Consider the following 52,527-nt stretch of genomic DNA (forward strand, 5'->3'; position numbering starts at 1 on the left):
GGTCGCGCACGCTGCCGCCGCCGACCCCGGTCACCAGCGCGAAAAACATCGCGGTGACCAGCGTCTGGCGCAGGCGCACCGCCATCAGCGCGCCCGACAAGGCGAACACACCGATCCCGGCAAGATCGAGCAGCCGGATCAGCAGGTCATTGTCGGGGACGGGCATCGCGCGTCGCTATTTCGCGGCAGGGCGAACACCGCCGATGATCGAGAGCATGATCGCGGTCACCGCATTGCGAATCGCGGGCTCGGCGCGGGGCGCAAAGAAGGGCGAGTGATTGGTCGGCGCGGGTTCACCCTTCGCCTTCAGGTCGGCGAGCACCGCGGGATCATAACCACCGATGCCGAAAAACAGCGACGGCACGCCCGCATCGACGAATTCCGAATAATCCTCGCTGCCCGACATCGGCGCCGCGCTCGCGGGGGCGAAGACGAGGCCCTTGCCGAACACCGGGGTCAGCGCCGCGACCGCGGCCTTGGCCATCGTCTCGTCGTTGGTGAGAATGCCGGTGCCGCTCAGGTAGCGGATCGTCGGTTCGGGCGCATTGCCCATCGCCGCCGCCGATCTCGCGACGCGCGCGGTGCCGTCCTGGAGCAGCTTGCGCACCTCGGGCGACTGCGAACGCAGATTGACCTTCACCTCGGCGCTGTCGGGGATGATGTTGGGCGCGCTGCCGGCGTTGATCGCGCCGATCGTCAGCACGCCAAAGGCGGCGGGATCCTTCTCGCGGCTGATCACCACCTGCGTATCGGTGACGAAGCGCGCGGCGATCGGAATGGGATCGATCGTCGCCGCGGGCATCGATCCGTGCCCGCCGCGGCCGTGGAAGGTGATCGAATAGCTGTCGGAGGCCGACGACCCCGCGCCCGCCTTGATCGCGACGACGCCCGCCGGCAGGTTCGAGACATGCGCCGCAAAGCCGAAATCGGGCTTGGGGAAACGCGTCAGAAGCCCGTCATCCAGCATCGCGCGCGCGCCCTTGAGCGGTTCCTCGGCCGGCTGGCCGATCAGGACCGCCGTCCCCGACCAGCTGTCGCGCATCGCGCTCAGCGCCTGCGCGACGCCGATCAGATAGGCGACGTGGGTGTCATGGCCGCAGGCGTGCATCACGGGGACATCCCTGCCCTCATAGGTCGCGCGCGCCTTGCTCGACCAGGCCAGCCCGGTCTTTTCCTCCATCGGCAGCGCGTCCATGTCGGCACGCACGAGGAAGGTCGGCCCGTCGCCGTTCTTCAGCACCGCGACGACGCCGGTCCCGCCGACCTTCTCGGTCACGGTGAAGCCCGCCTTGCGGAGATGCTGGGCGAGGATCGCGGCGGTCCGCACCTCCTGCATCCCCAGTTCGGGATTGGCGTGCAAATCCTTGTAGACCGCCTCGAGCGCCGGATAATTTTTGTCGAGAATCGCGGTCAGCCGCGCGTTCGCCGCAGCCATGTCAGGCGCCGCCTGAGCGCCCGCCGGGACCAGAAAGAGGGCGAGCGAAGCCGCTGCCCAGAGCCCATGCTTCGCCATCACTCTCTCCCCCAAATGCCTGTCAGATGTGGATCGGCTTGCCGGTCACCGCCATCGCCGCTTCCTTCACCGCTTCGCTGTGCGTCGGGTGGGCGTGGCAGGTGTAGGCGATGTCTTCCGACGTGGCGCCGAATTCCATCGCCTGCGCGGCCTGCGCGATCATCGTGCCCGCGACGCTGGCGATGATCCAGACGCCGAGCACGCGGTCGCTGTTCGCATCGGCGATCACCTTCACGAAACCGTCGGGTTCGTGGTTGGTCTTGGCGCGGCTGTTGCCCGCCATCGGGAACTTGCCGACCTTGACCTCGCCGCGCTCCTTCGCCTGCTCTTCGGTCAGGCCGACGCCGGCGATTTCGGGCATGGTATAGACGACCGAGGGGATGACGTCGTGGTTCACGATGCCGGTCAGCCCCGCGATATTCTCGGCGACCGCAATGCCTTCGTCCTCGGCCTTATGCGCGAGCATCGGGCCGGGGATGACGTCGCCGATCGCCCAGATGCCGGGGACCTGGGTACCGAAATCATGGTCGGTTTCGATCTGGCCGCGCGCGTTGACCGCGAGGCCCGCCTTGTCGAGGCCCAGCCCTTCGGTGTTCGGGCGGCGCCCGATCGATACCAGCACGACATCGGCCTCGAGCGTCTCGGCGTCACCACCAGCGGCGGGTTCGAGCGTCAGCACCGCCTTCTTGCCCTTGACCTCGGCCTTGGTGACCTTGGTCTTGAGCTTGAATTCGATGCCCTGCTTCTTGAAGATGCGGTTCGCGTCCTTGCGCACATCGGCGTCCATGCCGGGCAGGATCTGGTCGAGGAACTCGACGCAGGTGACTTTCGCGCCAAGCCGGCGCCACACGCTGCCGAGTTCGAGTCCGATCACACCGCCGCCGATCACGACCATATGCTCGGGAACCTTCGCGAGTTCGAGCGCGCCGGTCGAATCGACGATGATCTGCTTTTCGTTATCGACCGCGACGCCGGGCAGCGGGGTGACCGACGATCCGGTGGCGATGACGATATTCTTGGCGCGGACCGTCTTGCCCGCGACCTCGACACTGTCCTTGCCGGTGAACTGCGCATAGCCCTTCAGCCAGTCGACCTTGTTCTTCTTGAACAGGAATTCGATGCCGCCGGTCAGGCCCTTGACCGCGTCGATGCGCTGGCCGTGCATCGCGGGCAGGTTGAGCTTGGGGGTCACATCGATCCCCATCTTCGCCATCGCGCCATTGGCGGCGGCGTCATAATATTCGGACGCGTGGAGCATCGCCTTCGACGGGATACAGCCGACATTGAGGCAGGTGCCGCCCAGCGTCTCGCGCCCTTCGGCACAGGCGGTCTTGAGGCCGAGCTGCGCCGCACGGATCGCCGCGACATAGCCGCCGGGGCCGGCACCAATGACAAGGACGTCGTAATCGTAATCAGCCATCATATACTCCATTGCAGGCCCGGTGCGGCGACATAGACCCAGGCGCTCTCGCCCGATTCCAGTGCGACGCGCTGCCGCTGATAGTCTTCGGCCTCATAGACATCGGCCGCTTCGAGTTCTTGTCTTGTAATCCAATATAGGGTGCCCGCGATCCGCTGCGAGCCTTCGCTGTCGGGTGCGAGCACCGGATAGTGATTTTCGCCACTTTTGCAGGCCACCTCGGGGTCGGCGATCGCGATCCGTCCGAGCCGATACCCGGTCAGCGCGTCCGCCGTGCCGCTGAGCAACCGGCCGAACTGTTCGCGCTGCACGTCCGGATATTGGAGCGTGCCATAGGCGAACAAGGCTTCGGTGGCGTCGCGCATGCGGCGTTCCCTATTACAGGTCGATCAGCAGCCGCGTCGGATCCTCGATCGCTTCCTTGATCGTCTTGAGGAAGGTCACCGCCTCGCGTCCGTCGATCAGGCGGTGGTCATAGCTCAGCGCCAGATACATCATCGGGCGCGCCACGATCTCGCCATTACGCACGACCGGGCGCTCTTCGATGCGGTGGAGGCCGAGCACCGCCGACTGCGGCGGGTTGATGATCGGGGTCGACATCAGGCCGCCGAACACGCCGCCGTTCGAGATGGTGAAGGTGCCGCCGGTCATATCGTCCATCGTCAGCGTGCCCTCCTTGGCGCGCTTGCCGAGGTCGGCGATCGCCTTTTCGATCTCGGCGAAGCTCAGGCTGTCGGCGTTGCGCACGACAGGCACGACGAGGCCGTTGGGCGCGCTGACCGCGACCGAGACGTCGAGGTAATCGAAATAGACGATCTCATCGCCGTCGATCCGCGCGTTGACCGCCGGAATGTCGTGCGCCGCGAGCGCGACCGCCTTGGTGAAAAAGCTCATGAAGCCGAGGCGGACGCCATGCTTCTTTTCGAAGCTTTCGCGATATTTGTCGCGCGTCGCCATCACCGCCGACATGTCGACGTCGTTGAACGTCGTCAGCATCGCCGCGGTTTCCTGCGCCGACTTCAGCCGCTTGGCGATCGTCTGGCGCATACGGGTCATCTTGACGCGCTCTTCGCGGCGGCCGGGAGCACCCGACGCGGCCGGGGCGGCAGCGACGGGAGCGGGCGCAGCGGCGGCGGGCACCTCGGGGGCATTGTTGGCGGCGGCGAGCACATCTTCCTTGGTCAACCGGCCGTCCTTGCCGCTGCCTTTGATCTTGCTCGGGTCGACGCCATGCTCGAGCACCAGGCGACGCACCGCGGGCGACAGGGTGGTGACGCCGTCGCCGGTCTCTTCGCTCGCCGTCGCGGCGGGCGCGGGCACTGCGGCTTCGGCCTTCGCGGCGGGAGCGGGAGCGGGAGCCGAAGCCGGCGCTGCGGGCGCCGCTGCCTTGCCGCTGCCCGCCTCGATCGTCGCGATCACCGCGCCGACGGCGACGGTGTCGCCCGCGGCCACCACCTGCTGGCCCATCACGCCCGCGACGGGCGAGGGAACCTCGACCGCGACCTTGTCGGTCTCGAGGCTCGCGATCGGCTCGTCGAGCGCGACCGCGTCACCCGGCTGCTTCAACCATTCGCCGACCGTCGCTTCGGTGACGCTTTCGCCCAAGGTGGGGACTTTGACTTCGGTGCTCATCTTGCTTTCCTTTGGGGCGCTTATTTATTCTTGGTACGGCGGATTTCGGCGCGGACGCTCAGGCCCAGCGCATCGGCGACCAGCGCCGACTGCTCGGTCTGGTGGCGACTCATCAGCCCGGTGGCGGGCGACGCAGCCGCGGCGCGGCCGGCATAGCGCGGACGCATTCCCTTGTGCCCGGCGCTGGTCAGCGCCTCCTCGATGAACGACTCGACGAAGGACCAGCTGCCATTGTTGCGCGGCTCTTCCTGCGCCCACACCACTTCCTCGAGCTTCGGCAGGCGCTTCAGGCGCACGGCGAGCGGTTCGCCCGGGAAGGGGTAGAGCTGTTCGATGCGAATCACCGTCGTGTCGGTCTGGCCCGCGGCATCGCGCGCTTCGATCAGGTCGTAACCGACCTTGCCCGAACAGAGGATGACGCGTTTCACATCGCCATCGGCGGGCGGGGTGCGATCCGACATGATACGGCGGAAATGCGCGTCGCCGATGAAGTCCGAGCGCTGCGACACCGCCAGCTTGTGGCGGAGCAGCGACTTGGGCGTCATGATGATCAGCGGCTTGCGGAACGGGCGCAGCATCTGGCGACGCAGGACGTGGAAATAGTTCGACGGGGTCGAAATATTGCACACCTGGATATTGTCGCCCGCGCACAGCTGCAGGAAGCGTTCGAGGCGCGCCGAGCTATGCTCGGGACCCTGGCCTTCATAGCCATGCGGCAACAGCAGCACGAGTCCGTTGGCGCGCAGCCATTTGGCTTCGCCCGACGCGATGAACTGGTCGATCATGATCTGCGCGCCATTGGCGAAGTCGCCGAACTGCGCTTCCCAGAGCACGAGGCTCTTCGGATCCGCCATCGCATAGCCATATTCGAACCCGAGCACGCCATATTCGGAGAGCGGGCTGTCGAGCACCTCGAACCGGCCGTGCGGCACGGTGGTCAGCGGGACATATTTATTCTCGGTCTGCTGGTCGACCCAGACCGCGTGACGCTGGCTGAAGGTGCCGCGCCCCGAATCCTGCCCCGACAGGCGGACCTGATAGCCCTCGCTGAGCAGGGTGCCGAACGCGAGTTGCTCGGCGGTCGCCCAGTCGAACACTTCCTTGTCGCTCTTGTCGGCGAACATCGCGCCGCGCGCATCGATGACGCGACGCAGCGTCTTGTGGACATCGAGGTCGGCGGGGATCGTCGTCATGATCCGGCCGATCGAGTCGAACAATTTGTCGCTGACCCCGGTTGAGATGTTGCGGCGGGCGTTTTCGGGATCGGCGGGGGCGTGCAGCCCCGACCAGCGACCCGCGAACCAGTCGGCCTTGTTCGGCTTGTAGCTTTTCGCCGATTCGAAATCATCCTCGAGCCGCGCGACGAACTCAGCGCGGCGCGCGTCGGCCCAGCCGGCATCGATCACGCCCTCGCCCTCGAGCTTCGCGGCGCAAAGCTGCGACACCGGCGGATGCTGGCGGATGACGGCATACATCAGCGGCTGGGTGAACGAAGGCTCGTCGCCCTCGTTGTGGCCGAAGCGGCGATAGCACCACATGTCGATCACGACATCGCGCTTGAACTGCTGGCGGAAGTCGATCGCCAGCTTGCAGGCAAAGGTCACCGCCTCGGGATCGTCGCCGTTGACGTGCAGGATCGGCGCCATCACGCCCTTCGCGACATCCGACGGATAGGGCGACGAGCGCGCATATTGCGGGCTGGTCGTGAAGCCGATCTGGTTGTTGACGATGAAGTGGATGCAGCCACCGGTGTTGTAGCCGCGGATGCCCGAGAAGCCGAGGCATTCCCAGACGATCCCCTGCCCCGCGAACGCCGCGTCGCCGTGGATCAGCACGGGCAGGACCTGCTCATGCTTGCCAAGGTCGTCGCGCACGACCTGCTGCGCGCGCACCTTGCCGAGCACGACCGGATCGGCGGCTTCGAGGTGCGACGGGTTGGGAACCAGCGACATATGCACCGACGCGCCGCCGAATTCGCGGTCGGTCGAGGTGCCGAGGTGATATTTGACGTCGCCCGAACCGCCGACATCGTCGGGGTTGGCGCTGCCGCCCGAAAATTCGTGGAAGATCACCTTGTACGGCTTGGCCATGACGTTCGCGAGCATGTTGAGGCGCCCACGGTGCGCCATGCCGTAGACGATTTCCTTCACGCCATATTGGCCGCCATATTTGATGATGGCTTCCATCGCGGGGATCATCGATTCGCCGCCGTCGAGGCCGAAGCGCTTGGTGCCGACATATTTGCGCGCGAGGAATTTCTCCCATTCCTCGGCCTGGATCACCTTGTTCAGGATGGCGCGCTTGCCCTCGACCGAAAATTCGATGATCTTGTCGGCGCCTTCCATGCGTTCCTGCAGAAAGGCGCGTTCCTCGATGTCGGCGATGTGCATATATTCGAGACCGACATTGCCGCAATAATTGGCGCGCAGGATCGCCACAATCTCACGGATCGTCGCTTTTTCAAGGCCGAGCGCACCGCCGACGAAGATCGGCCGGTCCTGATCGGCGCCGACGAAACCATGATATTCGGGTGTCAGATCGGCGGGCAGCTCGCGCGTGCTGAGCCCCAACGGATCGAGGTTCGCGGCGAGATGCCCGCGCACGCGATAGGTGCGGATCAGCATCATCGCGCGGATCGAATCATTCGCCGCGCGTTCGACTTCGGCATTCGACAGGGGCGCACCGGCCTTGGCAGCGGCGGCCTTCACTGCGACCTGCATCTGCTGCGGATCGAGCGCGGCGGTCAGGTCGTCGCTGTCGATCGGCGGCCAGTTCTTCGGCGCCCAGCTGGGGCCCGCCTGCGGCTCGTCGATGTCAAAGCTCTGTCGTTCGAGGTTCATGATCTTTTCCATTCCCTTGCGAGAAATGGCTCCGGGGAGAAGGGTTGGTAAGGGGACGCCCGCCGGAACCGGTTCGTTCCGGCGGGCGCGCTACTCAGACGCGTTCTTTCAGCACTTCGACGAGCGTCGTGCCGAGTTCGGACGGGCTCGCCGAAACCGTAATCCCGGCGGCTTCCATCGCCGCGATCTTGCTTTCGGCGTCGCCCTTGCCGCCCGACACGATCGCACCGGCATGGCCCATGCGGCGGCCCGGAGGCGCGGTGCGGCCCGCGATGAAGCCCGCCATCGGCTTTTTGCGGCCGCGCTTGGCTTCGTCGATCAGGAACTGCGCCGCCTGCTCCTCGGCGTCGCCGCCGATTTCGCCGATCATGATGATCGACTTGGTCGCTTCGTCGGCGAGGAAGAGTTCGAGCACGTCGATGAAGTTGGTGCCGTTGACCGGATCGCCGCCGATGCCGACCGCGGTCGTCTGGCCAAGGCCGGCGTTGGTGGTCTGGAACACCGCTTCATAAGTCAGCGTGCCCGAGCGCGAGACGACGCCGACACTGCCCTTGGAAAAGATGCTGCCCGGCATGATGCCGATCTTGCATTCGCCCGGGGTCAGCACGCCGGGGCAGTTGGGGCCGATCAGGCGCGACTTCGAACCGCTGAGGGCGCGCTTTACCTTGACCATGTCGAGCACCGGAATGCCCTCGGTGATGCAGACGATCAGTTCCATCTCTGCGTCAATCGCCTCGAGGATCGAGTCGGCGGCGAACGGCGGCGGCACGTAAATGCAGCTCGCGGTGGCGCCGGTCGCGGCCTTGGCTTCCTCGACGGTGTTGAAGTTCGGCAGGCCGATGTGGGTCGTGCCGCCCTTGCCCGGCGTGACGCCGCCGACCATCTGGGTGCCGTACGTCAGCGCCTGTTCGGTGTGGAAAGTCCCCGTGGCACCGGTCATGCCTTGCGTGATGACCTTGGTATTCTTGTCGATGAGAATGGACATTGTTCAATTAACTCCGTGGGTTTGGCCACAGGGACGGCCAAGGGTGGTCAGGACGCCTTCTTTCTTTCGAGAAGGGCCAGGTGAATGCGATGCTCACTGCCACGCGACAGCGAACGGGCGAAAAGGATGCGCTCATGGGTCGGCGCCGACGCCGGGAGCAGCCAATACGGCTTGACCGTGTCGTTGGGCTTGCCGTCAGCGCCGAACATTTCGGCAGAATTGGCGGGTTTGCCGTACCGCGCTGTCAGCACCGGAAACAGCTCGACCGCCGGATAATGGGTCGCGGTCGATACGGTCAAAACGCACTGCGGATTGGGCGAAAAAAATACATCCTTCGCGACCCCGAGCGAATGATCCTCACCCTGCCAGCCGCCCAGATCGACCTCGCCCGACGTCATCGCCATCATGCTGGGCATATAGGCGTCGCCCCAGCCCGAACCGGCGATCACCGGATTGACCTTCAGCTTGTCGAAATCGGTCTTCGCGCACAGCGCGTCGAACCCGTCGACGATCTGCTGCGGGGTGCGGGCGCCGGGTTTCAGCGGCACGACAGGGGCGCCGTCGACCGCGAGGCCCGACAGGCCGCCGCCGGGATTGACCCACATGATATCGGGTGCGGCATGAACCGAAACCGACACACAAAGCCCGGCCGCCGCGGCCACGGCCGCGAGGGTTCGGATGACAGACATGTTCATATCCACTCCTTTCCTTCGCGACCCTCAGAAGTTGGCGCGCCCCTGCCGAGGCAGGGGAACAAGATCACGCCAGTGACGGATCCAGCGCCTTGCACGCGTCGAGCAGTTCCTTGACCGCATCGACCGAGACCTGCAGCCCCGCCTTGTCGTCGGCATCGAGTTCGATCTCGATGATCTTCTCGACGCCGCCGGCACCGATCTGCACCGGCACGCCGACATACAGGCCGTCGAGGCCGTACTGGCCGTCGACATAAGCGGCCGAAGGCAGGATGCGCTTCTGGTCGCCCAGATAGGCTTCGGCCATCGCGATGCCGCTCGCGGCCGGGGCGTAGAAGGCCGAACCGGTGCCGAGCAGCGCGACGATTTCGCCGCCGCCGCCGCGGGTGCGCTTGACGATCGCGTCAATCTTGTCCTGGCTCGACAGGCCCATCTTGACCAGATCGGGGACGGGGATGCCGTTGACCGTCGAATAGCGGACGACGGGGACCATCGTGTCGCCGTGGCCGCCGAGGACGAAGGTGTTCACATCCTTCACCGACACATCGAACTCGTCAGCGATGAAGTGGCTGAACCGCGCCGAATCGAGCACGCCGGCCATGCCGACGACCTTGTTGTGCGGCAGACCCGAAAATTCGCGCAGCGCCCACACCATCGCGTCGAGCGGGTTGGTGATGCAGATGACGAAAGCGTCGGGGGCGTTGGCCTTGATGCCCTCGCCGACGGCCTTCATGACCTTCAGGTTGATGCCGAGCAGGTCGTCGCGGCTCATGCCGGGCTTGCGGGCGACACCGGCGGTGACGATGATGACGTCGGCGCCGGCGATGTCGGCATAATCGTTCGTGCCGGTGATCTTCGCGTCAAAGCCCGCGATCGGGCCGACCTGCGACAGGTCGAGCGCCTTGCCCTGCGGCACGCCTTCGACGACGTCGAACAGGACGACGTCACCGAGTTCCTTCTGCGCCGCCAGCAACGCCAGCGTTCCGCCGATATTCCCGGCTCCGATCAAAGCGATTTTCTTGCGTCCCATGGCGCGCGGCACTCCCTTCGTGGCAAGCCCGGCAATGAAGCACAAAACCGGCTGGCACACGGGCCAAATCGCCGCGCCGGTCCCTAGACGGCGCCGCCCTACGCCGATTCCCTTAAGGAAACAACCGCGAAAAGCATGAAAATCAAAGATTAATTGCTAATAGTTCGCAATAGTGATAGAGGCCCATTCGCACCGGCCTCCGGCATCGATCGCCAACGCCAAGGCTACCACAGATTGATCTTGGCTTTGATCATCAGCCGACCCAGTGCGGGGTCGTCGTTGACGAAATCCTTGAGGAAATTATGCTCGACGCCGATCGAGCCCAAGGCGTCGATGCGATAGTTCAGCCCATAACCCGCCGACAGGCCCGCGCCGAATTTATCTGCGCCGGGGTTCATGTCGCCGAATGTCCCCATGCCCTCAGCATAGAGCGACGGCAGCCAGACGCGCTGGGGATCGAGCGACACCCCGACCCCGGCCCCGGCGATCTTGATCGGCCCGCCCAATTCGGTCTGGCCGACGCCATAGAGCCGCAATTTATGCCCCAGCATCGAATAAAATTGATGGCGATAGGATAGTTCGAACCCGAACGAGCCGACGCCCGCCACCTTCGGCGCCGTGGTCGCGGCGGTGGCGCTCGTCCCGATTTCCAGCGCATGGAGACGCATCCAGGCATCGAGCCCGTTGGGGCTTTCCCAGATCAGCCCAAAGCCGCCCCACGATCCCTGCCCCGCGGCGTCGAGCGTCTTGCGGACGAATTCGGTGCAGTTGAACTGGAACAGATTATATTTCGGCTTGGCCGCGCATATCCCCGAGGCGTAGCTTTTCGCCGCGGCGAACTGAGCCGCGGTGAGCTCATAGCTTTGCGACGCGGTGATATGGTCGTCGTGCGCGGTGTCGGGATGATGAACGCAGCCTTCGACGTCGGCAAAGGGCTGGCTGGCATCGAAACCGGTCTGCGGCCAGAACCCATAGGTCCAGTAATTGCCGGTGTCGTCCTGCAGCCGCAACCAGGCGTGCCCGACGTTGGAGGTGAAGGGGATCAGCAGGAACGGCCCCTCCTTGTCCGCCATGATCGTCAGCGTATATTTGCCGGTCTTGGTCGCGATGCCATCTTCCATCGTGCAGTCCGACGCGCATTGATCGGCGGTGACGCGGCGCACGACGCGGCGCGCCTCGCCGCCGCCTTGCAGGACATGCGCCAGTTCGTGCGCCATCAGCCGCCGCCCATCGCCGGTCCCCGGCCGATATTCGCCGCGGGCAAAGGCGACGTCGCTGCCCAGCGTGAAGGCGCGCGCCTGGATCGATTGCGATGCAGTGTCGGCGGCGGCCCCGTCATGGACGCGCACGCCCGACAGGTCGGCGCCGAAGCGCGGCTCGAAAAACGCCCGCTCCGATGCCGGGAGCGGCGCCCCCGACCCGAGCGAGGCGATCGCCGATTGCGCGGCCGGGGTCGCGGGCGCCGACCCCGTGGCCGAGCCGCCACTGGCCTCGCGCCGCACGACCGGCGCCGACGCCTCGCCGCGCGCCGGCGTCACCGCACGCATCACATGATCGGCGGCGGCATCGGCCTGTTGTTCGGCGGGGTCGTTCGCAGCGCCGATCGTCAGCGGTGCGTGCGACGGCACCCCCATAAGCGAAGCAAGCGGCGAGCGCGCGCCGCGCACCGGCGCCTGTTGCGGCGCGCCGGTGGCGGGCAGAACGCGGTTTTTGCGGCGGATCGCGCGTCGGTACATGGCAGTTCGCCTTCCAACCCCCCGGTCGGCGGCTTGTATCGGAATTCCCCCTTTTCGTCACCCCGATACAAGCCGGCCCGGCGAGAACCTAACCGCGTTACCGGCGCACCAATTGGACCAATCCGCCAAAAGCGGCATATCGGAGCCGCAATTTTGGCCGCGGCCAATTCTGCGCTATGCATCGGTGCCATAACGGCACGAGGCGAGCGACATGATACGATCTGGACTGACCATCACCGGCGCCGCGATCGCGCTGGCATGCGCGGCACCCGCCAACGCCAGCGAAAAGGGCTGGGACGATGCCGGGACCGTCGCGAAGAACGCGCTCGTCGTCGCGGCCTTTGGCGTCCCGGCGGTGCAGGGCGACTGGGAGGGCGTGCTGGAAGCGGGTGGCAGCATCGGCGGCACGATCCTGATCACCCAAGGGTTGAAGGAGGCCTTTCCGTCGCGCCGCCCCGACGGCAGCGACAACAAGAGCTTCCCCTCGGGCCACACCTCGACGAGCTTCGCCGCCGCGGCGACGCTGCACAACCGCTACGGCTGGGAAGCCGGCCTGCCCGCCTATCTGGTTGCGTCCTTCGTCGGCCTCAGCCGCGTCGAAGCAAAGAAGCACCGCGTCGGCGACGTGCTCGTCGGCGCCGCGATCGGCACCGCGACCGGGCATCTGATCACCACCAAGGCGAACGACAACATCCACATCTTCCCCTGGGCCGATACCAAGAGCGCCGGGGTCGATGTGACGCTGCGCTTCTGAGGTCCGCCGCAACCCCCGGTTAACCCTCCCTTATCCCACTGCCTGTTAGGCTCGCGGGGATGACGCGGGCTATCATCAGCTTCGACACCGAATTGTCGGCGGGCCTCTATCAACGGGGCGCGGATGCGCGTGCCAATTTCGAAAGCTCGATCCTCGGTCGTTGCCGCGACGGCGATTATGGCGTGCATTTCCAGATGGACATGCTCGAACGCCATGGCCTGACCGGGGTCTATTTCGTCGATCCGATGCCGGCGCTCGTCTATGGACCCGAAATTATCGACAGGATCGTCCAGCCGATCGTCGCGCGCGGGCACGAGGTTCAGCTTCACATCCACACCGAATGGCTCGAATTCGCGCGCTTCAACCCTATCGGGCGGCTCACCGGACGCAACATCGGCGACTTTCCTCTCGGCGCGCAGAAAAAGCTGATCGGCCTGGCTCGCGACATTCTCGTCGGCGCCGGCGCGCCCAAACCCACCGCCTTTCGCGCCGGCAATTTCGGCGCCAACGACGACACGCTGCGCGCCCTCGCGTCGCTCGGTTTCCGTTTCGACAGCAGCTTCAACGGGGCGTATCGCGATCATGGCTGCGCCATTTCGCTCGACCCAGGCAACCTCGCGGTCCGCGCGCATGAAGGCATATGCGAAGTCCCGGTCAGCGGGTTGATGGACCGCGTGGGCCGTTTCCGCCCCGCCCAACTTTGCGCGATGTCCGAGGAGGAAATGCGCGATGCGCTGGAGCATAGCGCGGCGAGCGGCGCGATCCAGTTCTCGGCCTTCAGCCACAGTTTCGAACTGCTGAGCCGCGACCGCGCGGTCCCCAACGGCCTCGCCATCGCGCGCATGGAGGCGCTGTGCCATGCCGTCGCCGAGGACAAGCGCGTCACCAGCGGCGGCTTCGCGACGCTGCCCGCGCCGCCCGCGCGGCCGCGGCCGATCGGCGTGCCGGCGGCCAAGCCGCTACGCACCCTGCGCCGTATCATCGAACAGGGCGTCGGCCATGTCGTCCACGAGGTCCGCTATGTCCGCGACCTGATTGCGGTGACAGTCAACTCCTCGCGCTGGGGCAAGGTGCTAGGCGGCGTCTTCCTGGCCGTGGCCTAAGGCCAGATAGTCGTCGGATTGCATTTCCGACAACCGGCTCGCGGTGCGTTCGAACTCGAACGCCCCGTCGCCCGACAGATAGAGCGCATCGGGCATCGCCGCCGCGCTCGCGAGCAATTTGACCTTATATTCGTAGAGCGCGTCGATCAGCGTCACGAAGCGCGCCGCCTCGTTGCGATTCTCCGGTCCCATGCGCGGGATGCCGACGATGATCACGGTGTGGAAATGCCGCGCCACCGCCAGATAGTCGGACGCGCCGCGCGCTTCGCTGCACAGGCGCTTGAACGAAAAGACCGCGACGCCCTTCAGTGCCTTGGGCACGTGCAGGATGCGCCCGCCGCCGAGGTCGAGGTCGAGCGTCGGCACATGCGCGCGATCCTCAGGCGGATAGTCGGTCAAACGGAAAAAGGCCGCCGACAGTGCCGCGCTCGCCGCCGCGTCGGCGGGCACGAACCAGCGCGCCCCGTCGCCGAGCCGGTCACGGCGGTAATCGGTCGGGCCGTTCAATCCCATCACGTCGAGTTTCTCGCCGACGAGCGCGATAAAGGGCAGGAAATGCTCGCGGTTGAGCCCGTCCTTGTAGAGATCGGTCGGCGGCCGGTTCGAGGTCGCGACCACCGTCACCCCGCGGTCGATCAAGGCGGTGAACAGGCGCGACAATATCATCGCATCGGCGCTGTTGTTCACCACCATCTCGTCGAAGGCGAGGCAGCGAACGTCGGCGACGAGCGCGTCGGCGACGAGCGGGATCGGATCGCCCGCCTCGCTTTTGCGCACCTCGCGCATCCGCGCATGGACGTCGATCATGAAGGCGTGGAAATGGACGCGCCGTTTACGCTGGATATTCAGCTGGTCGTAGAACAGGTCCATCAGCATCGACTTGCCGCGCCCGACCGCGCCCCACAGATAGACGCCGCGCGGCGCCTCGGGCTTGCGACCGGTGAGGCGCCAGAGCAGGCTGCCGCGCGGCGGCACCGCCTCGAGTTCGCTTTGCAGGCGGTCGAGCCGTTCGGCCCCGGCGCGCTGCTCGGGGTCGGGCCGCAACTCGCCGCCCGCGACCAGCGCATCATAGGCCGCGAGCACCCCCGTCGTCATTTGCTCGCCTTGCGGATCGTCCCCGCAAAGGTCAGCACGATGTGACTGTCGCCCTCGCCCTGGACCACGAGTCCGCGCAGGAAGATCAGCCGCCCGGTTTCGCGCACCAGTTCGACCACGGCGTCGAGCGGCTCGCCGAGCCGACCGGCGCCGACGAACTGCGTCGACAGGTCGAGCGTCACCGAATGGCCGGCGTTGAGCGACCCGAACTGGTGCGATGCCGCGAACAGCGCGATATCGACGAGCGCGAGCGTGACCGCACCATGGACATTGTCGCCGAGGTTGCTGTGCTTGCGCTCCGGGATCATCCGCACCCGCGCCTGCGGACGGCCGTCGGGCGTGTCCGGCTCGACACGCACCGATAGCGGTTCGATGAAGCTGTTGAAGCGGCTCGCGTCCTTGAGGTTCCAGCTCAGCCAGCCATCGCCCTCGTCCTCGGCGCTAAAGCTATAGCGGCGAGGTTCCTCTATCCCGTCGTTCACACCTGCCGCTCGGCCTCGAGCTTCTTGATCTCGGCGATCGCGCGTGCCGGGCTCAACCCCTTGGGGCAGGCGTTCGAGCAGTTCATGATCGTGTGGCAGCGATAGAGGCGGAAGGGATCTTCCAGCTCGTCGAGGCGCTCGCCGGTCATTTCGTCACGGCTGTCGGCGAGCCAGCGATACGCCTGGAGCAGGATCGCGGGGCCGAGGAACTTGTCGCTGTTCCACCAATAGCTCGGGCAGCTCGTCGAGCAGCAGGCGCACAGGATGCATTCGTACAGCCCGTCGAGCTTCTCGCGCTCGGCGGGCGACTGCAGCCGCTCCTTGCCGCTCGGCGTCGTCGTCTTGGTCTTCAGCCAGGGCTCGATCGAATTATATTGCGCATAGAAATGGGTGAAGTCGGGGACGAGGTCCTTGATCACTTCCATATGCGGCAGCGGGGTGATCTTGATATCGCCCTTCAGATCCTCGATCGCGGTGGTGCAGGCGAGGCCGTTCTTGCCGTTCATGTTCATCGAACAGCTGCCGCAAATGCCTTCGCGGCACGAACGGCGGAAGGTCAGCGTCGAGTCCTGCTCGCTCTTCATCTTGATCAGCGCGTCGAGCACCATCGGGCCGCACTTGTCGAGATCGATCTCGAAATTGTCGAAATGCGGGTTCTCGCCCTTGTCGGGGTCGTAGCGATAGACCTTGAATTTCCGGACTTTGGCCGCGCCTTCGGCTTTGTGGGTCTGGCCGCCCTTCTGGATGCGGCTGTTCTTCGGAAGGCGAAATTCGGCCATGTCGCTGGCTCCCCTGATGCAGTCGGGGTCGGACTAGACCCGATTAATCGCGACGACAAGGGGTGACGGACGCAAAAGCGAAACCCGCTGGCGGGGCCGCGCGCGAGCGGCTACTGGCGCCACGATGAGCGACGACACGCCCGCCCCCGCCGTTACCAGCCGCAGCGTCGCGAAGGGGCTCGGCACCACCGTGCTCGCGCGCCTCGGCGCGGTGGTCGAGATCGTCGCGCAGCCTCTTTATGTGCTGATGTTCGGGCTCGCGGGTTACGGCCTCTATGCGGTGCTGTGGGCGACGATCAACCTGCTCGAAAATCTCTTCGACCTCGGCATGACCAGCGCGATGCAGCGCACCGTACCGCAATCGGCGAGCGATGCCGACGCCGCCGCGGCCTTGCGTACCGCGATGCTGTTCGGGGTCGGGCCGTGCCTGATCGTCGCGGCACTGATCGCCGTCTTCGCCGCCGACCTCGCGCCCTTCCTCAACGTCGCGGCGAAGGACCGGCCGCTGGTCGTGCCCGCGATCCAGCTCTTCATCTGGGCGCTGCCGCTCTGGGCCTTCGTCGAGATCGCGACCAGCGCGATGCGCGCACGCATGGTATTCGGCGCCGAGATCCGGCTGCGCATCGTGTGGGAACAGATCATGCGACTGGTGTTCGCGGGCGCCTTCTTCGCCGGTGGCCTCGGCCTGAAAGGCCTGTTCATCGCGCATCTCTGCTCGCTTGGCATCACCGCGATCCTCTGCGTCCGCCTGCTGCGGCGCTATTACAACTTCGGCGAATTGCTGCACGGCGGACGCGGCGGCGAGACCGCGAAGAACACCTTCTGGGCCGGGCTTTCGATCCTGCCGTCGAACGTCATAGCGCGGCTGTTCGGCGACGCCCCGGCGCTGGTGCTCAACCTGATCCTGCCCGGCGCGGCGGGCGCCGCGGCCGCCGCGCTGTTCACCATCGCGCGCAAGCTGTCGAGCGTCGTCCAACTCGTCCGCATCGCCTTCGTTTATGTGATGGCGCCGCTGGCAGCCAGCGCCGAGCGCGAGGACCGCGCGCAGGTGACCGACATCTATGCCTATGCGACGCGGCTGATCATGGCGATCGCGCTCCCGCTCGCCGCCATCCTCGCCGCGGGCAGCGCGCCCCTGCTCAGCCTGTTCGGGCATGAGGCAAAGGTCGCGCAGGCCGCGCTGGTCATCCTGCTCTTCGCGCGCGCCGCCGAGGCGGTGCTCGGTATCTCGCTGCCGGTGCTCCAGGTCGTCGCAGCGTTCCGCCACCAACTCACCGCGGCCATCGTCGGGGTGATCGTCGCCGTCGGCGCGGGCTGGCTGATCGTCGGGCATATGGATGCGCTGACCGGCGTGACGCTCGCCATGTCGATCGGCCTCGTCGTGATGGGCGGCATCCCGATGCTCCAGCTCGCGATCAACGAAAAGCTCCATCCGTTCGACCACCAGTTCGCCGGCGTCGCGCTGCGCGGCATCGCGATCACCCTCGTCGCGGGCGCCGCCGCTTGGCTCGCCGGGCGCCTGCCCGACGCGATCGCGCTGCCGCTGATCGTGCTGCTCGCGGTCGCAGCGATCTGGCTGTCGCTGCGCTTCGCCCTGCCCCACGCCGACCGCGCCTCGCTCGGCAAGACGGCACGCAAGCTGCGCCTCGTCTGAAATATTCGGTCTTATTTTAGCCGCAAAAATCGCTAGAGGGGTGCCACCTTATTCTGACGCCGCGCGTGTGCGGCCAACAGGCGGATCCAAATGTACCAGCAAGAACTCGCCCGCAGCGGCAAGCGCCTCTTTTTCATTCGCGGCACCTATATCTACATCACCATCGCGATCTCGGTGCTGATCGCCTGGTGCAGCAAGGATTGGGGTCCGTTCCAGTCCGCGTTCGGCGACTGTGCCTGGTTCTGGCTGTCGCTCGGTATCGCCAGCGCCGGCGCGATCGTCCGCATCTTCACCAGCGGCTGGGCCGCGCTCGGCACCTCGGGCCGCGCCAAGGTCGCCGCCGAAGCCAGCGAACTCAACACCACCGGCCCCTACAGCCTCGTGCGCAACCCGCTCTATGTCGGCCGCATCCTCAATTTCACCGGCATCGCGATGCTGTCGGGAAGCTGGGTGTTCGGCGCGATCGTCTTCCTGCTTGGCATCCTGATCTACGAGCGCATCTCGATCTACGAAGAAGAATATCTGCGCGAGAAGTTCGGCGCCGCGCATGCCGAATGGGCGAAGGACGTCCCCGCGCTGCTCCCGCGCTTTCACGGCTGGATAAAGCCCAAATATCCCTTCTGGTGGAAGCGGATGATCTGGCGCGAACAGAATAAATTGTTCCTGCTCGCGACGACGGTCTTCCTGACCTGGTTCGCGCGCCTCGACTTCAACTTCGACGTGCTGACCGCTCAGCAGTGGACCTGGGTCTATGCCTTCGGCGCGCTCGTCGTCGTCCGCTTCATCATCGGCGGGCTCAAGATGATCGGCTTCTTCAAGGAACTGAGCTGATCAAATGGGGGGCGATCTCGCTCCCCTGATCGCAGTCGTCGGCAGCGACGGATCGGGCAAGTCGACCCTGTCGGCGGATTTGCTCGCGCATATCCAAAAGACGCGCGCGGCGGAGTCGGGCTATCTCGGGCTAGGCTCGGGCGAGCAGGGCCGCCGCATCGGGCGCTGGCCGATCATCGGCCCGCCGCTGCACCGCTTCCTCGACGGCATCGCCGACCGCTTGCGCGAACCCGGCGAACCGATCCCCGGCGCGCTCGCCGCGCGCTATGCGCTGAACAAGTCGAAGAAGCGCCGCGCCAAATTCGACGCGCTGCTCGACCAGCGCCGCGCGGGCAAGGTGATCGTCACCGACCGCTATCCGCAGCTTGAAGTCCCCGGCCTCCACGACGGCCCGATCCTCGCCGGCCGCGCCACCACGCCGCGCCTCGCCGCGATGCAGGCCGAGGAGCGCGCGCTTTATGCCGAGATGGCGGCGTACAAGCCGACCCTCGTCGTCCGCCTGCACGTCGATGTCGACACGGTGATGCTGCGCAAGCCCGACCACGACCGCGCGCTGATCACGCGCAAGGTCGAAACGGTGCCGCTGCTGACGTTCAATGGCGCGCCGATCGTCGATATCGACGCGACGATTCCTTATGACGAGGAACTGGCGGTTGCCATTGCGGCGGTGGATAGAGCTTTGGCCGAGGGCTGAAACTCCCCCATCGTCATTGCGAGGAGCGAAGCGACGCGGCAATCCAGAGTCCGCGTAAACCGCCCTAGATTGCTTCGCTTCGCTCGCAATGACGAGATGTTGGAACGTCAGGTCGTTTACACTCGCCCCGCCATGATCTTCTCGATCAGCTCGATATCGACCGGCTTGTCGGCATCGATGCACGCCTCGGGGTCGCTCATCGGCACCACCGTCGCCTTCAGCCCGAAGCGCAGCCCCGCACGCGCCACCCCCTGCTGGATCGTGAACAGCCGCAGCAGCGCGCCGATCAGCAACCACGGCCCGAACGCCGCGATGATCTTCAGCCCCTTTTTCCGGTCGCGCTCGATCCGTCCCCAGAAGTCGAGCAAGGGCAAGACCCGCCGCCCGCGCAGCCGGAACATGTTTGCCCCCGACCACCAGCCGCCGCGAAATTTCAGCCAGGTCCGCTGCGACTGCGGATAGCGCGCGAGCAGCACATCGCGCTCGACCATCGCCACCGCGACGTCGCTGCCCTCGGCGCCGCCTAAGAATTCGGCGACCATCGCGGGCGTCAGCAGCACATTGTCGGCAGTGGTCACCAGCAACGGATCGTCGCCCGGCGGCAGCGCGGCGGCGAGCGAACTGCTGATCCCCTGCCCCGAGTCCGAAAAATTGAGGTCGGCCAGCCCCGCCAGCCCCGGCTCGGCGGCGAGTTCGGCGCTGTTCTGCGCCAGGATGGTGATCGGCCCGACCAGCGGCGACGCGCGCAGCGCCCGCACGACATGCACCAGCATCGCCTGCCCCGCGATCGGCAGCAATGCCTTGGTCGACACGCCGGTGCCGCTGAGCAGCGGGTCGGGGCCGGGCCGGCTGCCCGCCATCACGATCGCCGGAATCTTGATGGTCATTGCGCCGCCGTCACCCGCCGCGCGGTCGCGCCGCGCAGGAAATCGGTCGCCTCGGCCAGGATCGGCCCCTTGTACGACAGCGGCCCGGTGAGCGCCATGACGAGGTCGTTGTGGCTGAGTCCGTCATAGGTCCGAAGCTCCACCGATCCGCCGACCTTCTCCATCGCCGCCGCCAGATGCTGGCTGTTGCGCACGCGCACGACGGTATCGGCAGTGCCATGGCCGAGCCACAGCGGCGGCGCATCGGCGCGCGCGAAGGCGATCGGCTGGGTGCGCTCGGCGGGACGGATGTCGCCCATCGCGACATCGGCGCGGCCACCCTCCTCGAAGGGGAGGAAGTCATAGGGTCCGGCGAGCGCCGCGACGCCGCGAATATGCGACGCGTCGCTGCCCGCCGCCTTCATCCATTGCGGGTCGAGCGCCAGCATCACCGCATTATAGGCGCCCGCCGAATGCCCCGACAGCGCGATCCGGCCCGCGTCGCCGCCATAATCGCCGATATGCTTCTCGGTCCACGCCACCGCCGCCGCACTGTCCTGCAGGAAGTCGGGCCAATGCCCCTCCGGCACGATCCGGTAATCGGGAATGACGACGATGAAGCCCTGCTTCGCGAACGCCCGCCCGGCAAAGCCATAATCGTCGCGCTGGCCGCTGTACCAGCCGCCGCCATAGAGCCAGACGATCACCGGCAGCCGGTCGCTCTTCTTCGTTCCCGTCGGCACCCAGATGTTGAGCTTGTTGCGCTCACCGCTGCCATAGGGCTGGCCCGCGACCTGCAAGGTCGCGCCATCACCGTCGCCGAGCAGCCGGTCGCCGAGGTTGAGCGACTTGGCGCCGCCGCCAACGATCAGCCGCGTGCCGCCGCCGAACAGCAGGATCAGCAGGCCCACCACTATCAGAATCTTGATCAAACGCCGCTGTCCCTTGACTGGCTCACCCGACATAGGCCCGCTCTCCACCAAGCCGCACGTCGGGCCGTCCCGCGCCCTACAAGGGCGGGCGTCGCCGAACAAGCGCCCAACGCCGCCGCGACCTTTTGCGCGTTCGTGCGTAGGATGGCCGATGACCACAGCCTTCACCCGCCCCGCCCTCGTCTGCAACACCCGGAGCGGCAGCCACGACGAAACAATGCGCGCCGCGATCGAAGAGGCCTGCCGCGCCGCCGGCGCGCCGCTCGCCGCGACCTTCGCGCTGCCCGATGCCTCGCTGCCCGATGCGCAGATGCTGCGCGCGCAAGATATCGACCTGCTGCTCGTGTGGACCGGCGACGGCACGATCAACGCCGCCGCAGCACAGGTCGAGGGATGGCGCGGCGCGATCCTGCCGCTACCCGGCGGCACGCTGAACCTGCTCTCGAAGCAATTGCACGGCGACCGCCCCGCACCCGACATCCTGACCGACGCGCTCGGCGGGAAAGGGCGCCGGCGACCGATCCCGATCATCCGCTCGGCGACCAAGCAAGCTTTCATTACCGTCGTCGCGGGACCCGCGACGCGCTGGGCCACGGTGCGCGAAACGATGCGGCAGGACGGCGTGATCGAGGCCAGCCGCGCCGCGCCCGAAGCGCTCGACACGATGCTTAACGCCCCCGGGGTCGGCGTCGTGGGGCACACCAAGACCTATCCGGCCGTCATTCTGACCCCGACCGAAAAGGGCATCGCCGCCGACGGCATCTTAACCGAGGGCACCGGCGACGTGCTGCGTCACGGACTCGCCTGGCTCGGCGGCGATTTCCGCGACGGCCCTAGCGAGCCGATCGCGACCGCCGAGACGATCCTGCTCGAAAGCGCAGCTCCGATCAGCCTCGAATATGACGGTGAGCTCAGCGAAATACCCTCCCCCGCGCGCTTCGCGCTCGGGATGAGCGCGGTCGACTTCCTCACCACAGCATGACCCGCTTGTTTCACATCAGCGACCTGCATTTCGGACTGGAGGATCGCGCCGCGCTCGTCTGGTTCGCCGATTGCGTGAAATCGGAACGGCCCGATGCGGTGCTGGTCACCGGCGATCTGACGATGCGCGCACGGTCCCGCGAATTCGCCGCCGCCTGCGACTGGATCGAACGGCTCGACGTGCCGGTGACCGTCGAAGTCGGCAATCACGACCTGCCCTATTTCAATCCCTTCGCGCGCTTCTTCTGGCCCTATGCCCGCATCCGCCGCATCGAACGGCTGGTCGAGCGCGAACTCGACCTCGCGGGCGTCGCGGTCGTGCCGCTCAAGACCACCGCGCGCGCGCAATGGCGGCTCGACTGGTCGAAGGGCTGGGTGACCCGCAGCGCGCTCGACAAGACGATGGCGGCGATCGACGCGCTGCCGCGCGGCACGACGGTCTTCATCACCGCGCACCATCCGCTGGTCGAGGCGGGCACCCGCGGTCGCGCGCTGACCCGTGGCGGCGAGACCGCACTCCGTGCACTCGCCTCGCGCGGCGTCGCGGCGGTGCTCACCGGCCATGTCCACGACGCCTTCGACCTGGTGCGCGAGACCCCCGACGGCCCGATCCGCATGATCGGCGCCGGAACGCTGTCGCAGCGCATCCGCTCGACCCCGCCGAGCTTCAACGAGCTGACCATCGCGGACGGGACCATCGGCGTGCGCGTGCGCAACCTCGAAAAAATACCCACCCCCGACATGCAGATCGACGACGTCCCGCCCGACGCCCTGCCACCGCGCGACCCGGCCGAACCGGTCGCCCCCGTCGGCGCGGTGCCGCCGGTCGATCCCCCGGTGCATTGAAGAGCGACCCCGACTGTCGGCATTGGGGTGGGGAGCGGACGTTGCTTAAATCCTCCCTGTCGCGCAGCGATGGGGAGGTGGCAGCGGCGAAGCCGCTGACGGAGGGGCCGACNNNNTGGGGATGTCCGCTTCCCGCCCGAAACCCGCCATCGCCCGATACCGCAAAAACCGCTTTCCTAAAAAACATCGCCATGATCTATTCTTCTGGATGGCCATGTCGCTCGCCTCGTCGAATGCAAGTTTCAAGCCCGGCCCATATTACCGGCTTAAAGCGACAAAGGAGACAGTTCGGACGCGTCCGCCCGTGTCCTTTGTGCCCTTAAGACCCAAACCAGCCCCTTCCCATCCCGCAGGCGCCGCGATAGGTTGCAACAAAAAACGGGATGAGGATGAAACATGCTGACCAAAGGCGATGATTTTCCGCTGCACCAGACATGCGAGCCGGTGGCTTTCGCGGGCACCGACCGCAATTTCTACGACCGCTATTTCTTCAACGGCTACAGCCCCGACGGATCGGTCTTTTTCGCCGCCGCCATGGGTTTCTATCCGCAGCTCGGCATCGTCGATGCGGCCTTTTGCGTCGTCGTTGACGGCGTCCAGCACAACCTCCGCGCCAGCCGGCGGTCGTCCGGCGAGCGGCTCGATCTTTCGGTCGGACCGATCGCGATTTCGATCGACGCACCGCTCGAACGCGTCACGCTGAGCATCGCACCCAATGACGGCCCGCTCGCCGCCGAAATGACCTTCACCGGCCGCCATTTCCCGATCGAGGAACCGCGCTTCATCCGCCGCAACGGCACCCGCCTGTTCATGGATTATACGCGCATGACGCAGAACGGCCGCTGGGCGGGCTGGCTGTCGGTGGGCGACCAGCGCGTCTCCGTCGGCGACGGCTGGACCGGCACCCGCGACCGCAGCTGGGGCATCCGCCCGGTCGGCGCCGCCGAGCCACAACCGCCGCCGCAGGGCAATTTCAACCAGTTCTTCTGGCTGTGGACCCCCTGCAATTTCGATCATGCGTCGCTCTTCTTCCACAGCAATGACGATGGCGGAGGCAACCCATGGAACCGCCGCGCGGTGATCGTCGGCGACAATGGCGGCGAGACCCATTTCGACGCCGCCGCCTTCGCGCTCGACTGGCAGCCGGGCAGCCGCCGGGTTGCCGTCCAGCGCACCGAGCTCGGCGGCGGGCGGTCGCTGACGCTGTCGCCGACCGGCCCGGTCTTCGCGATGAGCGGCCTCGGCTACACCCATCCCGTCTGGGGTCATGGGTTCGACCACGGCCCCGATCTTGCCGTCGCGCACGACAGCATGGCGGAGGGCGAGCGCGGCTGGGGCAATCCGCTCGCGATGCATATCCAGGCGCTCGTCACCGCCGAACTCGTCGACGGCAGCACCGCGCATCGCGGGGTCGGTGTCCTCGAACAGCTCTTTGTCGGCCCGCACGCCCCGACCGGCCTCGCCGGGCTGATGGATCCCGCCGCATGAGCTTCCCGACTTCGCCGGAGGCGATGTCGCCCGCATGGATCGCGGAGAAATTGGGGCAGGCCCCGCGGGCGCTGCGCGGCTTTACCGCGAGCAAGGTCGGCACCGGGCAGATGTGCGACAGCTTTCGCCTGACGCTCGACTGGGCCGACGGCGTCGACGCGCCGGCAACGATCATCGCCAAATGCCCGAGCCATGACGAGGCGAGCCGCAACATCGCCAAGCTGACCGGCACCTATATCAAGGAGGTGAGTTGGTACCGCGACCTCGCCGCGACCAGCGGCGTGCCGGCGCCCGCCTGCTATTTCCACGCGATCGAGGATGACGAGGTCGAATTCGTCCTGCTCCTCTCCGACCTCGCCCCCGCAGCGCAGGGCGACCAGCTCGCCGGCCGCGACCTCGCGGGGCTGGTGCCCTGCATCGACGCGGTGGCAAAGCTCCATGCCCATCTGTGGAACGATCCAAGCCTGGCCGACATGTCCTGGCTCGCGCGCGACAATAGTGGCCTGATTCGCGCGATGTTCCCGCAGCTCTACCTCGGTTTCCGCGAACGCTATGCCGAACGCTTGGCGCCCGAGGTGCTCGACCTCGGTGCGGGGATCGTCGACCGGCTCGACGCCTATCTCGGCCGCGAGCCCGCGGCGCGCAGCCTCGCCCATGGCGACCTCCGGATCGACAACATCCTTTTCAGTCCGGACGGGAACGCATGCTGGCTCGTCGACTGGCAGACGCTGGGGCGCGGCAGCGGCGCCACCGACCTCGCCTACCTCGTCGGCACCAGCATCGCCGACCCGTTCGAGCGCGCCGCCGCCGACCGCCCGGCGTTCGACCATTGGATCGCGGCGTTGAAAGCCGAAGGCGTCGATCCCGACGCGGATGCACTATGGACCGACTATCGTCTCGGCGCGCTCAGCGGTTATTTCATGGCAGTCTTCGCGTCGATGAGCGTCGAGCGCACGACGCGCGGCGACGAAATGTTCGCGGTGATGGCCGAACGCCCGGCACGGCAGGCGCTGGCGCTCGGCAGTCTCGATCTGCTTTGACGCGAAAAGTCCCCGTTAGGTCGCCATTTACCATCCCCGCCTAAGACGGAGGCAATGGGCGAACAACCGGACATCGCAGCGACCCTGTCGTCATGGGCGCCCCACGCACTGACGCTTGCGGCGGCCCTGCTCGCGCTCGCGCTGATGCTCCGTTTCGCGATCCCGCGCGGCCGGTCACGCCCGGTGCGCACGAAGGTCCTGTTGCGCGCGCTCCTGCCCGCACGGATCGTGCGCAGCCCATCGGGCCGCGCCGACATTGCCTGGTTCCTCTTCGGCGTGCTGTTCTCGGCAAGTGCACTGGGTTGGGCGCTCTGGTCCGGCGAATGGTTCGCGGGCCATATGCTACGCGGCCTCCATATGCTGTTCGGATCGCCCGCGCCGATCGCCGCGCCGGCGTGGGTCGCCGGCACCGTCATGACCCTGATGCTCTTCACGGCCTATGAATTCGCATATTGGCTCAACCACAGCCTCAGCCACCGCGTTGGCTGGATGTGGGAATTCCACAAGGTGCATCACACCGCCGAATCGCTGACGCCGCTTACCAATTTCCGGGTCCATCCGGTCGACACGATCCTGTTCTTCAACATGGCCGCCGCATCCGCAGGCATCGCCATGGCGCTCGTTCATTTCGCCTTCGGGCGCGTCGGCGGCGGATTCCTCATCCACGGCGCCAATGCCCTCACCTTCCTCGCCACCATAATCTTCACCTATCTTCAGCATTCACACCTGTGGATCAGCCTGCCCGGTGGCGCGGGCCGCTGGCTGCTCAGCCCGGCGCACCACCAGATCCACCATTCGGTCGAGGAACGGCATCACGACCGCAATTTCGGATCGACGCTTGCGATCTTCGACCGGATCTTCGGGACGCTCCACCTGCCCGCCGCGAAGCGCGAAAGGCTGCGCTTCGGCGTCGATGGCATCGCCTATGATCCGCACGGCCCCACCGGCGCGGTACTGATGCCTTTCGCCGATGCCGCGCGACGGATCGCCACGAGCATCGAGACCAAGAAAGAAGGCGGCGCGTCGCCAGACCACCCGCTTCAGTCGCTGCGCGAGAACGCTAACTGACCGCCGCGATCCCGGCGAACGCCGCCAATCCGACGGCCGAAGCGACCATGGCGCCGCGCCGCATGTTCGGCACCTTGAGCGCCACGATCAGCCCCGAGGTCACGAGGAAGAACAGCCCGAGCGCCAGGATCGCGGCATAGATCTTGAACGGCGTCCCGCCCTTCGCCTTGTGCAACTGAACGAAGAAGCGGTGCCAGTTCGTTTCCTTGACGATCAGCTTGGCCGTGGTCGTGGTTTCGCCGGGCTCGAGCGTCACGTCACGCCGCGAGCCGGTCCAGTCGAGCTGGAAACTGTCGCCGACCGGCTTGACCGTCGCCCCGCCGGTCGGAGGCGCAACATCCTGCTTGGCGAGTTCCCTCACGACGATCGCCTGCAGCGCCGCCTTGTCGTCGGTCAGCGGTGCCGACAGCGTCACCACATGGTCGCTCGTCACATAGTCGCCCTTTGCGCCCCAGGTGTAGAGCGCTCCCGTCAGCAGGTAGAGGAGAATGGCGGGAAAGAGGAAAGCGGCGACCAGCATGTGCCAGCGGACCAAAAGACGGTGCATGAAAATTCTCCCGATGGAAGCGCCCGATCGGACAGGATTATATCGCATAGTCAAGCCGATGCCGGCGCATGCAACAATATTTTACAGCCGGGCGCGCAGGCGGCACGCCGATCTCAACCGATCCGCGGTTGGATCGTCGGGTTCCCCCGCACCCAAAGAAAAAGGGCGGCCCGTTGCCGGACCGCCCTTCCCTTCTCCGTCCGTCGACGGAAAATTCGTTAGCGCTTCGAGAACTGGAAGCTGCGGCGGGCCTTGGCCTTGCCGTACTTCTTGCGCTCGACCGTGCGGCTGTCGCGGGTCAGGAAGCCAGCGGACTTCACGATGCCGCGCAGCGCGGGTTCGAAACGGGTCAGCGCCTGCGAGATGCCGTGCAACACAGCGCCCGCCTGGCCCGACAGGCCGCCACCCTTGACGGTAGCGACGATATCATAGCTGCCGATGCGATCGGCGAGGCCGAACGGCTGGTTGATGACGAGGCGCAGCGTCGGACGTGCGAAATACACTTCCTGGTCGCGGCCGTTGATCGTGATCTTGCCAGTGCCGGGCTTCAGCCACACGCGGGCGACAGCGTCCTTGCGGCGGCCGGTCGCGTAGGAACGGCCCTGCTTGTCGACCTGCTTTTCGCGCAGCGGCGCATTGCTGGTCGGGGCGGCAACGGTGCCTTCAACGGCGCCGCCGAGATCCTTGAGATCGGTCATGGTCTGTTCGTCGGCCATTATGCACCCACCTTGTTCTTGCGGTTCATCGAAGCGACGTCGATCACTTCGGGGTTCTGCCCGGCATGCGGATGGTCGGTGCCGGCGAAGACGCGCAGGTTGCGCATCTGCTGGCGGCCGAGCGGGCCGCGCGGGATCATGCGTTCGATCGCCTTTTCGAGCACGCGCTCGGGAAAACGGCCTTCCAGGATCTTGGCGGGGCTGGTTTCCTTGATGCCGCCGGCATAGCCGGTGTGCTTGTAATAGCGCTTGTCTTGCAACTTCTTGCCGGTGAACTTCACCTTCTCGGCGTTGATGACGATGACATTGTCACCGCAATCGACGTGCGGGGTAAAGCTCGGCTTGTGCTTGCCGCGCAGAATATTGGCGATGATCGATGCGACGCGGCCCACAACCAGGCCGTCGGCGTCGATCAGCACCCATTTCTTTTCGACCGTTGCGGCGTTCGCCGATACGGTCGTCTTGGTCAGCGCCTTCATCATGGCGACCTCCTTAAGACATGGACGAGGGCGAGAGGACCCGCCCGAAACAAACCGCGCCGCACGTCCCGAGCGGGACATCGCGGCGCTTCGGAGCGGGCCAATGGCGATAACGGCGCCGAAAGTCAAGCAAGGAGCGGCTTTGCTGACGGGTAAAATAATACCTTCTAAGTCAGTACTACCCCGGATCGCCCGGCGTCAGCGCGCGAATCCGCTCTTCGACGAGAGTCCGCGCGGCGCTTCCAGGCTCGCCCACCCAGCTCTGCCGCTGTTCGCGCAGGATGAGTCCGGTGTCCGTATCGACCGTCCATAATGTGTCGATGTCGAGCGGCGCGGCGCCAGCCGTCACCTCGCCCTTTTCGACCTTGGCGACAATAAGCCGCGCGTCGTCTTGCTGGATCGATACCGACGCATCGCCATTATCAGTGGTCGGGATCGCTGCATTGGCGGGTGCGATCAGCGCGCGGACGTCGGCGGTGACCAGCTTCTCACGCTCGGTTTCGGGCAGCGAGGCAAGCAGGGCCGCCACCTGCTGCGCCTCGGGTGCCTCGGCGCCCGCCGCCAGTCCCTGCGTCCGCCCGGCAACGCGCGCCCACAAACTATCGGGATCGGCGAGCGCGACCTTGCGCCCATCGGCATCGACCAGATAGGTCAGCGTCTCGCCGACCAGCGGCTCGACCAGCCCGGTCAGCGCCCGCACGAGTTCGGGCCGCGCGTCGGATTCGATCCGCCGCAGCACCGCGTCGAGCCGGTAGCCGCGCCCCGCGCTTTGCCATTCGAGCGCATAAACGAGCGAAAAGCTGATCAGGGTGCCGTTGCGGCTGATCCGCCGCGTCGTGACGCGATACGCCATCGGCCGTCCGACCGGGGGAGCGAAGCGCTGTTCGCGCACCACCATCGACGCGGGCTGCTCCACGGTTGCGACTGCAGTCTCGGGCGCGGCGAGCAGCAGCAACGCCCCCGCCCAGACGCCCGCGCCAATCATGCGGCGCTGCGGCCCAACCGGTGCAGCCCCGCCGCCGCCGTCGCGACCAGGATCGCGCCGGTCACCTGGTGCAGCACCGCGATCCACAGCGACACGCCGGTCAGCACGGTCAGGATGCCGAGCATCATCTGCGCGGCGACCACCGCGACCAGCATCGTCGCCACGCCCGTCGCGCCGCGCCGTGCGAGCGTGCGGGCGAGCCAGAGCAGCGCCAGCGCCGCGACCCATGACCACCAGCGATGGAGGAAATGGAGCAGAAAGGGATCGTTGGTCAGCGCCATCCAAGCGCCGTCCGACCAGTCGATGCCCTCGGGCACAAAATGATCGTTCATCGCCGGCCAGGTGTTCGCCACCTGCCCGGCGTTGAGCCCGGCAACCCAGGCGCCAAGCAGCAACTGGACGAAAAGGATCGCGATCACCGCGATCGCCGCCCCGGTCAGGCGGGCCGGCCGGGCGGACGGATCACGCGCCAGCGCCGTCAAATCGCGCGCGGTCCATACCAGACCCGCCAGCAGGAACAGCGCGGTGAGCAAATGGGTCGCGAGGCGGAAATGGCTGACGTCGGTGCGATATTCGAGGCCCGAAGCAACCATCCACCACCCGATCGCACCTTGCAGCCCGACCAGCGAGGTCAAGGCGAACAGGCGCCAGCCGTAGCCGGCCGGGATCGCGCGCCGCGCCGCGAACCAGATCAGCGGCACGAGCATCGCGCCGCCGACGAGCCGACCGAGGACGCGGTGCAGCCATTCCCAGAAGAAGATCGCCTTGAACGCCGCGAGCGACATACCGACATTGATCTCCTTATATTCGGGGATCTGCTGATATTTGTGGAACTCTTCCTGCCAGCCCGCTTCGTTCAGCGGCGGCAGCACGCCCGACACCGGCTTCCATTCGGTGATCGACAGGCCCGATTCGGTCAGGCGGGTAATACCGCCGACGGCCACGACTAGGATGACCAGCAGTGCCACGCTCCAGAGCCAACGCGCGAGCGCGGCGGGCCGGGGGCCGGGGGCGGCGGTCGAAACAGGATTATTCGCCATCGCCGCCCTATCGTCGCTCGCCCCGACTTAGGCAAGGGGGCGACGAAAATCATGGCCGGCGGGCCAACCGGTCGGTATCAGACGGCGATGCGCTCCCCCGCCCTGTCCCTGCTCGCCGCCGCGGCGATGCTCGCGCCCGGCGCGGCGCGCGGCGCGTCGACGGATTCCGCCGCGCTCGCCGCGCAGGAAGCGCGACTGGCGGCGATCGCCTATCGGCTGACCACGGGCAGCGCGCACTGGTGCCCCGACACCGTGCCGCAGCCGGGCTGGTTGCTCAGCGACGCGCGGCGGTTCGACCAGCGCGACCGGGCGTCCGCCGCGGCCACCTATGGCACGACCGGCGACGGCCCGTTCATCGCCGCGCTCGCGCCGGATACGCCCGCCGCCCGCGCCGGACTTGCACGCGGCGCGACGATCGCCGCGATCAACGGCCAGCCGGTACCGACACTCGGCGCCGGGCCGACGATGCGGATCGATGCGATCGTCGTGATGCTCGACGCGCTCGAGTCCACCGCCGCGCTGACCGTCACCGATGGCGCCGGGGTCGTGCATCCGATCGCCCCCGCCCCCGGCTGCGCGAGCAGTTTCCGGATCGAGCGGTCCGGGCCGCAGGCCGCCGCAAACGGCAGGCTCGTCCGCCTGACGCTCGGCCTCGCGCGCTCGATCGCCGACGATCAGGAAATGGCGGCAGTGGTCGCGCACGAACTGGCGCATAATATCCTGCGCCACCGCGAGCGGCTGGCGGACGACCGGTCGATCGACCGCGTACGCCAGACCGAACTGGAAGCCGACCGGCTGTCGGTGTGGCTGATGGCGGATGCGGGCTATGACCCCGCCGCCGCGATCCGTTTCTGGAACCGGCACAAAAAGCCGCTCGTCCGCGCCGCCAGCCACCCGCCGCGCAAGGAACGGATCGCCGCGATCGACGCCGAAATTGCTGCCATGCGAACCGCGCGCGCCGCCGATCCCGGGGCGCGGCCCTTGGAATTGCGCGGCGCATTCCTATTTTGAGGCCATCCCCGCTCCCGACAAGGATTACCGCCATGACCCAGGAAACCGCGATTTTTGCCGGAGGCTGCTTCTGGTGTACCGAAGCGGTGTTTCAGGGTCTTGCGGGCGTCGACAAGGTCGAAAGCGGCTATATCGGCGGCCATGTCGTCGATCCCACCTACAAGCAGGTGTGTGGTGGCGACACCGGCCATGCCGAAGCGATCCGCATCACCTTCGACCCCGCGGTCATCTCCTATGGCGACCTGCTCGACGTCCATTTTGCGACGCACGATCCGACGACGCTCAACCGCCAGGGCAACGACATCGGCACCCAATATCGCAGCGCGCTGTTCCCGCTCGACGCGGCGCAGGGCGATTCCGCGCGCGCCGCGATCGACCGCGCCCAAAGCGACCAGACGGCGCCGATCGTGACCACGATCGAACCGCCCGCGACCTGGTACCCGGCCGAGGACTATCACCAGAATTACTGGGACAGCGAAGGCCAGCGCAATCCCTATTGCATGGCGGTGATCCCGCCCAAGCTCGCCAAGCTGCGTAAGGGCTTCGCCGACCGGCTGCGCACTGACTAGGCAGAATAGCCGGTGCGGCGGGTGTTGCATAATGGCCGCATGACGTGACTTGTCATTGACTTGCCTGCCGTTTCGGCTAGCGGACGCGGCCACATTCGGGCAGGTTGGCTCGTGCGCGTTGGGGGTCGCAAAAAAGCGTGCTGGCATCATTGTTCCTGATCGGCGCGATCTGGTCGACGCCGCAGATGTCGGTTCAGGCCGCCAGCCAGACGATCGTCGAAGACGGCATCGACGGAATGACCAATGCGGTCAACCGGATGACCGGTGGCATCATCACCTATGCGCGCTGGCCGGGACCGGCCGAGAGCCACCGCACGCTCTGCCTCGTCGGCACCCCGCAACTGACAGCCCGGGTCGCCCCTGACCTGCCCGGCAACGGCCCGCGGATCACGGTCCGCCGCACCACCCCCGGCGCGGTGATCAGCAACGGCGATTGCGACATTCTGTTCCTCGGACGATTGCCGATCGCCGACCGCCAGCGCCTGATCGGCTGGGTGCGCGGCCGCCCGGTGCTGACGATCAGCGACGACGACCCCGCCTGCCTCTATGGTGCGATGTTCTGCCTCGCCGAAAAACCGGCGGGACTGAGCTTCTCGGTCAATCTCGATTCGATCGGCCGCGGCCCCCTGCGCGTCGATCCGCGCGTGCTCAAGATCGGCCACGCCGACGGAGGCACGCCATGACGCGCCGTCCGCTCGTTCGTACCAGCTTGCAGAAGCTGCTGTCGCGCTTTCATTTCGGCGTCACCCTGTTCGCGGTCGCGCTGTCGGGGCTGACGATCCTGCTGTCGGGCATCACTGCGATGCGCGGCTATGCCGATCGCAATATCGAACTCGCGGCGCAACTCGGCGCCTATGGCGTCGAACCCGCGCTGGTGTTCAATGACGCCGCGGCGGCGCGCGAAGGGCTCGCGCCCCTGATGCAAATTCCCGGCATCGCCAGGCTGCGGGTGCTCGACGACCGCGGTCGGCCACTCACCGAATGGGTGTCGCCGTCGGAGGACCCGGCGCCGCTGCTGACCCGCGTCTTCTTCCCCGAACCCTTTGCCGTGACGATCCGCCGGAACGGCTCGGCCATCGGCACAATCCAGGTGTGGGGCGATTCATCGACGCTGATCGACTATGTCCGCATCGGGCTGCTCGCCGGGCTCGCCTGCCTGATCGTCACCGCGCTCGGCACGATCGCCATGGCGCGGCGCTTCGAGTATGAACTGGTCAAGCCGCTGAACGAAATCGCGACGGTCGCCCACGACGTGCGCCTCCATCGCCGGTTCGACAAACGCGTTCAGTCGCTCGGCATCACCGAACTCGACCGGCTGGGCGGCGACATCAACGCGCTGCTCGACGAACTGCAGGGCTGGCAGGGCAGCATGGAAAGCGAACGCGCGATGCTTGCACACCGCGCCTCGCACGACGCGCTGACCGAACTGCCCAATCGCGCCGCCTTCGACGAACAACTGGCGCAGCGCATCGGGAAGGCGCAGCAACAAGGCAGCCGCCTTGCCCTGCTCTTCATCGACGCCGACAATTTCAAGGCCGCCAACGACCGCTTCGGCCACGCGGCGGGCGACGCCGTGCTCGTCGCGCTGTCGAACCGGATCGGCGCGACATTGCGCGACGGCGACTTCGCGGCGCGGATCGGCGGCGACGAATTTGTCGTCCTCGTCGACCCGCTCGATGCCGCGATAGAGCCATCAGCGCTCGCCGAGCGGATTCGCGCCAGTATCTCGCAGCCGGTGACGCTGCCGGGCAACGCCCTTTATCGCCCGACGGCGAGCGTCGGCGTCGCGGTCTTTCCCGACGAAGCAACCGACGCCGCCGCGCTCCTCACCGTCGCCGACGCCGCGATGTACGCCGACAAACTATCCAACCGAACCCGCCCTTGACCCCCCAATGAAGCGAGTTGATGCCGTGATCCATGCCCTTCGCCGCCCCTTACGCATGCTGTCATTCCTGTTCATCGCGGCGGCACTCGCCGCCTGTCAGAGCGTCCCGCAGCCCACCGGCTTCAACGACGCGCAGGTCGCCGCACTGAAAGCCGAAGGTTTCGTCGAGACCGATGCCGGCTGGACGCTCACCCTGCCCGAGCGGCTGTTGTTCGCGACCGACGAAAGCAATCTGAAGCCCGATCAGATCGAAACCATTTCAAAGATCGCCGCACGCCTCTCGGCGGTGGGGATCACCTCCGCACGCGTCGAGGGCCACACCGATTCGGTCGGCAGCAGCGCTTATAATCTCAAGCTGTCGCAGGCCCGCGCACAGGCGGTGGCCGCGCCGATGCAGGCGAATGGCATGTCGCTGGCTCCCGACCAGGTCATCGGCCGCGGCGAGGCGCTGCCCCTGTCGAGCAATGCCACCGCCGAAGGCCGCCAGGACAATCGCCGCGTCGTCGTGATCGTCTGGCCGCAATAGGCCCCGCTTTCCTTGGTCAAGCTTCGCCGCTAAGCCCGCGTCCATGAAACCGATCCGCAAAGCCGTCTTCCCCGTCGCCGGCCTCGGCACCCGCTTCCTGCCGGCGACCAAGGCGATCCCCAAGGAGATGCTTCCGGTCGTCGACCGCCCGTTGATCCAATATGCGGTCGACGAGGCGCGGGAGGCGGGAATCGAGCAGATGATTTTCGTCACCGGACGCGGCAAAAGCGCGATCGAGGATCATTTCGACATCGCCTTCGAACTCGAAAAGACGATGTCCGAACGCGGCAAGGACCTGTCGGTGCTCGAACCGACGCGCCTCGGCCCCGGCAATTGCGCTTATGTCCGCCAACAGGAACCGCTGGGCCTCGGCCATGCGATCTGGTGCGCGCGCGACATCGTCGGCGACGAACCTTTCGCGATCTTCCTGCCCGACGAATTCATGCACGGCACGCCGGGCTGCATGAAGCAGATGGTCGACGCCTACCACCGCGTCGGCGGCAACCTGCTCTCGGTGCTCGAAGTGCCGCACGAACAGGTGTCGAGCTATGGCGTGATCGCGCCGGGGACGCAGGACGGCGCGATGACCGAAGTGCTGGGTCTCGTCGAAAAGCCCGCGATCGCCGACGCACCGTCGAACCTGATCATCTCGGGCCGCTACATCCTCCAGCCCGAAGTGATGAAAGTCCTCGCGGCGCAGGAAAAGGGCGCGGGCGGCGAAATCCAGCTCACCGATGCAATGGCGACGATGATCGGCAAACAGCCGTTCCACGCCGTGACCTTCGACGGCGCGCGCTACGACTGCGGGTCGAAGGCCGGCTACATCCAGGCGAATCTCGCGGTCGCGCTCGAACGGCCCGACATCGCCGACGAGGTCCGCGCCTTTGCGATCGACCTTTTGAAATAGAACCGGCGGCAGCGAAACGCCGCCGCCGGCCCGATCCTCAATTGCCTTCGATATTCGGCTTCGGGAAGCTGTCGGCACCGATGGTGCTATAAAGCCATCCGCCGAGCGCGCCGCCGATCAGCGGCGCGACCCAGAACAGCCACAGTTGCTGCAGCGCGAGGCCGCCGACGACCAGCGCCGGCCCGGTGCTCCGCGCCGGATTGACCGACGTGTTGGTCACCGGGATCGAAATCAGATGGATCAGCGTCAGCCCCAGCCCGATCGCGAGCGGCGCGAACCCCGCGGGCGCGCGCCCGTCCGTCGACCCCATGATGATCCACAGGAAAAAGGCCGTGAGCAGGATCTCGATGATCAAAGCCGAGGTACGATCAAAGCCACCGGGCGATCCGGCGTCATAGCCATTCGCCGCGAGCCCCTTGGTCGCAAGGTCGAAGGCCGGATTGCCCTCCGCGACATGCCAGAGCAGAAACGCCGCGACGATCGCGCCGAGCACCTGCGCCACCACATAGAGCGGAATGTCGCGCGCCGCGAACCGACCGCCCGCCCACAGGCCGACGGTCACCGCAGGGTTGAGATGACAGCCCGAAATATGGCCGATCGCATAAGCCATGGTGACCACGGTCAGGCCGAACGCCAGCGAGACGCCGAGCAGCCCGATGCCGACGTCGGGAAATGCAGCAGCGAGCACGGCGCTCCCGCACCCGCCGAATACAAGCCAGAAGGTGCCGATAAATTCGGCCAAGCCCTTTTGCATGTTACTCATATGACCCTCCCCTCAGCGCCGACGGCGATGAGCGCGGCTGGCGCAAGAGCCAGCCTAGCATCGCAATCGGAGGCGACAAGCCCCTCGGCCGGCGCGGATCATGCGGCGGCGACCGCCTCGACGAAATGCCGCGCCCGCTGGTGCAGCGACTGCGCCGCCTGCGTCAGCCCCGCCGACAATTTGCCGAGCGACTGCGCGCCGTCGCCGACCGCGGTCGCGCCGCGGCCGATATGCTGGACGCGCGTATCGATCTCGCGCCCCGCCGCGACCGCCTGCTCGACATAGCTCGCGATCATCAGCGTCGTCGCGCTCTGCCCGTCGACCGCCTTGTCGACCGCGTCGGAAAAGCCGTTGTTCGCGACGATCGCCTTTTCGACCTCGTCGAACCCCTCGGTGACCTGGCCGACGATGTCGCGGATGCGGTCGACATAGTGGGTGATGTCGCCCGCCGCGCTGCGCGTCTGTTTCGCCAACGTCTTCACCTCCGATGCGACCACCGCAAAACCGCGCCCGGCATCTCCGGCGTGCGCCGCCTCGATCCCGGCGTTGAGCGCCAGCATGTTGGTACGGCTCGCCATGTCGATGATCAGCGCGAGCATCTGTTCGATCGACTGGCTCGCCGCCTTGAGCGCCGCAGCGCGGTCGCTCGCCGCCCTGACCTTGCGGTGCGCGTCGCTGCGAACGGTGCGGGCGTGGGTGCCGTCGTCGACGATTCGCCGCATCGAGGCGGCGAGCGCGTGGCCGCGGTCGCCGAGTTCGCCGAGCCCGGTCAGCGTCTGCGCGGTCGCACCCGCGACCGACACCGCATCGCGGCCGGTCTGTTGCGCGCGTTCGGCAAGGTCGCGTGCCACCTCCTCAACCTGGCGCGCGGTGTGCGACAGCGCGGCGGTGAGCGCGGCGATATCCTCGTGGAAGCGGTCCCCCGCCGCATCGACCCGCGCGGCGCGCGCGCTGCGTTCCTGCGCCAGTTCGACCTCGCGCAACATCGCCAGTTTGGCAAGCTGGCCGCTGTCGAGCGTTTCGACGAAACGGCCGTCGCGCACCAGCACCAGCCCCTCGGCGCCGGCCGCGCGCGAGACGATGGCGAGCAGGGTCGCGGTCGATTCGGCAACGTCGGCGGTCAGGCAGGGTTCGGTCATCGTCGCGATCGACCCGCCGATCGTCGGATTCTGCATCAGCGAGAACCAGTAGGGACAGAACAGCAGTTCGCGCACCCGCTGCTCGCGGATGATCCCGACCGGGTGGCCGCGCGCATCGAGCACCGCGAGGACGCGCAGTTGCGGCTCGTGCCGGAACAGGTCGATCACCTCGGACAAATGGGCGTCGGTGCGGATCGCGGCCGAATGGCCGGGGGTGGGGGCAAGCGCGAGATCGACGGGGTTCATGGATGGACTTTACGCTGGAGGAGGAGGCCCGGCAGACCTAACCCGCGATAGTAAAGACAGTTTTAACCATTTGTTTCAATGATATGACAGCGGCACCTGGCGGGTGCTCCTTCCGCCGCAATCCCCTGTTCAGTCGCGGCGCGATATGCGATTGCTGCCGCTCGTTCGAAAGGATGCCGATATGCGTGCGATGTTCCTCCTCCTGCTGGCCGCCCCGCTGCTCGGCGGCTGCGTCAGTACGGCCAAAACGATCGTCACCGCCCCGTTCAAGGCGGTCGGCCAGGTCGCCGACTGGTCGACCACCAGCCAAGACGAAGCCGACCGCAACCGTGGCCGCGAGTTGCGCAAACGCGAGGAACGGCTTGGCAGCCTGACCCGCCAGCGCGACAAGGCCGCCGAGAAATGCCGCGACGGCAAGGAAGAGCAATGCCAGCGCGCCGAGGTGCTCGAACATGAGATCGAAGCCGAAATGGCCGCGCCGAACTGACACGCCCCTCGCTGCGAGCAAGGGGGACCTAACGCACCCGCCGCCCGGTCCATACCACCCGGCCGACCAGTTGCACCGCCGCCATCGGCAGGTCATCCCAGCTGCGATACTGGACATTGTCGCTGATCACCGAAATCCGCCCCGGCCCCGGTGCGCGTGCGATGCGCTTGACCATCAGCACATCGTCCATGCGCAGCACATAGATGCCGTCGCGCAGCCGCGCAGCCGCGTCGCCGCCGTCGACCAATATATCGTCGCCGTCGTTTAGCGTCGGCGCCATCGAATCGCCCTCCACGCGGATGATGCTGAGCGCGCGCGGATCGGCCCCCAGGTCGCGCAGCCATTTGGGATCGAAGGCGACCTCGCCCTCGACGGGCTCGCCGTCGATGCTCGCCCCCGCCCCCGCCGAAGCGCCGATCGCCAACTTGGGCACCAGCACCATATCGGCCCCGCGCACCCGTGCCGCCGCCGCGACGCGATGCACCGGTCCACCCAGCATCGCTTCGGGCACCCCCAGAAAGGCGGCGATGCGCGCCCGGTCCTCTTCGGCGAGCCGCCGCGGTGAACCGCGCTTGATATATTGTTGGATATAGGCAGGATTGCGTCCGATCTTTTCCGACAGCCGCGCATAGTCGACGCCCCGTTCCCGCAACAGCCGGTCGAGCGCGGCGCGCGGATCATCCCCGAAATTGGCCATGAGCGGTTCCTTCCTATTTCGTATCTACCAATAGGATTTATCCTAGACAAGTAGGAAAATACCGATCAGATAGGAATTATCCTATCGGGTGAGTCGCCCGACGGTTGGAGCGATCAGGGAGGATTTATGGCGCGAAACCTGTTGCAGCGGATCGAGGCGTTTCTCGCGGAATCGGCGATGCCGCCGAGCGTCTTCGGTCGCGAGGCGGTGCGCGACCCGCGCCTCGTCGCCGATCTGCGCGAAGGCCGTATCGCCGGACTTCGCATAATTTGCCGTGTGGAACATTTCATGAACAAATGGCGGGCCGACCATCGCGCCGGGCGCGTCGCGCCGTGCGGGGACCTGCGCCTCTACGCGGTGCGTCATCCGGGAGAAACGCCATGATGCGCTGGTCGCCCGCACGGCCACCGCGCCCCGGATGCCCGCACCGCCGCCTTCGCCGCCTTCTCGAGCGCGAACTGCCGCACGGGCTTTCGCTCGGCGCCTCGACGCTGCGCCCCTGGGCGAGCGCCAATTTCGTCGGCGCGCGGCACCTGTTCCCGTGCCTGATCGGCGATGAGGACGCCGCGGTGCTGCGCCCGCTACTGCAGGCCCGGCTCGAAACGATCGAATGGCGCCTACCGGGACATATCGTCGCCGATCTGGTCGTCGAGATGGCCGACGACGGAGCGAATCTGCGGATCGAAGTGCTGACGGTGGAGGATTAGCCGACCGCGCGGCGGGTCATGCGCTGCAGCGTGCTGAGCGCCGCTTCGAGCGCGAAGTCGGGTTGCTCGACATCCTCGTTGGCGGCGGACGCCGGCGCTACCGGCGTCGCCGCGGCCGCTTTTCGACGCTGCGCGAGCCCCGCCTCGAACCGTGCGACCATCGCGCCGAGGCTGTTGTCGCTGGTTTCTGGCATCGGCGGACGCGTCATTTCGGCGGGTTGCAGCCAGGGTGCATCGGCGTCGTCGGCGTCATAATCGACCGGCGCGAGGTCGGCGAGCACCAGTTCGTCCTCGGCCTCCGCGACATCGGTCAGCATCAGGTCGAAATCGTCGTCGCCATCATCGGCCGCAGGCGCGACCAGCGGCCCCAGCCCACCCACGGGCAGGTCGCGGCCGGCACGAATCGGCGGGCGCGGCGCATCGTCGGGGTGCATGTCGGCACGGCGGCGCGGCAGCGCCGCTTCGGCCTCGGCCTTCGCCTGCCGTTTCGCGCGCGCCGAGACGCGGCGATTGAGCAGGTCGTTGCCGCGCACCGAGGGCTTGGCGATCAGAAGTGCGACCAGTCCCGCGAACAACGCGGCGATCGTCGCCATGCCGACCGCCAGCGCAAGGCGTCCGGCGTTGCCGACGGGCGGCAGGAAGAAATCCGACAGGCGATCGAGATAAAGGTTCCAGCTGATCCCGGCGACCCAGGCGAGCGGCATGACCGCCGCGAACAAAAAGGTCAGCGCCCCGGCGCCGATCACCGCCGGCACAGCCGGGCGCACACCGCGCCACAGCGCCGTGAGCGTTTCGTGTCCGGACTTTTCCTGTTCGTCGTCCATATCGTCCCAACCTGTCCGCGTCAGGCCGCAAGCGATGCGGAATCGCGTCGCAGCAGTCGCTGGTAAACGGGTTCGTAACGTAAAATGTTTGACGACCAGTTACGATGCTTTTCGACGAAGACGCGCGCGACGCGGCGCTGCTCGGCCCAGCTCTCCCGCGATGCGAGCAATCCGGCCAGCGCCGATGCGATCGCCGCCGGGTCGTCGGGCGCGAACAGCGTTCCGGTTACCCCGTCCTCGATCAGCTCGCGGTGCCCGCCGACATCCGACGCCGCGACCAGCTTGCCCTGCGCCATAGCCTCGAGCGGCTTCAGCGGGGTGACGAGGTCGGTCAGCCGCATCTTCTTGCGCGGATAGGCGAGGATATCGATCAGCGAATAATAACGCTCGACCTGGTCGTGCGGCACCCGGCCGACGAAGTGGATCCGGCTCGCGACGGGCGAGGCCGCCGCCTGTTCCTTCAGCGCCGTCTCCATCGGACCACCGCCGACGAGCAGCAATTGCGCGCCCGGTTGCGCCGCGACCAGCGCCGGCATCGCGGCGATCAGGTCGTCGATGCCTTCATAATCATAGAAACTGCCGATGAAACCGATCACCGCATCGCCGTCGCCCAGCCCCAGCGTGGCGGCCAGCGCCGCATCGCGCGGCGGCGGGTCGCCGAACAGCTCGAGGTCGACGCCATTGGGCGACACGACGATCTTGCCGGCATCGACTCCGCGCGCAATCAGATCGCCGCGCAGCCCGTCGCAGATCACCGCGACCGCATCGGCCGATTTCACCGCATGCGTCTCAAGCTGGCGGGTCAGGAAATATTTGGCGCTGCCCTCGCGCCCGGTGCCGTTGCCGACCGCCGCATCCTCCCAGAAGGCGCGGATCTCGTACAACACCGGAATGCCGCGCCTTTTGCCGACACGCAGCGCCGCCATCGCGTCGAGCACCGGCGAATGGGCGTGGAGCAGATCGGGCCGCCATTCGTCGACCAGCGCCTCGATCCGCGCCGCGAGCGCCCCGATCTCGCGCCATTCGCGGATCGGCGAGCGCGCCGGCGCGATCGGGGCGGTGCGATAGAAGGTCAGGCCATCGACGGTCTCGCCGTCCGGCCCGGGTTCGGGATGGCGCACCCCGGTCACTCCGGCGACCTCCCACCCCTTCGCCACCTGCGCCTTCATCAGCGCGCGGGTGCGGAAGGTATAGCCGCTGTGCGCGGGCAGGCTGTGGTCGAGGACGTGGAGGATACGGGTCATGACCCGCGTTCAATGGCATACAAGCCTTAACGCGCCGTCAACCCAGATCGCGTAGGCGTGCGCCCATGGTCGACAATTTCTCCATCGGTCTGACGCACGTCCTGCTGGGAATCGCGCTGTGGCGACTGCTGTACCGCGACGACCTCGACCGCGAGGTCAGCCCGCGCATGCTGTGGCAGCGCCGCAAGGACGCGGAAGAGCGCGGCGATGCGTGACATCGCTTTCGTCGCCTTTCTGTTCGCCTTCATCGGACTCGGCTTTCGCAAGCCGTTCCTGTTCGTGCTGTGCTTCTGCTACATCGATATCGTCGCGCCGCAGCGTCTCAGCTATTTCCTGATCAACTCGATCCCGATCTCGCTGATCGTCTTCGGGCTCGCAATCGTCGGCTGGCTCGCGGTCGACGACAAGCGCGATACCAGGTGGTCGGGGCGACAATTCCTGCTGCTAGCGCTGCTCCTCTATTGCTGGATGACGACGATCCAGGCCGATTTCCCGGTCGAGGCGCAGGAAAAATGGAGCTGGGTGTGGAAGGCACTCGTCTGGGCGATCTTCCTACCGCTCACGCTGCGCACCAAGCTGCGGATCGAAGCGCTGACCCTCGTCATGCTGCTCTCGGCGGCGGCGATCGCGATCGCCGGCGGCATCAAGACCGCGGCGGGCGGCGGCGGCTATGGCACGCTCCAACTGCTGCTCAACGAAAATTACGGCCTCTACGAAGGCTCGATCATGTCGGCGGTCGGCATTTCGATCATTCCGCTGATCCTGTGGTACCGCAGGCATGGCACGATTTTCCCGCCCGACTGGCGCGTCAATCTCTTCTGTTTCGCGCTCGTCTTCGCGTGCGTGCTGCTGCCGATCGGGACTCAGGCGCGCACCGGACTCGTCTGCCTCGTCATCCTCGCGGGCCTGTCGCTGCGCGCGGTCAAGCACCGCTTCCTCTATGTCGCGGGCGCCGGGCTGCTCGCGCTCGCCGCCATTCCCTTCCTGCCGCAAAGCTTCACCGAGCGGATGGAAACGATCCAGAACCACAAGTCCGATCAGTCGGCCTCGACCCGCGTCGCGGTGTGGGCATGGACATGGGAATATGCCAAGGACAATCCCTTCGGCGGCGGGTTCGAGGCCTATATGCAGAACCATGTGCGCGTCGAAAAGGCCGCGAGCGCCTATGACCCCAACAAGCCGCAGGAAGCCGAGCCGACGGTCTATGAGGAAAAGGGCCGCGCCTATCATTCGAGCTATTTCGAAATGCTCGGCGAACAGGGCTATCCGGGCTTGACCCTCTGGCTCCTCCTCCACCTTACCGGCCTGATCCAGATGGAACGGCTGCGGCGGCGCTATCTCAAGACGCGCCGCGGCGAGGAGCAATGGATCGCGCCGCTCGCCACCGCGCTCCAGCACGGCCATATCACCTATCTGATCGGCTCGCTGTTCGTCGGCATCGCCTTCCAGCCCTTCATCTACATGATGCTCGCGCTGCAGATGGGCCTGTCGACCTATGTGCGCCGCCGCGAACGCGAGGCCGGCTGGCGCCCGCTGACCGCCCGCCCGGCACAGGTCCCGACCCGGCATCCGGTGGCGCAAGCAAACTAGGCGCCTCACTTATATCGTCATTCCGGCGAAGGCCGGGATGACGGGCATGGGAACCATCGCGCGTGCCAACGCGCTATCCCCCCATGTCCGCGCGCCTGATCCATGTCGACGACAGCCTGCCCGGCATCGGCCGCGAACGCCTCGCCGACGGCTGGCGCTACCGCGACGCCAGAGGCAGGATCATCCGCAACGCCGCCGAAATCAAACGGCTGAACGCCATCGCGCTCCCTCCCGCCTATGAGGATGCGTGGTTCTGTCCCGCCGCCAACGGCCATATCCTCGCGACCGGCTATGATGCGCGCGGGCGCAAGCAATATCGCTACCATCCTGATTTCCGCCGCGCGCAGGACGCCGACAAATATGACCGCTGCGCCGCCTTCGGCCATGCCCTGCCGCTGCTCCGTGCGCGGCTCGAGCAGGATCTGGCGCGCCGCACCCTGTGCCCCGAGCGCGTCGTCGGCGCCGTCGTCCGCCTGCTCGACCTCGCCGCGCTGCGCGTCGGCAACGAACAATATGCCGCCGCCAACAACAGCTTCGGCGCCACCACGCTGCGCCAGCGCCACGCAAAACTGACCGGCAAGACCCTTCGCCTCCGCTACCGCGCCAAGGGCGGCGCAAAGCGCGACGTCGTCGTCAGCGACCGCAGCCTGACGACGCTGGTCCGCCGGCTGCAGGACCTGCCGGGGCAGCATCTCTTTCAATATGAGGATGACGGCGACCTTTGCGCGGTCGCCTCCGAAGACGTCAACGCCTATATCCAGGATGTGATGGGCGATGCCTTCAGCGCCAAGCATTTCCGCACCTGGTCGGCGAGCGTCGAGGCCTTCGCCTATCTCCATGCCGCCGCCGAACCCCCGACGCTCAAACAGCTTTTGCAGCATGTCGCCGACCATCTCGGCAACACCCCCGCCGTCGCGCGCAAGGCCTATGTCCACCCGGCGATGCTCGCCGCGGCGCTGGAACGCGCCGACTTCGCCGCGGCGGTCGGCCCCCTCCCCCGCGCGACCCGATATCTTTCGCGTGTCGAACGCGGCTTTTTGACCTATCTGGAGCGCGCACCCGATGCGGCGGCGCTGCTCCGCTCCGCCTGACCACCGACCAAGAGGACCCCAACGGCCCGCCATGACCTTCTCCATTCTTGCCGCCGCGACGACGGCAGCCGCGAAACCCGCCGCGCCTGCCAACAACCCGCTCGACGATCTGCGTTACTGGTGGGACGCCAGCATCGCGTGGGTGAACAGCCATTGGCTGCAAATCGGCATCGCGATCGGCGTCGGGCTCGTCATCTATTTCCTGCTGTCGATGATCCGCACCTTCGCGCTGAAGCGCGCCCAGTCGGCGCCGGGCGAATTCACCCTGACCGACATCGTCGGGCGGGTGATCCACAAGACCAAATCGATCGTGCTCGCGATCATCGCGGTCCGCATGGTCGCGGGCTACGCCCAGCCGCCGGCGCTGATCCTCGGCACCATCCAGACAGTCTTCACCATCGCCGTGGTACTGCAGGCGGCGATCTGGGGGCGCGAAATCATACTCGGCCTCATCCAGCGCCGCGCCGCCGAAGGGCATAACGAAACGCTGTCGAATGCGATGGGCATCATCCGCCTGCTGATCAGCATCGCGCTCTTCGCCATCGCCGCGATCGTCATCCTCGACAATATGGGGGTCAATGTCACCGGCCTGATCGCCGGCCTGGGTATCGGCGGCATCGCGATCGGCCTCGCCGCGCAGGGGATCTTTTCCGACCTCTTCGCCTCGCTCTCGATCATCTTCGACCGCCCGTTCCGCGTCGGCGAAACGATCAGATATGACACCAGCACCGCGACGGTCGAACGCATCGGGCTGAAAAGCACCCGGCTGCGCTCGGTCAACGGCGAACTGCTCGTCATCTCCAACACCAACCTCCTCGGCAAGGAGATCACGAATTTCGCGCACCTCCACCGGCGCCGCGTGACCTTCACGATCAGCGTCATCTACCAGACGACCCCGGCGATGCTGCGCGACCTGCCCGCACTGCTCGAGGAACAGGTCAAGGCGGCGGGCCATGAGTTCATCCGATCGAGCTTCCTGACGTTCGGCCCTTCGAGCCTCGATTTCGAATTGCTGTTCGACGTCTTCACCGAACAGTTCGAGGAAGTGGTCGCGGCAAGGACCGATGTCGGCATCCGCCTGTTCGAAGCGCTCGCCGCCGCGGGCTATGAATTCGCCTATCCGACGCAAACGACCTTCACGGCCGCCCCTGACGGAACGATGATCCTGCCCTATGTCGAGTCTCCGAAACCGAGGGCAGGGGCAGCCAAGGCGGCCAAACCGGGCTGACGCTACGGCGGCGCGGACGTGGGGCTTGGCCCTTGTGCAATGCCGCATGACAGGCCTAGAACGCGCCCCGAACCAGCAATAGAGGGGATGGCATATGGCCACGATCACGCCGCAGGAATTGCAGACCAGGGTCGGTGAGACCATCGGGACGTCCGAATGGGTGCTCGTCGATCAGGACATGATCAACAAGTTCGCCGACGCCACCGGCGACCATCAGTTCATCCATATCGACGAGGAAAAGGCGAAGCTGACGCCCTTCGGCGGTACGATCGCGCACGGCTTCCTCACGCTCTCGCTGATCCCGATGCTCGGCGCGAAAACCGACTCGCCCAAGATCGACGGCATCAAGATGGGCGTCAATTACGGCGGCAACAAAGTCCGCTTCCTCGCCCCCGTCCGTTCGGGCAAGCGCGTGCGCAGCCATGTGAAGCTGCTCGAACTCGACGAAAAGCGCCCCGGCCAGTGGCAGCAGACCAACGAGATCACGGTCGAGATCGAGGGTGAAGACAAGCCCGCCTTGATCGCCGAATGGATCACGCAGTTTTTCGTGTGACCCGCACCCAGGTTTGACCCGGCCGACCTCCCCCGAAAAGACAACCGGAACCTAGCAGAAGGACCCCTATCATGCGTGACGCCGTCATCGTTTCCACCGCCCGCACCCCGCTGACCAAGGCGGGACGCGGCTCGTTCAACAACACCCTCGCCCCGACGCTGGGCGCTTATTCGGTCAAGGCCGCGATCGAACGCGCCGGACTCGAAGGCGGCGAGATCGACGACGTCGTCTTCGGCGCCGCGATGCAGCAGGGATCGCAGACGATGAACGTCGCGCGCCTGATCGCGCTGCGCTCGGGCCTGCCCGTCACCGTCCCAGGCATGTCGATCGACCGCCAGTGCTCGTCGGGCCTGATGACGATCGCGACCGCCGCGAAGCAGATCATCGTCGATCGCCAGGACATCGCGGTCGCCGGCGGCCTCGAGAGCATCTCGAAGGTCAGCGGCAGCGGCAAGGCGTTCATCGAGGTCGATCCCGAACTGATCGCGATGCACAAGGACACCTATATGCCGATGATCGGCACCGCCGAGGTCGTCGCGAAGCGCTACAACATCAGCCGCGAAGTGCAGGACGAATATTCGCTCCAGTCGCAGCAGCGCACCGCCGCCGCACAGGCCGCAGGCAAATATGACGACGAGATCGTCGCCTGCAACGCGACCATGGCGGTGGTGAACAAGGAAACCAAGGAAGTCACCTTCCAGGACGTCGTCGCGAGCAAGGACGAGTGCAACCGCGCCGACACCACGCTCGAAGGACTCGCCAGCCTCAAGCCGGTGATGGGCGAAGGCCACACGATTACTGCGGGCAACGCCAGCCAGCTCGCCGACGGCTCGTCGGCCTGCGTCGTGATGGAAGCCAAGGTTGCAGAAAAACGGGGCTTGCAGCCCCTAGGGCGCTATGTCGGCATGGCGGTCGCCGGCACCGAGCCCGACGAAATGGGCATCGGTCCGGTTTTCGCGATCCCCAAGCTGCTCGAACGCTTCGAACTCAAGATGGACGACATCGGCCTGTGGGAACTCAACGAAGCCTTTGCCGTGCAGGTCCTCTATTGCCGCGACAAGCTCGGCATCCCGAACGAGCTGCTCAACGTTAACGGCGGCTCGATCTCGATCGGCCACCCCTTCGGCATGACCGGCGCGCGCTGCGTCGGCCACGCGCTGATCGAAGGCAAGCGCCGCGGCGTGAAATATGCCGTCGTCACCATGTGCATCGGCGGCGGCCAGGGCGCGGCGGGCCTGTTCGAGGTTTTCTGATTTGCGTCTGAATGCTCCGCGCATCGAGCCGGTCGATCTCGACCGGCTCGATGCCGACCAGCGCGCCGCGCTCGAACCCTTTTTCGCCACCGAAGGCGGCCGGGTGGGCGGCGGGCGCATCCTCAATATCTTCCGCACCCTCGCGCATGCGCCCAAGGCGATGACCGCCTTCCTCGGCTGGGGCAATTATATCCTGTCGAAGCGCAGCGCGCTGACCCCGCGGAATCGCGAACTCGTCATCCTGCGCACCGGTTACAACTGCCGCTCGGGCTATGAGTGGACGCAGCACAAGCGGATCGGCCTCGACTGCGGGCTGACCGAGGACGAGATCGAACGCATCAAGGCGGGTCCCGGCGCCGAAGGCTGGAGCGACCTCGACCGCGCGATGCTCCGCGCAACCGACGAGCTTACCGGCAATCATTGCGTTTCCGACGCCAGCTGGGCCGCGCTCGCACCGCTTGGCGACAAGGGCCGTATGGACCTTGTGATGACCGTCGGCCAATATACCCAGGTATCGATGATGCTGAACAGCTTCGGCATCCAGGTCGAAGAAGGCTGGACGGTCGACCCCGACCTCAAGGCCTGAACAGAGGAGAGAGATATGAGTGAAATCGGCGTCGTCGCGATCCTGCGCGTCCTGCCCGGCAAGGAAGAAGAGTTCGAGGGCGTCTTCGCCGAACTCGCCCCCGCGGTCGCCGCGAACGAGCCCGGCAACAGCTATTACAAGCTGTTCCGCACCGAAGAGGCGGGCGTCTACAAGGTGCTCGAATGCTATGACGACGCCGCGGCGGTCGAAGCGCACCGCGCGTCGGACCATTTCCGCACCCTCGGCGCCAGGCTCGGCCCCTGCCTCGCCGGTGCGCCCGAGATCGAACGGCTCGCGGCGGTCTGACCCGGTGCACGGCGCAGTCCTCCTGATCCCGCTCGCCTTCGCGGGCGCGGCGGCGGTGACCGTGCCGGGGCCGCAGGCGGGAAAATGGACGCATGTGACCCAACTGGTCAGCGCCGACATTCCCGGCGTGCCCGAAACGCTGGTCCGCGCCGCCGACAAGCGCGAGCCGCGCACCACCTGCCTGACCGCGCAGCAGGCCGCCGCCACGCCGCAGGTCCTGCTCCATGCACCGGGCGCGACCTGTTCGTCGCGCAGCTACACACTGGCCGCGGGCAAAATCCGCGGCCAGTCGGTGTGCCGGGTCAAGGAACTGGACACCCCGGTGCGCACGATCACCACCGGCACCTACAGCGAAAAGGGCTATGTCACGCGCAGCGTGACCACTGGCACGCGGGCGGGCCGGCCGCTGAAAGTTGTCACCGCGACCAGTGGCAAATGGCTCGGCGCCTGCCGCTGACTTCGGTCAGCGCTCGGCAATCTCGCCCGACCGGTCCCCGAGCAGGTATCGCGGCCCTGCGCCGCGCTGCGCCGCCTTGTCCTCGCGATTATACAGCCCGCATTTCTTGAGGCTCAGACAGCCGCAACCGATGCACGCGCCGAGCAATTCCTGCGTCCGCTCTAGCGCCGCGATCTGCTCGGCGATCCGCGCCTGAAGACCCTTGCTGATCCGCGCCCAGTCGGCGGCATTCGGCGTGCGCTCGGCGGGCAGCCGCGCCAGCTCGGCGGCAATCTCCTCGAGACTCAGCCCCAGTTGCTGCGCGATCAGGATGAACGACACGCGGCGGATGTCGGCGCGCAGGAAACGCCGCTGCCCGCCGCGCGTCCGCAACGCCGCGACCAGCCCCTTCGCCTCGTAAAAGCGGATCGCCGACACCGCGACCCCGGTACGCGCTGCCAGGTCGCCGATCGCGATCAAGTCTGTCCGGTGCATCCCAACCTCCGTCATTGCGAGGACCCCGGACTTGATCCGGGGGACGCGGCAATCCAGAGTGTGCGTAAACCGCTCTGGATTGCTTCGCTCCGCTCGCAATGACGAGCCACAAGCCGGCACCGCATTTCCTCTTGATCTAAACCTCACTTGAGCTTTCATAACCTGCTGCGTCAACCCGAATCACGAAAGACGAACCATGACGCACCCCTTCATCGAACATGTGAACCTGACCGTCAGCGACCCCGACCGCAGCGCCGGCATTCTCTCGGCGATCTTCGGCTGGCACGAACGCTGGCGCGGGCCCGCACGCGACGGCGGCCGCACCATCCACCTCGGCACCGACAGCGCCTATGTCGCGCTCTACACCGGCCCCGACGGCGAGCATGCCGATGCGCGCTATGCCAAGGGTGAACCGCTCAACCATCTCGGCGTCCAGGTCGACGACCTCGACACCATCGAGATGCGCGTGAAGGCGGTCGGCCTCACCCCCTTCAACCACGGCGATTACGAACCCGGCCGCCGCTTCTATTTCCTCGACCCCGACGGCATCGAATATGAAGTCGTCAGCTACAACGAGCCACGCCCGCGCTGAACCGGGCAACATCCCGGCCCTTGCCGCGTTGTCGCTGTATCGAGGGGGGAAAAAGGAGTTTCCCCATGAGCGAGGATATCAAGAAGACCTTCTGGAAGGCTCTCGACGCCAGTCCCTATGTGATGGTCGGGCTGGCCGGCGAGCGCGATCATCATATCCCGATGAACGCGCAGCTCGACAAGGGCGCCAGCAGCGCCTTCTGGTTCTTCACCGCGACCGACAACCGCCTGTCGGCTGGCGGCCCGGCGATGGCGCAATTCGCGTCGAAGGGCCACGACCTGTTCGCCTGCATCTCGGGAACGCTGCGCCCCGAAACCGACCGCACGGTGCTCGACAAGCTGTGGAACAACAGCATCGAGGCCTGGTACGAAGGCGGCAAGAGCGACCCCAAGCTCGTCCTCTTGCGCTTCGATCTCGACAATGCCGAAATCTGGACCGCCGACGCGAGCATCAAGGGACTGTTCAAGATGGCGACCGGCATGACGATGAAGGAAGGCGAACTCGGCCAGCACGCCGAAGTGGCGCTCTAAACCTGTCCTTCTCCGTTCGTGTCGAGCGAAGTCGAGACACCCCGCGAGGTGGCGCTGTCTTTCGGCGTGTCTCAACTTCGCTCGACACGAACGGAATTTGAAGTTCGCAGGGCTGTGGTCCCCACAAGCAGTCTTTGATCTCGCCAACGCAGGGTCGGTAATTTCCCCAAGGCGCTTTTCGCTTGGACGACCAAACCAACCGGCTAAGGTCGGTCGCAATGACCGGCAAATCCCTTTCCGAACGCATCGGCGACCTCGGCCACCGTCTCGCGGTCGAGGCGCATACCGCTTGGCTCGCCGCGCGCGACAGCCGCGTGCCCTGGCCCGCACGCATCCTCGCGGTCGCGGTCGCCGCCTATGCGCTGTCGCCGATCGACCTGATCCCCGATTTCATACCCGTGCTCGGCTGGCTCGACGACCTGCTCATCGTGCCGCTCGGCTTGTGGCTGGTCCGCCGCCTGATCCCCGACCCACTATGGGCCGAACTCCACGCCGCCGCCGAAGCCGCCGCCGAAGCCGCCGCCGACCGCCCGTCGAGCCGTGCGGGCATGGCCTTCATCCTGCTGCTGTGGGCGGGATTGCTCTACATCGTCTATTGGAGCGTGCGGACCTCGCCCTGGCATTGAAGAATTTGGAAGCGTTCATCCCTCCGGCTTCCTCCTTTCCCGTTTGTGTCGAGCGAAGTCGAGACACCCTGAAGTCATGCGCTTCTGATGGGTGTCTCGACTTCGCTCGACACGAACGGGGTTGGAGAATGGTCAGCTAAGGGGCCGCGGCATCACCCCCCGTTGCTGCGGATCCACGCCTCGACCACCGGCGCGATATCCTCGCGCCATTTGCGGCCATTGAAAATGCCGTAATGGCCGACGGTCTTGGCCATCAGATATTTCTTCTTCTCCGCGGGCAGCGCCTTGGTCAGCGTCAGCGCCGCCTTGGTCTGGCCGATCCCCGAAATATCGTCGCGCTCGCCCTCGATCGCCAGGATCGCGATATCCTCGATCGCATTCAGGTCGACCACCTGCCCGCGATGCAGCATCTCGCCCTTGGGCAGGGCATGGCGCTGGAACACCAGGTCGACGGTCTGCAGATAGAATTCGGCGGTCATGTCGCACACCGACCGATATTCGTCGTAAAATTCCTTGGTCTTGTCGGCTTCCTCGCCGTCGCCGTCGACCAGATGTTTGAACATCGACCAATGGCTCATCATGTGGTTGCCAAGGTTCATCGACATGAAGCCCGCGAGCTGCAGGAAGCCCGGATAGACGCGGCGCCCGGCGCCCGGATACCAGGCGGGAACGGTGACGATGACATTTTCCTGGAACCAGGCGTGCGGGCGCGTCATCGCATGCTGGTTGACCGCGGTCGGCGCCTTGCGCGTGTCGATCGGCCCGCCCATCATCGTCAGCGTCGCGGGGCGGCACTTGTGCTTGTTCGCCGCCATGATCGCCGCGGCGGCGAGGCTCGGCACCGACGGCTGGCACACCGCCAGCACATGCGCGCCGGGACCGATATGCTCGAGCCACGAAATCAGATAGTCGATGTAATCGTCGAGATCGAACTTGCCCGCCGACAGCGGTGCATTGCGCGCGTCGCGCCAGTCGGTGATCCACACATCATGGCCGGGCAGCATGCGCTCGACCGTGCCGCGCAACAGCGTCGCATAATGGCCCGACATCGGCGCGACGATCAACAGCTTGGGGGCGCCCTCCGACCCCTTGTGGGTGAAATGCTTGAGCTGGCCGAACGGCTTGCGCGCCTCGACCTTCTCGCTCACCCGCACCGTTTCGCCGTCGACGACCGTCTCATACAGTTCGAACCCCGGCTTGCCGCGCGGTGCCGCGGCGTGCGCGAACACCTCCAGCGCCGATGCGAACTGCGGGCTGCCACCGAAATAGCCGAGCGGGTTCGCGGGGTGCTGCATCACCTGCGCCCCCGCGGTCGCGAGCGCGCTCGCGCCAGCGAGCCAGCTCTTCTGCATTTCAAAGGCGTGATACAACATATTCGATTTCCTTGCGTGGCCCCGGGCACTCTGTCGGCGCCTCATCGTTGCTTCGCAGTCTAGGCGTTCCGTCCTATTGTGCAATGCATCATAACCGTTGCGGACGCGGATATTTGTCCATATCCTGCACCCACGGCGCAGGATCGCGTCGGTGGAGCGACTATGACCGAGATTGCGGGCAACCGCTAACATCCTGGCGAAACAGGATGAATGGCACGTGCCGACCCTGGCGTCGGCGCGCTTTTGTTGTTGCCAATCTCGGACACTATCTCATGAATATCTCGAAATCGGGACAGCGCGTGCTCCACGTGCTGGCGCAGGGCGGCATGATTCGCCATCGGCGCGATGAAAACGGCCGTCTGGTCGAGGCGATCTGCTTCACCCGCGACGGCCATGTGCTGGCCAGCGCGGGTTTGGCGCTGTTCAGGCGGCTGCGCCATCGCGGCTTCATCGGCTCGCTGGGCGGCGCGCCGTACCGCATCACGCCAGCGGGGCTGCGCGCGGTCAGGGCGCAGCTGGATAACCGTTAAAGCAAACAGTAGATTGATAAGCGGCTGTTGACCCTCACCCTTCCGGCGCTTCGCGCCTCCCTTCCCTCTCCCGCCGGGAGAGGGAAGGGGCCCGCCGGCAAAGCC

Annotated in this window: 59 protein-coding genes (1 of these 59 only partly in view); 32 read left to right on the forward strand and 27 right to left on the reverse strand. The window is 66.3% G+C overall.

Features of this window, described 5'->3' with window-relative positions; genetic code table 11:
• From ASD67_RS03750 to ASD67_RS03795, 10 genes are all read right to left on the reverse strand, one after another.
• Positions 1–166 carry the 5' end (the start) of a trimeric intracellular cation channel family protein gene (locus tag ASD67_RS03750; protein ID WP_056343610.1) on the reverse strand. It extends 461 nt beyond the left edge of the window, so the window shows 166 of its 627 coding nt (coding positions 1–166); its start codon is at positions 164–166; its stop codon lies beyond the left edge, outside the window.
• Positions 167–175: 9 nt separating this feature from the next.
• Entirely contained in the window at positions 176–1,435 is a 1,260-nt protein-coding gene (locus ASD67_RS03755; protein WP_235535561.1) for an amidohydrolase, read from the reverse strand.
• A 100-nt stretch (positions 1,436–1,535) separates the two neighbouring features.
• Complete coding sequence (gene lpdA / locus ASD67_RS03760) at positions 1,536–2,933, reverse strand: dihydrolipoyl dehydrogenase (RefSeq protein ID WP_056343614.1); 1,398 nt, start codon at positions 2,931–2,933, stop codon at positions 1,536–1,538.
• Positions 2,933–3,298 carry a gamma-glutamylcyclotransferase family protein gene (locus tag ASD67_RS03765; RefSeq protein WP_056343617.1) on the reverse strand — a complete coding sequence of 122 codons (366 nt, stop codon included), beginning with the start codon at positions 3,296–3,298 and terminating at the stop codon, positions 2,933–2,935. The genes lpdA and ASD67_RS03765 overlap by 1 nt, the downstream gene beginning before the upstream one ends.
• Before the next feature lie 13 nt (positions 3,299–3,311).
• Entirely contained in the window at positions 3,312–4,565 is a 1,254-nt protein-coding gene (gene odhB / locus ASD67_RS03770; RefSeq protein ID WP_056343619.1) for a 2-oxoglutarate dehydrogenase complex dihydrolipoyllysine-residue succinyltransferase, read from the reverse strand.
• Between the two features lie 20 nt (positions 4,566–4,585).
• Positions 4,586–7,405, reverse strand: coding sequence for a 2-oxoglutarate dehydrogenase E1 component (locus ASD67_RS03775; RefSeq protein WP_056346994.1), 2,820 nt, complete (start codon positions 7,403–7,405; stop codon positions 4,586–4,588).
• Between the two features lie 94 nt (positions 7,406–7,499).
• Positions 7,500–8,390, reverse strand: a complete 891-nt coding sequence (sucD, locus tag ASD67_RS03780; RefSeq protein ID WP_056343622.1) for a succinate--CoA ligase subunit alpha — start codon at positions 8,388–8,390, stop codon at positions 7,500–7,502.
• Positions 8,391–8,437: 47 nt separating this feature from the next.
• Positions 8,438–9,085, reverse strand: a complete 648-nt coding sequence (locus ASD67_RS03785) for a hypothetical protein (protein ID WP_056343624.1) — start codon at positions 9,083–9,085, stop codon at positions 8,438–8,440.
• Positions 9,086–9,149: 64 nt separating this feature from the next.
• Positions 9,150–10,112, reverse strand: coding sequence for a malate dehydrogenase (mdh, locus tag ASD67_RS03790; RefSeq protein WP_056343628.1), 963 nt, complete (start codon positions 10,110–10,112; stop codon positions 9,150–9,152).
• A gap of 224 nt (positions 10,113–10,336) precedes the next feature.
• A complete protein-coding gene (locus tag ASD67_RS03795; protein ID WP_056343632.1) occupies positions 10,337–11,848 on the reverse strand; it encodes an eCIS core domain-containing protein in 1,512 nt (503 codons plus the stop codon).
• A 211-nt stretch (positions 11,849–12,059) separates the two neighbouring features.
• Between ASD67_RS03795 and ASD67_RS03800 the strand changes: the two genes are divergently transcribed.
• Together ASD67_RS03800 and ASD67_RS03805 are read left to right on the forward strand one after the other, a co-directional pair.
• Complete coding sequence (locus ASD67_RS03800; protein ID WP_056343636.1) at positions 12,060–12,602, forward strand: phosphatase PAP2 family protein; 543 nt, start codon at positions 12,060–12,062, stop codon at positions 12,600–12,602.
• A 59-nt stretch (positions 12,603–12,661) separates the two neighbouring features.
• On the forward strand, positions 12,662–13,705 hold the full coding sequence (locus ASD67_RS03805) for a polysaccharide deacetylase family protein (protein WP_056343639.1): 1,044 nt from the start codon (positions 12,662–12,664) through the stop codon (positions 13,703–13,705).
• On the opposite strand, the gene zapE is transcribed toward ASD67_RS03805, so the two are convergent.
• From zapE to ASD67_RS03820, 3 genes are read right to left on the reverse strand one after another with little or no spacing between them, the layout of a single operon-like run.
• Positions 13,676–14,800: a cell division protein ZapE gene (gene zapE / locus ASD67_RS03810; protein ID WP_056343642.1), complete on the reverse strand. Its 1,125-nt coding sequence runs from the start codon at positions 14,798–14,800 to the stop codon at positions 13,676–13,678. The two genes, ASD67_RS03805 and zapE, sit on opposite strands and share 30 nt — an antisense overlap.
• Positions 14,797–15,282, reverse strand: a complete 486-nt coding sequence (locus ASD67_RS03815; RefSeq protein ID WP_056343644.1) for a PaaI family thioesterase — start codon at positions 15,280–15,282, stop codon at positions 14,797–14,799. Before ASD67_RS03815 ends, zapE begins: the two co-directional genes overlap by 4 nt.
• The gene (locus tag ASD67_RS03820) at positions 15,279–16,061 is read right to left on the reverse strand and encodes a succinate dehydrogenase iron-sulfur subunit (RefSeq protein ID WP_056343647.1); all 783 of its coding nucleotides are present in this window, start codon (positions 16,059–16,061) and stop codon (positions 15,279–15,281) included. The genes ASD67_RS03815 and ASD67_RS03820 overlap by 4 nt, the downstream gene beginning before the upstream one ends.
• A gap of 124 nt (positions 16,062–16,185) precedes the next feature.
• Between ASD67_RS03820 and ASD67_RS03825 the strand changes: the two genes are divergently transcribed.
• The 3 genes from ASD67_RS03825 (at position 16,186) to ASD67_RS03835 (ending at position 19,240) form a co-directional block, all read left to right on the forward strand.
• Entirely contained in the window at positions 16,186–17,715 is a 1,530-nt protein-coding gene (locus ASD67_RS03825; protein WP_056343650.1) for a lipopolysaccharide biosynthesis protein, read from the forward strand.
• Positions 17,716–17,805: 90 nt separating this feature from the next.
• A complete protein-coding gene (locus ASD67_RS03830; RefSeq protein WP_056343654.1) occupies positions 17,806–18,546 on the forward strand; it encodes a methyltransferase family protein in 741 nt (246 codons plus the stop codon).
• Between the two features lie 4 nt (positions 18,547–18,550).
• Positions 18,551–19,240 carry a hypothetical protein gene (locus ASD67_RS03835; RefSeq protein WP_056343655.1) on the forward strand — a complete coding sequence of 230 codons (690 nt, stop codon included), beginning with the start codon at positions 18,551–18,553 and terminating at the stop codon, positions 19,238–19,240.
• Positions 19,241–19,356: 116 nt separating this feature from the next.
• Here ASD67_RS03835 and ASD67_RS03840 read toward each other — a convergent pair whose 3' ends face one another.
• Entirely contained in the window at positions 19,357–20,127 is a 771-nt protein-coding gene (locus ASD67_RS03840) for a nucleotidyltransferase family protein (RefSeq protein WP_056343658.1), read from the reverse strand.
• Positions 20,124–21,038: an alpha/beta hydrolase gene (locus ASD67_RS03845; protein ID WP_056343661.1), complete on the reverse strand. Its 915-nt coding sequence runs from the start codon at positions 21,036–21,038 to the stop codon at positions 20,124–20,126. The genes ASD67_RS03840 and ASD67_RS03845 overlap by 4 nt, the downstream gene beginning before the upstream one ends.
• A 151-nt stretch (positions 21,039–21,189) precedes the next feature.
• Here ASD67_RS03845 and ASD67_RS03850 point away from each other — a divergent pair, with 151 nt between their 5' ends.
• The 5 genes from ASD67_RS03850 (at position 21,190) to ASD67_RS03870 (ending at position 26,461) form a co-directional block, all read left to right on the forward strand.
• Entirely contained in the window at positions 21,190–22,020 is an 831-nt protein-coding gene (locus ASD67_RS03850) for a diacylglycerol/lipid kinase family protein (RefSeq protein ID WP_056343663.1), read from the forward strand.
• Positions 22,017–22,865 carry a metallophosphoesterase family protein gene (locus ASD67_RS03855; RefSeq protein WP_056343666.1) on the forward strand — a complete coding sequence of 283 codons (849 nt, stop codon included), beginning with the start codon at positions 22,017–22,019 and terminating at the stop codon, positions 22,863–22,865. Before ASD67_RS03850 ends, ASD67_RS03855 begins: the two co-directional genes overlap by 4 nt.
• A gap of 396 nt (positions 22,866–23,261) precedes the next feature.
• Positions 23,262–24,353 (forward strand): hypothetical protein, encoded by a 1,092-nt coding sequence (locus ASD67_RS03860; RefSeq protein WP_056343670.1) that lies wholly within the window; start codon positions 23,262–23,264, stop codon positions 24,351–24,353.
• Positions 24,350–25,393, forward strand: coding sequence for a phosphotransferase (locus ASD67_RS03865; RefSeq protein WP_056343672.1), 1,044 nt, complete (start codon positions 24,350–24,352; stop codon positions 25,391–25,393). Before ASD67_RS03860 ends, ASD67_RS03865 begins: the two co-directional genes overlap by 4 nt.
• 54 nt (positions 25,394–25,447) lie before the next feature.
• Positions 25,448–26,461 carry a sterol desaturase family protein gene (locus tag ASD67_RS03870; protein ID WP_056343675.1) on the forward strand — a complete coding sequence of 338 codons (1,014 nt, stop codon included), beginning with the start codon at positions 25,448–25,450 and terminating at the stop codon, positions 26,459–26,461.
• On the opposite strand, the gene ASD67_RS03875 is transcribed toward ASD67_RS03870, so the two are convergent.
• The 5 genes from ASD67_RS03875 to ASD67_RS03895 form a co-directional block, all read right to left on the reverse strand.
• On the reverse strand, positions 26,454–27,008 hold the full coding sequence (locus tag ASD67_RS03875) for a PepSY domain-containing protein (RefSeq protein WP_056343678.1): 555 nt from the start codon (positions 27,006–27,008) through the stop codon (positions 26,454–26,456). The genes ASD67_RS03870 and ASD67_RS03875 overlap by 8 nt on opposite strands.
• Positions 27,009–27,226: 218 nt before the next feature.
• Positions 27,227–27,724, reverse strand: a complete 498-nt coding sequence (rpsI, locus tag ASD67_RS03880; RefSeq protein WP_056343681.1) for a 30S ribosomal protein S9 — start codon at positions 27,722–27,724, stop codon at positions 27,227–27,229.
• Positions 27,724–28,203: a 50S ribosomal protein L13 gene (gene rplM / locus ASD67_RS03885; protein WP_056346996.1), complete on the reverse strand. Its 480-nt coding sequence runs from the start codon at positions 28,201–28,203 to the stop codon at positions 27,724–27,726. The genes rpsI and rplM overlap by 1 nt, the downstream gene beginning before the upstream one ends.
• A gap of 178 nt (positions 28,204–28,381) precedes the next feature.
• Entirely contained in the window at positions 28,382–29,188 is an 807-nt protein-coding gene (locus ASD67_RS03890; protein WP_056343684.1) for a hypothetical protein, read from the reverse strand.
• Positions 29,185–30,228, reverse strand: coding sequence for a COX15/CtaA family protein (locus ASD67_RS03895; RefSeq protein WP_056343688.1), 1,044 nt, complete (start codon positions 30,226–30,228; stop codon positions 29,185–29,187). The genes ASD67_RS03890 and ASD67_RS03895 overlap by 4 nt, the downstream gene beginning before the upstream one ends.
• Before the next feature lie 87 nt (positions 30,229–30,315).
• On the opposite strand from ASD67_RS03895, the gene ASD67_RS03900 reads away from it, so the two are divergent.
• The 6 genes from ASD67_RS03900 to galU all read left to right on the forward strand — a co-directional run bounded on the left by ASD67_RS03900 (position 30,316) and on the right by galU (position 35,126).
• Positions 30,316–31,239, forward strand: coding sequence for a M48 family metalloprotease (locus ASD67_RS03900; RefSeq protein WP_082544973.1), 924 nt, complete (start codon positions 30,316–30,318; stop codon positions 31,237–31,239).
• A 32-nt stretch (positions 31,240–31,271) separates the two neighbouring features.
• Positions 31,272–31,808 carry a peptide-methionine (S)-S-oxide reductase MsrA gene (gene msrA, locus ASD67_RS03905; RefSeq protein WP_056343694.1) on the forward strand — a complete coding sequence of 179 codons (537 nt, stop codon included), beginning with the start codon at positions 31,272–31,274 and terminating at the stop codon, positions 31,806–31,808.
• 137 nt (positions 31,809–31,945) lie between these two features.
• Positions 31,946–32,491, forward strand: a complete 546-nt coding sequence (locus ASD67_RS03910) for a YfiR family protein (RefSeq protein WP_056343697.1) — start codon at positions 31,946–31,948, stop codon at positions 32,489–32,491.
• Positions 32,488–33,693 carry a diguanylate cyclase domain-containing protein gene (locus ASD67_RS03915; protein ID WP_056343700.1) on the forward strand — a complete coding sequence of 402 codons (1,206 nt, stop codon included), beginning with the start codon at positions 32,488–32,490 and terminating at the stop codon, positions 33,691–33,693. Before ASD67_RS03910 ends, ASD67_RS03915 begins: the two co-directional genes overlap by 4 nt.
• Positions 33,694–33,748: 55 nt before the next feature.
• Positions 33,749–34,219 (forward strand): OmpA family protein, encoded by a 471-nt coding sequence (locus ASD67_RS03920; RefSeq protein ID WP_056343703.1) that lies wholly within the window; start codon positions 33,749–33,751, stop codon positions 34,217–34,219.
• Positions 34,220–34,262: 43 nt separating this feature from the next.
• On the forward strand, positions 34,263–35,126 hold the full coding sequence (galU, locus tag ASD67_RS03925; protein ID WP_056343707.1) for a UTP--glucose-1-phosphate uridylyltransferase GalU: 864 nt from the start codon (positions 34,263–34,265) through the stop codon (positions 35,124–35,126).
• Between the two features lie 37 nt (positions 35,127–35,163).
• Here galU and aqpZ read toward each other — a convergent pair whose 3' ends face one another.
• Positions 35,164–35,889: an aquaporin Z gene (gene aqpZ / locus ASD67_RS03930; protein WP_056343711.1), complete on the reverse strand. Its 726-nt coding sequence runs from the start codon at positions 35,887–35,889 to the stop codon at positions 35,164–35,166.
• A 98-nt stretch (positions 35,890–35,987) separates the two neighbouring features.
• Positions 35,988–37,274 carry a methyl-accepting chemotaxis protein gene (locus tag ASD67_RS03935; RefSeq protein WP_082544832.1) on the reverse strand — a complete coding sequence of 429 codons (1,287 nt, stop codon included), beginning with the start codon at positions 37,272–37,274 and terminating at the stop codon, positions 35,988–35,990.
• Positions 37,275–37,455: 181 nt separating this feature from the next.
• On the opposite strand from ASD67_RS03935, the gene ASD67_RS03940 reads away from it, so the two are divergent.
• Positions 37,456–37,761, forward strand: a complete 306-nt coding sequence (locus ASD67_RS03940) for a hypothetical protein (protein ID WP_156377561.1) — start codon at positions 37,456–37,458, stop codon at positions 37,759–37,761.
• A gap of 28 nt (positions 37,762–37,789) precedes the next feature.
• Here the strand turns inward: ASD67_RS03940 and ASD67_RS03945 are convergent, their stop codons facing one another.
• Positions 37,790–38,458, reverse strand: coding sequence for a S24 family peptidase (locus tag ASD67_RS03945; RefSeq protein ID WP_056343718.1), 669 nt, complete (start codon positions 38,456–38,458; stop codon positions 37,790–37,792).
• Between the two features lie 126 nt (positions 38,459–38,584).
• Between ASD67_RS03945 and ASD67_RS03950 the strand changes: the two genes are divergently transcribed.
• A complete protein-coding gene (locus tag ASD67_RS03950; protein ID WP_056343721.1) occupies positions 38,585–38,842 on the forward strand; it encodes a hypothetical protein in 258 nt (85 codons plus the stop codon).
• A complete protein-coding gene (locus ASD67_RS03955) occupies positions 38,839–39,165 on the forward strand; it encodes a hypothetical protein (protein ID WP_235535562.1) in 327 nt (108 codons plus the stop codon). Before ASD67_RS03950 ends, ASD67_RS03955 begins: the two co-directional genes overlap by 4 nt.
• Here the strand turns inward: ASD67_RS03955 and ASD67_RS03960 are convergent.
• Complete coding sequence (locus ASD67_RS03960) at positions 39,162–39,989, reverse strand: hypothetical protein (protein ID WP_056343724.1); 828 nt, start codon at positions 39,987–39,989, stop codon at positions 39,162–39,164. The two genes, ASD67_RS03955 and ASD67_RS03960, sit on opposite strands and share 4 nt — an antisense overlap.
• A gap of 20 nt (positions 39,990–40,009) precedes the next feature.
• Complete coding sequence (locus tag ASD67_RS03965; protein WP_056343727.1) at positions 40,010–41,233, reverse strand: TIGR04063 family PEP-CTERM/XrtA system glycosyltransferase; 1,224 nt, start codon at positions 41,231–41,233, stop codon at positions 40,010–40,012.
• Positions 41,234–41,298: 65 nt separating this feature from the next.
• On the opposite strand from ASD67_RS03965, the gene ASD67_RS23415 reads away from it, so the two are divergent.
• From ASD67_RS23415 to ASD67_RS04005, 9 genes are all read left to right on the forward strand, one after another.
• Positions 41,299–41,448 carry a hypothetical protein gene (locus ASD67_RS23415; RefSeq protein ID WP_187141115.1) on the forward strand — a complete coding sequence of 50 codons (150 nt, stop codon included), beginning with the start codon at positions 41,299–41,301 and terminating at the stop codon, positions 41,446–41,448.
• Entirely contained in the window at positions 41,441–42,823 is a 1,383-nt protein-coding gene (locus tag ASD67_RS03970) for a putative O-glycosylation ligase, exosortase A system-associated (protein ID WP_056343729.1), read from the forward strand. The genes ASD67_RS23415 and ASD67_RS03970 overlap by 8 nt, the downstream gene beginning before the upstream one ends.
• 83 nt (positions 42,824–42,906) lie before the next feature.
• Positions 42,907–43,914 (forward strand): DNA topoisomerase IB, encoded by a 1,008-nt coding sequence (locus ASD67_RS03975; RefSeq protein ID WP_056343732.1) that lies wholly within the window; start codon positions 42,907–42,909, stop codon positions 43,912–43,914.
• A gap of 31 nt (positions 43,915–43,945) precedes the next feature.
• Complete coding sequence (locus ASD67_RS03980; protein WP_056343737.1) at positions 43,946–45,142, forward strand: mechanosensitive ion channel family protein; 1,197 nt, start codon at positions 43,946–43,948, stop codon at positions 45,140–45,142.
• A 94-nt stretch (positions 45,143–45,236) separates the two neighbouring features.
• Positions 45,237–45,695 (forward strand): MaoC family dehydratase, encoded by a 459-nt coding sequence (locus ASD67_RS03985; RefSeq protein WP_056343740.1) that lies wholly within the window; start codon positions 45,237–45,239, stop codon positions 45,693–45,695.
• A 71-nt stretch (positions 45,696–45,766) separates the two neighbouring features.
• Positions 45,767–46,948, forward strand: coding sequence for an acetyl-CoA C-acyltransferase (locus ASD67_RS03990; RefSeq protein WP_056343742.1), 1,182 nt, complete (start codon positions 45,767–45,769; stop codon positions 46,946–46,948).
• Position 46,949: 1 nt separating this feature from the next.
• On the forward strand, positions 46,950–47,534 hold the full coding sequence (locus ASD67_RS03995) for a carboxymuconolactone decarboxylase family protein (protein WP_056343745.1): 585 nt from the start codon (positions 46,950–46,952) through the stop codon (positions 47,532–47,534).
• A gap of 15 nt (positions 47,535–47,549) precedes the next feature.
• Positions 47,550–47,840 (forward strand): putative quinol monooxygenase, encoded by a 291-nt coding sequence (locus ASD67_RS04000; RefSeq protein ID WP_056343749.1) that lies wholly within the window; start codon positions 47,550–47,552, stop codon positions 47,838–47,840.
• 4 nt (positions 47,841–47,844) lie between these two features.
• Positions 47,845–48,297 (forward strand): DUF3617 domain-containing protein, encoded by a 453-nt coding sequence (locus ASD67_RS04005; RefSeq protein ID WP_056343751.1) that lies wholly within the window; start codon positions 47,845–47,847, stop codon positions 48,295–48,297.
• Positions 48,298–48,303: 6 nt separating this feature from the next.
• Here ASD67_RS04005 and soxR read toward each other — a convergent pair whose 3' ends face one another.
• The gene (gene soxR, locus ASD67_RS04010; RefSeq protein WP_056343754.1) at positions 48,304–48,771 is read right to left on the reverse strand and encodes a redox-sensitive transcriptional activator SoxR; all 468 of its coding nucleotides are present in this window, start codon (positions 48,769–48,771) and stop codon (positions 48,304–48,306) included.
• Between the two features lie 196 nt (positions 48,772–48,967).
• Between soxR and ASD67_RS04015 the strand changes: the two genes are divergently transcribed.
• From ASD67_RS04015 to ASD67_RS04025, 3 genes are all read left to right on the forward strand, one after another.
• Positions 48,968–49,363: a VOC family protein gene (locus tag ASD67_RS04015; RefSeq protein WP_056343756.1), complete on the forward strand. Its 396-nt coding sequence runs from the start codon at positions 48,968–48,970 to the stop codon at positions 49,361–49,363.
• A gap of 65 nt (positions 49,364–49,428) precedes the next feature.
• Positions 49,429–49,893: a pyridoxamine 5'-phosphate oxidase family protein gene (locus ASD67_RS04020; RefSeq protein WP_056343760.1), complete on the forward strand. Its 465-nt coding sequence runs from the start codon at positions 49,429–49,431 to the stop codon at positions 49,891–49,893.
• A gap of 218 nt (positions 49,894–50,111) precedes the next feature.
• Complete coding sequence (locus ASD67_RS04025; RefSeq protein WP_056343763.1) at positions 50,112–50,519, forward strand: YkvA family protein; 408 nt, start codon at positions 50,112–50,114, stop codon at positions 50,517–50,519.
• Between the two features lie 152 nt (positions 50,520–50,671).
• Here the strand turns inward: ASD67_RS04025 and ASD67_RS04030 are convergent, their stop codons facing one another.
• The gene (locus tag ASD67_RS04030; protein ID WP_056343766.1) at positions 50,672–51,892 is read right to left on the reverse strand and encodes a polyhydroxyalkanoate depolymerase; all 1,221 of its coding nucleotides are present in this window, start codon (positions 51,890–51,892) and stop codon (positions 50,672–50,674) included.
• A gap of 272 nt (positions 51,893–52,164) precedes the next feature.
• Here ASD67_RS04030 and ASD67_RS04035 point away from each other — a divergent pair, with 272 nt between their 5' ends.
• Complete coding sequence (locus tag ASD67_RS04035) at positions 52,165–52,422, forward strand: YjhX family toxin (RefSeq protein WP_056343768.1); 258 nt, start codon at positions 52,165–52,167, stop codon at positions 52,420–52,422.
• Positions 52,423–52,527 lie beyond the last annotated feature (105 nt).

It is taken from the genome of Sphingopyxis sp. Root1497 (assembly GCF_001427085.1).
Classification (GTDB): Bacteria; Pseudomonadota; Alphaproteobacteria; order Sphingomonadales; family Sphingomonadaceae; genus Sphingopyxis.

Bases quoted from the DNA above. Each gene is read 5' to 3' on its own strand.
- ASD67_RS03755 (WP_235535561.1), bottom strand. From the start codon at position 1,435: ATGGCTGCGGCGAACGCGCGGCTGACCGCGATTCTCGACAAAAATTAT.
- lpdA (WP_056343614.1), bottom strand. From the start codon at position 2,933: ATGGCTGATTACGATTACGACGTCCTTGTCATTGGTGCCGGCCCCGGC.
- ASD67_RS03765 (WP_056343617.1), bottom strand. From the start codon at position 3,298: ATGCGCGACGCCACCGAAGCCTTGTTCGCCTATGGCACGCTCCAATAT.
- odhB (WP_056343619.1), bottom strand. From the start codon at position 4,565: ATGAGCACCGAAGTCAAAGTCCCCACCTTGGGCGAAAGCGTCACCGAA.
- ASD67_RS03775 (WP_056346994.1), bottom strand. From the start codon at position 7,405: ATGAACCTCGAACGACAGAGCTTTGACATCGACGAGCCGCAGGCGGGC.
- sucD (WP_056343622.1), bottom strand. From the start codon at position 8,390: ATGTCCATTCTCATCGACAAGAATACCAAGGTCATCACGCAAGGCATG.
- ASD67_RS03785 (WP_056343624.1), bottom strand. From the start codon at position 9,085: ATGAACATGTCTGTCATCCGAACCCTCGCGGCCGTGGCCGCGGCGGCC.
- mdh (WP_056343628.1), bottom strand. From the start codon at position 10,112: ATGGGACGCAAGAAAATCGCTTTGATCGGAGCCGGGAATATCGGCGGA.
- ASD67_RS03795 (WP_056343632.1), bottom strand. From the start codon at position 11,848: ATGTACCGACGCGCGATCCGCCGCAAAAACCGCGTTCTGCCCGCCACC.
- ASD67_RS03800 (WP_056343636.1), top strand. From the start codon at position 12,060: ATGATACGATCTGGACTGACCATCACCGGCGCCGCGATCGCGCTGGCA.
- ASD67_RS03805 (WP_056343639.1), top strand. From the start codon at position 12,662: ATGACGCGGGCTATCATCAGCTTCGACACCGAATTGTCGGCGGGCCTC.
- zapE (WP_056343642.1), bottom strand. From the start codon at position 14,800: ATGACGACGGGGGTGCTCGCGGCCTATGATGCGCTGGTCGCGGGCGGC.
- ASD67_RS03820 (WP_056343647.1), bottom strand. From the start codon at position 16,061: ATGGCCGAATTTCGCCTTCCGAAGAACAGCCGCATCCAGAAGGGCGGC.
- ASD67_RS03825 (WP_056343650.1), top strand. From the start codon at position 16,186: ATGAGCGACGACACGCCCGCCCCCGCCGTTACCAGCCGCAGCGTCGCG.
- ASD67_RS03830 (WP_056343654.1), top strand. From the start codon at position 17,806: ATGTACCAGCAAGAACTCGCCCGCAGCGGCAAGCGCCTCTTTTTCATT.
- ASD67_RS03835 (WP_056343655.1), top strand. From the start codon at position 18,551: ATGGGGGGCGATCTCGCTCCCCTGATCGCAGTCGTCGGCAGCGACGGA.
- ASD67_RS03840 (WP_056343658.1), bottom strand. From the start codon at position 20,127: ATGACCATCAAGATTCCGGCGATCGTGATGGCGGGCAGCCGGCCCGGC.
- ASD67_RS03850 (WP_056343663.1), top strand. From the start codon at position 21,190: ATGACCACAGCCTTCACCCGCCCCGCCCTCGTCTGCAACACCCGGAGC.
- ASD67_RS03855 (WP_056343666.1), top strand. From the start codon at position 22,017: ATGACCCGCTTGTTTCACATCAGCGACCTGCATTTCGGACTGGAGGAT.
- ASD67_RS03860 (WP_056343670.1), top strand. From the start codon at position 23,262: ATGCTGACCAAAGGCGATGATTTTCCGCTGCACCAGACATGCGAGCCG.
- ASD67_RS03865 (WP_056343672.1), top strand. From the start codon at position 24,350: ATGAGCTTCCCGACTTCGCCGGAGGCGATGTCGCCCGCATGGATCGCG.
- ASD67_RS03870 (WP_056343675.1), top strand. From the start codon at position 25,448: ATGGGCGAACAACCGGACATCGCAGCGACCCTGTCGTCATGGGCGCCC.
- ASD67_RS03875 (WP_056343678.1), bottom strand. From the start codon at position 27,008: ATGCACCGTCTTTTGGTCCGCTGGCACATGCTGGTCGCCGCTTTCCTC.
- rpsI (WP_056343681.1), bottom strand. From the start codon at position 27,724: ATGGCCGACGAACAGACCATGACCGATCTCAAGGATCTCGGCGGCGCC.
- rplM (WP_056346996.1), bottom strand. From the start codon at position 28,203: ATGAAGGCGCTGACCAAGACGACCGTATCGGCGAACGCCGCAACGGTC.
- ASD67_RS03890 (WP_056343684.1), bottom strand. From the start codon at position 29,188: ATGATTGGCGCGGGCGTCTGGGCGGGGGCGTTGCTGCTGCTCGCCGCG.
- ASD67_RS03895 (WP_056343688.1), bottom strand. From the start codon at position 30,228: ATGGCGAATAATCCTGTTTCGACCGCCGCCCCCGGCCCCCGGCCCGCC.
- ASD67_RS03900 (WP_082544973.1), top strand. From the start codon at position 30,316: ATGCGCTCCCCCGCCCTGTCCCTGCTCGCCGCCGCGGCGATGCTCGCG.
- msrA (WP_056343694.1), top strand. From the start codon at position 31,272: ATGACCCAGGAAACCGCGATTTTTGCCGGAGGCTGCTTCTGGTGTACC.
- ASD67_RS03915 (WP_056343700.1), top strand. From the start codon at position 32,488: ATGACGCGCCGTCCGCTCGTTCGTACCAGCTTGCAGAAGCTGCTGTCG.
- ASD67_RS03920 (WP_056343703.1), top strand. From the start codon at position 33,749: ATGCTGTCATTCCTGTTCATCGCGGCGGCACTCGCCGCCTGTCAGAGC.
- galU (WP_056343707.1), top strand. From the start codon at position 34,263: ATGAAACCGATCCGCAAAGCCGTCTTCCCCGTCGCCGGCCTCGGCACC.
- aqpZ (WP_056343711.1), bottom strand. From the start codon at position 35,889: ATGAGTAACATGCAAAAGGGCTTGGCCGAATTTATCGGCACCTTCTGG.
- ASD67_RS03935 (WP_082544832.1), bottom strand. From the start codon at position 37,274: ATGAACCCCGTCGATCTCGCGCTTGCCCCCACCCCCGGCCATTCGGCC.
- ASD67_RS03940 (WP_156377561.1), top strand. From the start codon at position 37,456: ATGCGTGCGATGTTCCTCCTCCTGCTGGCCGCCCCGCTGCTCGGCGGC.
- ASD67_RS03945 (WP_056343718.1), bottom strand. From the start codon at position 38,458: ATGGCCAATTTCGGGGATGATCCGCGCGCCGCGCTCGACCGGCTGTTG.
- ASD67_RS03950 (WP_056343721.1), top strand. From the start codon at position 38,585: ATGGCGCGAAACCTGTTGCAGCGGATCGAGGCGTTTCTCGCGGAATCG.
- ASD67_RS03955 (WP_235535562.1), top strand. From the start codon at position 38,839: ATGATGCGCTGGTCGCCCGCACGGCCACCGCGCCCCGGATGCCCGCAC.
- ASD67_RS03960 (WP_056343724.1), bottom strand. From the start codon at position 39,989: ATGGACGACGAACAGGAAAAGTCCGGACACGAAACGCTCACGGCGCTG.
- ASD67_RS03965 (WP_056343727.1), bottom strand. From the start codon at position 41,233: ATGACCCGTATCCTCCACGTCCTCGACCACAGCCTGCCCGCGCACAGC.
- ASD67_RS23415 (WP_187141115.1), top strand. From the start codon at position 41,299: ATGGTCGACAATTTCTCCATCGGTCTGACGCACGTCCTGCTGGGAATC.
- ASD67_RS03970 (WP_056343729.1), top strand. From the start codon at position 41,441: ATGCGTGACATCGCTTTCGTCGCCTTTCTGTTCGCCTTCATCGGACTC.
- ASD67_RS03975 (WP_056343732.1), top strand. From the start codon at position 42,907: ATGTCCGCGCGCCTGATCCATGTCGACGACAGCCTGCCCGGCATCGGC.
- ASD67_RS03980 (WP_056343737.1), top strand. From the start codon at position 43,946: ATGACCTTCTCCATTCTTGCCGCCGCGACGACGGCAGCCGCGAAACCC.
- ASD67_RS03985 (WP_056343740.1), top strand. From the start codon at position 45,237: ATGGCCACGATCACGCCGCAGGAATTGCAGACCAGGGTCGGTGAGACC.
- ASD67_RS03990 (WP_056343742.1), top strand. From the start codon at position 45,767: ATGCGTGACGCCGTCATCGTTTCCACCGCCCGCACCCCGCTGACCAAG.
- ASD67_RS04000 (WP_056343749.1), top strand. From the start codon at position 47,550: ATGAGTGAAATCGGCGTCGTCGCGATCCTGCGCGTCCTGCCCGGCAAG.
- soxR (WP_056343754.1), bottom strand. From the start codon at position 48,771: ATGCACCGGACAGACTTGATCGCGATCGGCGACCTGGCAGCGCGTACC.
- ASD67_RS04015 (WP_056343756.1), top strand. From the start codon at position 48,968: ATGACGCACCCCTTCATCGAACATGTGAACCTGACCGTCAGCGACCCC.
- ASD67_RS04020 (WP_056343760.1), top strand. From the start codon at position 49,429: ATGAGCGAGGATATCAAGAAGACCTTCTGGAAGGCTCTCGACGCCAGT.
- ASD67_RS04025 (WP_056343763.1), top strand. From the start codon at position 50,112: ATGACCGGCAAATCCCTTTCCGAACGCATCGGCGACCTCGGCCACCGT.
- ASD67_RS04030 (WP_056343766.1), bottom strand. From the start codon at position 51,892: ATGTTGTATCACGCCTTTGAAATGCAGAAGAGCTGGCTCGCTGGCGCG.
- ASD67_RS04035 (WP_056343768.1), top strand. From the start codon at position 52,165: ATGAATATCTCGAAATCGGGACAGCGCGTGCTCCACGTGCTGGCGCAG.